Raw genomic sequence first — 45,728 nt, 5'->3', positions numbered from 1 at the left:
TTGGCGATGCCGCCGCCGACGACCAGGTTGTCGACCTTGTCGGCCAGCGACTTCAGGATGGTCAGCTTGGTCGAGACCTTGGAGCCGGCCACGATGGCCACCAGCGGACGGGCCGGCTGGCCCAGGGCCTTGCCCAGCGCGTCGATCTCGGCGGCCAGCAGCGGGCCGGCGCAGGCGATCGGGGCATACCGGGCGATGCCATGGGTGGTGGCCTCGGCGCGATGCGCGGTGCCAAACGCATCGTTGACGTAGATGTCGCACAGCGCAGCCATCTTCTGCGCCAGCTCGTCGCTGTTCTTCTTCTCGCCCTTGTTCACGCGGCAGTTTTCCAGCAGCACCACCTGTCCGGGCGGCACCCGGAAGCCGCCCGCGGTCCAGCCGGACAGCAGCGGCACCTGCCGGCCCAGCAGCTCCGACAGGCGGCGGCCCACCGGCGCCAGGCTGTGACGCGGGTCCGGCTGCCCTTCCTCGGGACGGCCGAGGTGCGAGGTGACCATCACCGCGGCCCCCGCCTGCAGGCAGGCCGCGATCGCGGGCACGGAAGCACGGATGCGGGTATCGTCGGTGATCTGGCCCGCATGATCCTGCGGGACGTTGAGATCGGCGCGGATAAAGACCCGCTTCCCGGCCAGCCCGCCGGCGGCGAGCAACGCGGCCAGCGTGTGCGGCGCCGTGGGCTTCGGTTGCGCGTCCGTAGCATGGGAAATGCTCATCGTGGCCACCCTTCAGCGTGCGTTGGCCAGCGCCACCGCGGTATCCAGCATGCGGTTGGAGAAGCCCCATTCGTTGTCGTACCAGGCCGAGACCTTGACCAGCGTGCCGTTGACCCGGGTCAGCGTGGCGTCGAAGGTGGACGAGGCCGGGCTGTGGTTGAAGTCCACCGAGACCAGCGGCGCGGTGTTGTAGTCCAGGATGCCCTTGAGTTCCGCCTCGGCCGCGCTCTTCAGGATGCCGTTGACTTCATCCACGGTGGTCGGCCGCGCCGCCACGAAGGTCAGATCGACCAGCGACACATTGATGGTAGGCACGCGCACGGCAAAGCCGTCCAGGCGGCCATCCAGCTCGGGCAGCACCAGTCCCACCGCGGCGGCCGCGCCGGTCCTGGTCGGGATCATCGACATGGTGGCCGAGCGCGCGCGGCGCAGGTCCTCGTGGTAGACGTCAGTCAGCACCTGGTCGTTGGTGTACGAATGCACCGTGGTCATCAGCCCGTTCACCAGGCCCAGCTTTTCGTGCAGCGGCTTGACCAGCGGCGCCAGGCAGTTGGTGGTGCACGAGGCGTTGGAGATCACCGTGTCGGTGGCCTTCAGCACGCCGTGGTTCACGCCATAGACGATGGTGGCGTCCACGTCCTTGCCGCCCGGGGCGGAGATGATCACCTTCTTCGCGCCTGCCTTCAGGTGGGCCGCTGCCTTCTCCTTGCTGGTGAACAGCCCGGTGCACTCCATCACCACGTCCACGCCCAGCTCGGCCCACGGCAGCTCCACCGGCTTGCGCTGCGCCACGACGCGGATCCGGTCGCCGTTGACGCGGAAGGCATCGCCGTCGACCGAGACCTCGCCCGGGAAGCGGCCATGGACGGTGTCGTAGCGGGTCAGGTGGGCGTTGGTGTCGGCATTGCCGAGGTCGTTGATGGCGACGATCTCGAGGTCGTGGCGCTTGCCGCCTTCGTAGTGGGCGCGCAGCACGTTGCGCCCGATGCGCCCGTAGCCGTTGATGGCAACCTTGATGGTCATGATGTCTCCGTTTCCTTGTCTTGGTATCTTTGCCGGCCTGGGCCGGGCTCAGGTGGCGAATCTCAGGCGGCGGGTCTCAGGCGGCGGGTGCCAGCCACGCCGGTGTCAGCAGCGCTGGCAATGCCTCCATCGAGTCGATCAGCGCATCCGCGCCCAGTGCCGCGGGCCCGCCGGGGCCGGCGTAGCCGTAGCGCACCAGGCAGACCGGCATGCCGGCCGCGCGCGCCGCGGCCACGTCCACCGGCGAATCGCCAACCAGCACGCCTTGCGCCGCATCGACATCGAGCAGCCGGCAGGCATGCCGCAGCGGTGCGGGGTGCGGTTTCATCTGCGCGATCGAATCGCCGGCTACCAGCACCTCCAGGTACGACGCCAGGCCGGTCATGGCCAGCAGCGGCGCCGCCAGCGCGCGCGGCTTGTTGGTGACGCAAGCCACGCGGTAGCCCTCGCGCCTGAGCGCTGCCAGGCCCGCTTCCACGCCCGGGAATACCGAACCCAGGCGGCCATTGGTGTCGTCATAGTGGCGATGGAACAGCGCCTCGGCGTCGGCGGCCTCCACCCGGGGCGCCAGCTGCGCGGTCTCAAGCACGCGCCGCACCAGGTTGGGCACGCCACGGCCGATGAAGCCGGCCACGATATCGAACGGCAGCGGCGCGCTGTCGAGGTCGGCGAGCATGCGGTTGGCGGCCTCGACGATGTCCGGGGCGCTGTCCACCAGCGTACCGTCCAGGTCGATCAGCACTGCGGCGCACGGCAGGGAGCAAGGCAGGGACTCGGTAGTCATGACTTGTCCTCCAGCAAGGCACGCGCGGCGGCCGCGACGTGTTCCGGGGTCAGGCCGAAGTGCCGGTACAGCGCCTCCGCCGGGGCGGATTCGCCGAAGGTGTCGAGGCCCAGCGTTACGCCGCCCTCGCCCACCACGCCCCGCCAGAACCAGGTGGCGCCCGCCTCCACGCTGACGCGCGGCACGCCCGGCGGCAGCACCGCGTCGCGGTAGGCCGCGTCTTGCGCGTAGAACAGCTCCACGCACGGCATCGACACCACGCGCGCGGCGATACCAGCGTCGGCCAGTTCCTGCGCGGCGCGCACTGCGATCTCCACTTCGGAGCCGGTGGCCACCAGCACCACGCGCGGCGCCGCGTTATCGCGCAAGACGTAGCCGCCGCGCGCAATCTCCGCGCGCCGGGCGGCATCGCGCTCGAACGGCGTCAGCGCCTGCCGCGACAGGACCAGGCAGGTCGGGCCGTGCTCCCGCTGCAGCGCGGCCTGCCAGGCGTAGGCGGTTTCGGCACCGTCGCACGGACGCCAGACCCGGTTGTTGGGGATCAGCCTCAGGCTCGCGGCGTGCTCGACCGGCTGGTGGGTGGGGCCGTCCTCGCCCAGGCCGATCGAATCGTGCGTCAGCACGTGGATCACGCGCAGCCGCATCAGCGCGGCCATGCGGATGGCATTGCGCGAGTAGTCCGAGAACGTCATGAAGGTGCCGCCGTAGGGAATCAGCCCGCCGTGCAGCGCCACGCCGTTCATCACCGCCGCCATGCCGAACTCGCGCACGCCGTAGCTGACATAGTTGCCGTGCCCTTCATGGTTGACCCAGACCGAAGCCTTCACATCGGTCAGGTTGGAACCGGTGAGGTCGGCCGAGCCGCCCAGCAGTTCCGGAACGGCCGGCGCCAGCGCTTCCAGGCAGAGTTGCGAGGCCTTGCGCGTGGCGATCTTGCCTTGCAGTGGCGAGGGGGCGTCCAGCTGCGCCATCAGTGCCGCATCGAAGCCTTCCGATAACCGGCCATCGATGCGGCGCAGGAACTCCTCGGCCAGTTCGGGATGCGCGGCGCGATAGGCAGCGAAGCGCGCTTCCCATTGGGCCTCCCGCGCCGCGCCCTGGGTGCGTGCGTCCCAGGCGTCGGCCACGTCCGGCGGCACGGTAAAGGGCTCGGCCTCCCAGCCCAGCGCCTCGCGCATGGCGGCGATCTCCGCCGCGCCCAGCGGTGCGCCATGCACATCGTGCCCGCCCGCCTTGGCCGGGGCGCCCTGGCCGATCACGGTGCGGCAGCAGATCAGCGTGGGCCGGCGGCGCTCGGCCCGGGCCGCGTGCAGCGCCGCGTCGACGGCGTGCGCATCATGCCCGTCGACGCCGGCGATCACATGCCACCCGTACGCGGCAAAGCGCTTCGGCGTGTCATCGGCAAACCAGCCGGCGACGTCGCCGTCGATGGAGATGCCGTTGTCGTCGTACAGGCAGATCAGCTTGCCCAGCCCGAGCGTGCCCGCCAGCGAGCAGGCCTCGTGGCTGAGGCCCTCCATCAGGCAGCCATCGCCCAGGAAGACATAAGTGTGGTGGTCGACGATGTCGAAGCCGGGCCGGTTGAAGGTGGCGGCCAGCAGCTTCTCCGCCAGCGCCATGCCGACGGCATTGGCCAGGCCCTGGCCCAGCGGCCCGGTGGTGGTCTCCACGCCCGGCGTCACGCCGATTTCCGGATGCCCCGGCGTGGCCGCGTGCAGCTGGCGGAACTGGCCCAGCTGCGACATCGGCAGGTCGTAGCCGGTCAGGTGCAGCAGCGCATACTGCAGCATGGAAGCATGGCCGTTGGACAGCACGAAGCGGTCGCGGTCAGGCCAGGCCGGATTGGCCGGGTTGTGGCGCAGGTGGCGCCGCCACAGCGCCTCGGCCATCTCGGCCATGCCCATGGGCGCGCCGGGGTGGCCTGATCTGGCCTGTTCCACCGCGTCGGCGGCCAGGAAGCGCAGCGCGTTGGCGCAGCGGGCCGCGGAGTCGATGCGTTCGGGTGCGTTCATGTCTGGTGTCCTTGTCTGTTCCCTGCCTGCTCAGCGGTTGTTACAGGGCGGCGCGCTTGCGTCGCTCCATCATGCGCAGCACAAAGGGCGTGAAGATCAGCTGCATGGCCAGTTCCATCTTCCCGCCCGGCACCACGATGGTATTGGCGCGCGACATGAACGAGTCGTGGATCATGCTCAGCAGGTACTGGAAGTCGATGCCCTTCGGGTTGGCGAAGCGGATCACCACCATGCTTTCGTCCGGCGCGGGGATCTCGCGCGAGATAAAGGGGTTGGAGGTATCCACGCACGGCACGCGCTGGAAATTCACATGAGTGCGCGAAAACTGCGGGCAGATGTAGTTCACGTAGTCCGGCATGCGGCGCAGGATGGTGTCGGTCACCGCCTCGGTGGAGTAGCCGCGCTGCTTCTTGTCGCGCCAGAGCTTCTGGATCCATTCCAGGTTGATGACCGGCACCACCCCGATCAGCAGGTTGGGATACTGGGCGACGTTGATTTCGTCGGTGACCACGCCGCCGTGCAGGCCCTCATAGAAGAGCAGATCGGTATCATCGGGCAACGGCTCCCACTCGGTGAAGGTCCCTGGCTCCTGCCCGAACGGGGCGGCCTCTTCCGCGCTGTGCAGGTAGTGCCGGTGCATGCCGGTGCCGGATTCCGCATAGGCGCGGAACAGGTTTTCCAGGTCGCCGAACAGGTTGTTCTCCGGGCCGAAGTGGCTGAAGTTCATGTTGCCGGTGCGCTCGGCCTCGGCCATCTTGACCTTCATCTCGGCACGGTTATGCCGGTGGAAGCTGTCGCCTTCGATCACGACTGACTTCACGCCTTCGCGGCGGAAAATATTCTCGAAGGTACGGGTCACCGACGTGGTGCCGGCGCCGGAGGAGCCGGTAATGGCGATGATGGGATAGCGTTCTGACATGGCCGTGCACCTCAGGCAGACGCGCGAAACAGGCTGCGCTCGTTGAACAGGGGATTGGGAAGGTCGGGATCGGACTGGTTGGCGTGGTAGTCCTCGATCCGCTCCACTTCATTGCGCGAACCGAAGATCACGCCGATGCGCTGGTGCAGCCCGCCCGGCGCCACCGCCATCAGCGGCTGCCGGCCGGTGCTGGCGCGCCCGCCGGCCTGCTCCATCAGGAAGGCGATCGGGTTGGCCTCGTAGAGCAGGCGCAGGCGGCCCGGCCTGGCCGGGTCCTTGGTATCGCGCGGGTACATGAAGACGCCGCCGCGCATCAGGATGCGGTGCGCCTCGGCCACCATCGACGCAATCCAGCGCATGTTGAAATCCTTGCCGCGCGGGCCGCTCTTGCCGGCCATGCACTCGGAGATGTAGCGCTGCACCGGCGCCTCCCAGAAGCGGCTGTTGGAGGCATTGATGGCAAATTCCTGGGTATCGGCGGGCACGCGCAGGCCGGGGTGCGTCAGGAAGAATTCGCCCAGGTTCGGATCGAGGGTGAAGCCGTTGACGCCGTTGCCCACGGTCAGCACCAGCATGGTGGTGGGGCCGTAGAGCGCGTAACCGGCCGCGACCTGGGCCGTTCCAGGCTGCAGGAAGTCCTGCTCCGCCACGGTGTCCGCGTCTTCGGGAGCGCGCAGCACCGAGAAGATGCTGCCCACAGATACGTTGACATCGATATTCGATGAACCATCGAGCGGGTCGAACACCAGCAGGTACTTGCCGCGCGGGTAGCACGCTGGGATCTGGTATGGCACCTCCATTTCCTCCGACGCCATCCCGGCCAGGTAGCCGGCCCACTCGTTGACGCGCAGGAAAGCCTCGTTGCTCAGCACATCCAGCTTCTGCTGGATCTCGCCCTGCACGTTGATGGCGGCCCCGTTGCCGTCCGCGTTCCCATCGGCGCTGCCGGCACGGCCGTGCAGGCCGCCCAGCGCGCCGAATGCCACCGCGCGCGCGATCTCCTTGCAGGCCATGGCCACATTGAGGATCAGGCCGTTGAAGCCGCCGCCGGCCTCCGGGTAGCGGCGGCGCTCCTCGATCAGGAACTGCGTCAGGGTCATCCTCTGGACGTCGGGCATGACAGGTCTCCTCTTCATTTGCTGTGTGTTCTTGTATGGCGCCGGCGCGGGCTAGGTGAACGTCGCAGCCTCGCGCAGGCGGCGCAGGACGCCGCGGTAGCCGCCGCCCGCATCCGGCGCGCCAAACACGGCGCTGCCGGCAACGAAGGTGTCGGCGCCCGCACGGGCGATCTGCGCGATGTTGTCGGCCTTGACGCCGCCGTCGATCTCCAGCCAGACCGCTCGCCCGCCGGCTTCCATTTGCCGGTCGATGCGCGCGCGCACCTGGCGCAGCTTGTCCAGCACGCCGGGGATGAACGCCTGGCCACCGAAGCCGGGGTTCACGCTCATCAGCAGCACCAGGTCGAGCTGGTCGAGCGTGTGATCAAGCCAGCCCAGCGGCGTGGCCGGGTTCAGCACCAGGCCGGCCTTGCAGCCGTGATCATGGATCAGGCCGATAGTGCGGTCCACGTGCCGGCTCGCCTCCGGATGGAAGCTGATGATGCCTGCGCCCGCCTTGGCGAACATGGGGATCAGCGCATCGACCGGCTCCACCATCAGGTGCACGTCGATGGGGATGGACACATGCGGCCGGATCGCCTCGCACACCAGCGGCCCGATGGTCAGGTTCGGCACGTAGTGGTTGTCCATCACGTCGAAGTGCACCAGGTCCGCGCCCGCTGCCTCGATCGCGCGCACCTCTTCGCCCAGCCGGGCAAAATCCGCCGACAGGATGGACGGCGCGAGGCGGACGGCATGTTGGTCGGTGGCGTGCATGTCAGGCTGCCTCGAACAGGGTGCCGCGATGCCAGTTGCGCAGCGCGCCCAGGTCAGCCCAGCGCTGCGCCGCACCGGGCAATTGCTGTGGCAGCGGCTGCGCCGGATCGCCCAGGTGGGGCAGCACCAGCAGCGCGCCGTCGAAGCGGTCATGCGCGGTGTAGGCGGTAGGCGTGATCACGGTGGCAATGCCGGCCGCCTGCGCGGCGCGCAGCCCGTTCTCGGAATCCTCGATCGCCAGGCAATCCCCGGCTTCCAGGCCGAGGCGTTCCAGCACGGCCAGATAGACATCCGGGGCCGGCTTCTTGATGGCAGTGGTGCCGGCGTCGCCGATGGCGGCGAAGCGCTCGCGCCAGCGCTGGCCCAGCGGCACCTGCAGCAGCGCATCGAGATTGGCCGGCGTGGTAGTGGTGGCAATGGCGACGGGCACGCCGGCATTGCCGGCCTCGTCGATCAGCCGGGCAATGCCCGGGCGCAGCGGCAGCTGGCCGCTGCCGACACGATCGGCGTAGTGGCGCGTCTTGATGGCATGCACGGCGTCGATGGTCTCCCTGACCTTGCAGCCGCGGGCCTCTTCCGGATCGACCATGCGCCAGTAGTGCAGCAGCCGCTCCTTGCCGCCGGCCACCTTGAGCAGGCGCGTGTAGAGCGCCTCGTCCCAGCACCAGTCGAGGCCGACCTCGGCAAAGGCGGCATTGAAGGCCTGCAAGTGGGCGGTCTCGGTATCGGCAAGCGTGCCGTCGACATCGAAAATCAGGGCTTTCATGGCTTACTCCGCAGCCGAGGGCTGCGAGAACACACGGCTGGCGCGCAGGTCCCCGGCCGTGATGGTGGTCAGGGCACGGTCATCCACCACCGTGCCGGGATCGTCGAGCAGCCGCGACGCATGGCGCAGCCGCGCGCGGTCCAGCGCGTTGCGCACGCTGCGGGCATTGGCGAAATGCGGCTGCGCCATGCGCCGGGCCAGGTAGTCGGCGAACACGGCGCGGCTCTCGTCGTCGAAGTGGTATTGCATCTCGGCCAGCATCAGGTCGGCGATCTGGCGCAACTCCTCGAGCTGGTAGTCGGGGAAGTCGATATGGTGGGCAACGCGCGACGACATGCCCGGGTTCGATTCGAAGAACCGGTCCATGCGGTCCTTGTAGCCGGCCAGGATCACCACCAGGTCTTCGCGGTTGTTCTCCATCACCTGCAGCAGGATCTCGATGGCCTCCTGGCCGTAGTCGCGCTCGTTCTCCGGCCGGTAGAGGTAGTAGGCCTCGTCGATGAAAAGCACGCCGCCCATGGCCTTCTTCAGGATCTCCTTGGTCTTGGGCGCGGTATGGCCGATGTACTGGCCGACCAGGTCGTCACGGGTCACGGCCACCAGGTGCCCGCGGCGCACGTAGCCGAGCTGGTGCAGGATCTGCGCCATGCGCAGGGCCACGGTGGTCTTGCCGGTGCCGGGATTGCCGGTGAAGCACATATGCAGGCTGGGCGCGCCCGCGCTGAAGCCGCGCGCGGCGCGCAGCTTGTCGACCAGCAGCAAGGCGGCAACGTCGCGGATGCGCGCTTTCACCGGTTTCAGCCCGATCAGCTCGCGATCGAGCTCGGCCAGCAGTTCGGTGATGCCGGAGCTCGCTAGCGACTCGGCCAGCGATCCGGCGCGCGATCCGGTCAAGGCAGCGGGCTGCTGCAGCGGTGCGGTCGTTTCAGGTGCGGACATGGCAGGCTCCGTGAGTGACGTGAATTCCGGGCGCAACTTCCCCGGCGCGTCGCCTGGCGGCGGCTCGCCCATGGGATGGCACAGTGTGGAAATCGCCGGCGGGCAGCGCGTGGCAACGCTACGCGCCGGCCCGGTCGGCGCCGATCAGTAGCGGCTGCTCAGTAGCGGCTACCTTCGGGCCGCGCCTGCACGGCGTAGCTCTCGATCGAGTAGCGCATGGTGCGGCCCGGCTCCTCTTGCCGCACCAGGCGGAAGCCCGGTTCGTCAGCGGGACGATTGACGATGAACGACATCACCACCGACTCCACCGTATGCGTCGAATCGAAGGCCGTGACGCGGATGTAGTGATTGGGAAACGTGGCGCGTGCGTTGTTGATTTCCATCAGGATGCCGGCGGCATCGCGCAGGTCGAACATCGGCAACCCGAACATGTCCCAGTACGTGTTGCGCGGGTGCGGGTCGTCGGTGTATTCGATGCCGACCGCCCAGCCCTTGCCCAGGCAGTATTCGAGCTGGCTGGTGATCTGCTCGTCGGTCAGTTCGGGCAGGAAAGAGAAAGTGCCTTGAGTGATGCGCATGATGTCCTCTCGTTCTGTGGGTTCAGGGGCTCGGGGGCTCAGGCCACCGATGCGGTGGGCACGAAGTCCGAGGTATCGGTCGGCGTGTAGTTGAAGGTGATGTCGCCCCAGGTATCGAGCGCCGCCCGCAGCGGTGCACACCAGCGCGCCGCATCGCGCAGGATCTCCGGCCCTTCGTTGAGGATGTCGCGCCCTTCGTTGCGCGCCAGCACCATCGCTTCAAGCGCCACGCGGTTGGCCGTCGCGCCCGCCTGGATCCCTTGCGGGTGGCCGATCGTGCCGCCGCCGAACTGCAGCACCACGTCGTCGCCGAAGAGATGGATCAACTGGTGCATCTGGCCGGCGTGGATGCCGCCCGAGGCCACCGGCATCACCTTGCGCAGCGAGGCCCAGTCCTGGTCGAAGAACAGCCCGCGCGTCAGGTCGGTCCGGGTGTAGGCATCGCGGCAGACGTTGTAGTAGCCCTGCACGGTGAGCGGATCGCCTTCCAGCTTGCCCACCGCAGTGCCGGTGTGCATGTGGTCGACGCCAGCCAGGCGCAGCCATTTGGCGATCACGCGGAACGACACGCCATGGTTCTTCTGCCGCGTGTACGTGCCATGGCCCGCGCGGTGCAGGTGCAGGACCATGTCGTTCTGGCGGCACCAGTTGCTCATCGACTGGATGCAGGTCCAGCCCACGATCAGGTCGACCATGATGATGACCGAGCCCAGCGACTTGGCGAACTCCGCGCGCCGGTACATCTCTTCCATGGTGCCGGCGGTCACATTCAGGTAGCTGCCCTTGACCTCGCCGGTGGCGGCCGAGGCCTTGTTGACCGCATCCATCACGAAGAGAAAGCGGTCGCGCCAGTGCATGAAGGGCTGCGAGTTGATGTTCTCGTCGTCCTTCATGAAATCCAGCCCGCCCTTCAAACCCTCGTACACCACGCGGCCGTAGTTGCGGCCCGACAGGCCCAGCTTGGGCTTGGTGGTGGCGCCCAGCAGCGGGCGTCCAAACTTGTCCAGGCGCTCGCGCTCGACGATGATGCCGGTCGACGGGCCGGCGAAGGTCTTCACATAGGCGACCGGGAAGCGCATGTCTTCCAGGCGCGCCGCTTTGATCGGCTTGAAGCTGAAGACGTTGCCGATGATCGAGGCGGTCAGGTTGGCGATCGAGCCTTCCTCGAACAGCGACAGGTCATAGGCCACGTAGCAGAAGAACTGCTCGGGGTTGTTCGGCACCGGATCGACCCGGTAGGCCTTGGCGCGGTACATGTCGCAGGCGGTCAGGCGGTCGGTCCACACCACCGTCCAGGTGGCCGTCGACGATTCGCCGGCGACCGCCGCGGCGGCTTCGACCGGATCGACGCCGTCCTGCGGCGTGATGCGGAACAGCGCCAGCACATCGGTGTCCTTGGGCACGTAGTCCGCGTCCCAGTACCCCATTTCCTTGTACTTCATCACGCCGGCGTCATAGCGCTTGCGCGGCTTGGCTTGGATCGTTTCAGGTGCGTTCATGCTGGTCTCCCTTCCGTGGTTTGCGGCGTGACTGCTCGTTGGAAAGAAAGATATCCGTGCACCAACATAAGGTAAATTCAGATATTCTTAGCCTCTGTATAAGCAATCCCTTAAGTGAGGCGCAGGCCGCACACGCAGACCCACGACAAGGGAAAAACCAAGCCGCCTCCCAGACCATGTCCTTCCTGCGCGCCCTCACGCTTCGCCAGCTCCAGATCTTTGTCACAGTGGCCCGGCACGCCAGCTTCGTGCGCGCCGCCGAGGAGCTGCACCTGACACAGCCGGCGGTCTCGATGCAGGTCAAGCAGCTGGAATCCGTGGTGGGGCTCGCCCTGTTCGAGCGGATCCGGGGCCAGCTCACGCTGACCGAGCCCGGCGACCGGCTGCTGCACCATGCCTCACGCATCCTTGGGGAGATCAAGGATGCTGAGGAAGGCCTGCAGGCGGTCAAGGATGTCGAACAGGGCTCGATCACCATCGGCCTGATCAGCACCGCCAAGTACTTCGCGCCCAAGCTGCTGGCGGGGTTTACAGCGCTGCATCCCGGCATCGACCTGCGCATTGCCGAGGGCAACCGGGAAACGCTGCTGCAGCTGCTGCAGGACAATGCCATCGACCTGGCGTTGATGGGGCGTCCGCCGCGCGAGCTGGACGCGGTGTCAGAACCGATCGCCGCGCATCCGTACGTGCTGGTGGCCTCGCCGCGGCATCCGCTGCGCGACGAGAAGCGTTTCGACCTGCAGGAGCTGCGCCACGAGACGATCCTGCTGCGCGAGCCCGGGTCCGGCACCCGCACCGTGGCGGAGTTCATGTTCCGCGACCACCTGTTCACGCCGGCCAAGGTGATTACGCTGGGCAGCAACGAAACCATCAAGCAGGCGGTGATGGCGGGCATGGGGATCAGCCTGCTGTCGCTGCATACGCTGTCGCTGGAACTGCGTACGGGGGAAATCGCGTTGCTGGACGTGACGGGTACGCCGATCGAGCGCGTCTGGCATGTGGCGCATATGGCAAGCAAGCGTCTGTCTCCGGCCAGCGAGAGCTGCCGGGGCTATCTGCTTGAGCACGCTGCGGAGTTCCTGGGGAAGGAATATGCGGGGCTGCTGCCTGGGCGGCGCGTGGCGTGATGAACCAGGTGGGTTCGCCGGGATTTGCAGTTGATCGGCGGATGTCGACCAAGCTGAGGATCCAGAACTTGAGTTTGCCGTTTCGGGTGCGATATCAGTCGTGCACATTCAAGATGGTCGTCAGGGGACAACCTGAGGTGGCGATTCATTTTTTTCGGGCCACTCTGGCGGCCGGCCGAAATCGGCCAATGGGCCGTCCGGAGCTAGGCGACGAATGGCCTGACAAGCCTGCAAACGGGACATTGTGGGCGTATTGCCTTGTCCGATAGGGCTCCTGGCCCTACCGGGACTATTCCCCCTTGTCAAGTGCGCTGCCATGCCAGTAGATCCGCTACTGTGGAACTGGCTCCCCCGCAAACGACCACCAAGACATCCTCCGCCGCATTGAGTTCTGAGATATCGTGGTCCAGCGCAGCCAGCGTGGCGCCACATGCAGGCTCGACTAACACGCGATGCTCATCGAGTAATCGGAGGCAAGCAGCCACCGCAGCGGCATCTGATACGACCACGCTCCGGATCGGATGACGTTTAGCCCAGTCGACGGCTTGCTGGCAGGGGCTTCTGGCACCAAGCGACGTCGCTATGCTGGTAATTTCTGGCAATGATACAGGCTTGCCCACAGCGATTGATGCCGAGTAGCTAGCGGCACCTTCGGTTTCAACCGCAACCACGGGAACGTCGCCCCAGCCATTGCGCGTCATTCCCTCCAGTACGCCACAAAGCAGACCACCTCCGCCTACGGATAACAGTACGGCTCCCGGCCTGACACCAGCTTGTGCAACTTCGTCAATCAGCGTTGCATGGCCTTCCCATAGCAACGCGTCATCGAAGGGATGGATGAAGGCTGTATGTTCGGTGAGCAGTGACATGGCATATGCATTGGCTTCCGCCCAGGATTTGCCGTGGACAACGAGACTTGCACCTTCCAGTTCGATCAAGGCTCTCGCCCGCGCAGATGTGCTTTCCGGCACCACGACTGTTACGGGCAAACCGAGAACTCGCCCGCAATATGCGACAGCCATGCCGGCGTTGCCACCTGATGAGGAAATGAAGTGTTTGGCGCCACGTTCCATATGCCAGGTGCATGCATGTGAAATCCCGCGCAACTTGAATGAACCAGAAGGTTGCAGGCCCTCCATCTTGAGCCAGACAGTCTTGCCCAGACGGACGGAGTTGGACTGCGAACGAAGCAGTGGTGTATTGATATACAGAGTCATGGCCGTGAAAAAGGAATTGCTGATGTGATTCAGGCAGGTGTATCCGGCGCAGTTGGCATGACGGGCTTCGCCCGGCTGGCCGCGCCAATGGTGCGGGTGGACCAAGCCAGGGCCAGCAAGCTCAAGGCTGCACTTGCAGAGACGTACCAGGCCGGCGCCGAACCACTCTGGCAGACTCGGATAAGCCAGGTCGCGATCAGGGGGGCAAAGCCACCGAAGACCACCACGGCGGCGTTGTAGCCGATTGAAATACCGGTGGACCGGACCTCCTGCGGAAAAAGCTCCGCCATGGCAGCCGGCGCGGGGCCGGCGATTGCCGCGACGAACATTGCCATCCAGAGTTGGACGCAGATCAGCATCCCGAGGCTGGGCACACGCTGGAGAGCGACGATCGCCGGATAGCAAGTCACCAGTATGCCGCCAATGCCCACCAGAATAATCCGGTAGCGGCCCCAACGATCCGAGAGGCTGCCGAACAGCGGCGCGAGCACAAGCAGCATCACCAGCCCGATCGCATTGCTGGCCAGCGAACTGGACAGCTCAATATGGAGTTGAGTCGCCGCGTAGGTCGGCATATAGACCAGGAAAAAATACGAGCAGACCGTCCAGACGGTGGTAATTCCGAGACCTGCGACGGTTTCGGCGCGGTGGTCGCGCAGCACCGACCTTAATGGAGCACGACGACGTGCCAGTGATGCCTCACTGCTTGCATGCTCTGGCTCCGGCAACTTCCGGCGAATGTACCAACCGATCGGTCCGATCACCAGCCCCAGCATGAACGGGATGCGCCAGCCCCATTCGTCCATCTGCGCAGCCGTCAACGTTGACGACAGCAATGCCCCAAGGCCTGATCCAAACAGTAGTGCAGTGGACTGAGCTACCTGCTGCCAGCTTCCATATAAGCCTCGGCGGCTGTGGGGGGCAGATTCGATCAGCAGGGCCGTCGCCACGCCCATCTCCCCTCCCGCCGAGAAGCCCTGGATAAGCCGTGCGGCAACGATCATGAGCGGCGCCCAGATTCCTGCTTGCGCATAGGTTGGTGCGAAAGCGATCATGGCGGTACCGATGACCATCAGCAAGATCGTGAGCGACAGCGCCGCGGATCTGCTATGCCGATCCGCAACCGAGCCCAGCACGATCGCACCTACGGGGCGCATGATGAAACCTACGCCAAAGGTTGCGACTCCTAACAGCAGGGACACCGAACCCTCGTCCGATGGAAAGAAGAGCTTCGAAATGGTGAGTGCAAAGAAGCCGTATACGGCGAAGTCATACCATTCGAGCGCGCACCCCACAACAGCAGCAGCTATCGCCTTCTTTTGAACCGGATCGGGTCCATGATGTGTTTTCAATTCGCCCATGATGTCTCCTCTTGTCTTATGGATATCTCTTGCCCGGGCCGCAGCCAATCAGGCTCTGCTCGCCGTCCCGGCGCGTGAGGCAACAACTGCACAGCAGTTCCCTTGCCGCACAAGGCCGGGCTGTCGCTTCGCGTAAAAGATCCCGCTTTGCTGACACCTGAGGTCCAGGGGAGCGCGGCCGGGATCGCTCGGGAAATGGATTCGCCCTGCCACCTGACCGGCTTCGACCGGCTCTCCAATAGAGAAGAGCGGTTCGAACACACCATCCGCATTGGCGATTACATAGGCTGCAGGGCCTGGCACTTCGTAGAGCATCGCGGCCGACGTCGGTGTCGCCGGCGTGACGTCTTTCAGGACCCCTAGATGACCCAGGACGCTCGGGACGCCACGCCGGCAAATTGTGAGCGCCTCGCGCGAAACGGTCCCCTGCCCTGCCATCTCCACGCTCACCGTGGTCAATCCCGCCGTCATCGCCGCACTGGCGGCAGTACGCGTGTCCCCCAGGTTGTCCAACACGACTGAGACCGGCGCACCAAATGCCGCTGCGGCCGCCAAGTTCCGCTCGGTATGCGACGTATCGCCGGTGCAGTGAACGATGCTGCTAGGGAGAATATCCAGTGAACTGCCCCCGGAATGTAGACTGATGAAAGCATCGCTCGCTGCCATCAGAACATCATTCACAAAGGCTGCAATCTGCTGGGTCACGGATCCGTTCGGATCCCCCGGAAAGGCGCGATTGAAGTTGAGTCCGTCAATCGGTGAGTTTCGCTTGCCGGAAATCGCGGCCGGGAGGTTGATTGCCGGGATGACGATCAACCGCCCCCGCAACCTGCTGATATCGAGATCCCGGATGATCTCACTAAGCACGATCTGTCCTTCGTATTCGTCGCCGTGATTCCCCGCCTCCAGCAGAACAGTAGGCCCGTCGCCATGACTCAGCACCGCGATCGGGATCCGTGTCGTACCCCACGCGTCGTCGTCGGGCGAGTGAGGGATGTGAAAATACCCTACCTGCCTGCCCTCGCGATGGAGGTCGACATCGCTGAAAACCAGATGCTTTCGCGCAGTCCCTTCACTGCTGACCGCGAGGAGGGTTTTTAGGAAAGGCTCTCTTGAGTCACGCGTCATCGCTTGCCTGCCGTTGGTTGCTCATGGGAGATCTGAAGATAGACCTGCCTTGCCATACTTTCAAATACCTGATAGATGCGCCTGCTATACTTTTTAGGCATATCAACAGCCTGATTTGCCCTCGCGGGAGACAAGAATGCAAACCATCGAGATACGCCATTTGCGCTACTTCATCGCTGTGGCCGAAGCGCGGAGCATCGTTGCGGCAGCCCGGGCACTGAACATCGTGCAGCCTGCGCTGTCACGTCAGGTCAAGGATCTGGAGGACTACATCGGCGCGCCGTTATTGGTCCGGCATGCGAAGGGAGTAAAACTCACCCCCGCCGGGGTGAGCTTTCTGAATGACGCGAAGCAGTTGCTGCGCCATACGCTTGATGCGCGCGACCGCGCGCATCGTATCGGGCAAGGTCTCGGTGGCACACTGAAAATTGGCGCGCTGCCAAACTACCTGGTCTTGCCGGAAGCACTCGCAATCCTCAAGGACTTCCGGGAACATCAAGCCGACGTGGTGCTTTCCGTCGAGCCAATGTTGTCGTTGCAACAGGCGAAATCTATCCGGAACGGCGAGTTGGACGGCGGCATCCTGGCATTCCGGTCCAAAGACGACCCATCGCTTCAGGGCATTCGTCTCCTGCGCGAAGGCTTCGTGCTGGCCATGCCTGCCCTGGTCAAGAACTCAAGGACTGCCCCCAAAAAGCTGGCAGACGTCGCGACGGAGAAATTTATCTGGTTTAGCCGGGATCGATCTGCCCCACAGCATGACGCGCTGATCGCTGAATGCGCCAAGGCAGGCTTTGTTCCGCACATCGCCCAGATCGGTGCGGATATCCCAACCATGCTCGGGCTGGTCGCCGCGGGGATGGGATATGCATTCGTGCCTGCCAGTACACGGGCGGCGTGCCCGCCGTCCGTACACCTGTTGCCGCTCAAGGGGCTGGACGCCGAGTTTGATGTCGAGTTCGTCTATAGCCGGGAAGCGCAATCCCCACCTGTCGAGCGATTTGTTGCATCAGTTCGCCGGGTGCTTGGGGGTGACCACAAATTGGTATTTGAAGACATACCCGGCTAGCCACTGGCGGGCGATTGATTTCCGCCCTCATGACTCCAGCGGCAGAAGTCCGGCTAAACCAGCCGTTCAACGAGAAGTGGGGAACGTCCGAGACGGGTCGGCTTCGGAAAACTGCACGGTCCCTTGCACAGGGGTTGAATCCGGGCTAAGTTGAAACAGCCGTCATGCGCCGGCGGAGGCCGATATAGTGCAATTTGCACTTCTGCCGAGGTTGCTGGCTTTTGCGGCCATGCTGTTCGGACCAGCGCTACTTGCCCAGCAGAGGCCATCGATGCCGCTCATACTGACATCCCCCGCGTTTGCCCAAGGCGGGGAGATTCCCACTGTGCACACATGCGAAGGCGCCGATGTGTCACCTCCCCTGGCGTGGTCAGGGTTGCCACCCTCCACTGCCAGCCTGGTCTTGATTGTCGATGATCCGGATGCGCCGGATCCGGCGTTACCGCAAATGACATGGGTCCATTGGCTCGTGTACAACCTGCCTCCGCGATCCGGCTCGCTTGCGCAAGGTATGACCCGGAATAGCTTGCCGCCCGGCGCTCGCGAAGGTCTCAACGACTGGCACCGTGCCGACTACGGCGGGCCGTGTCCTCCAATTGGCCGGCACCGGTATTTCCACAAGCTATATGCCTTGGACATCGTGCTGCCGGATCTCGGCAAGCCGGACAAGGCGGCGCTGGAACAGGCGATGCGGGGGCACATATTGGCCCATGCCGAACTCATCGGGACCTACCAGAAGCATGGGCGCTGACGTAGTCAGTGCACTCGCCCGAACAGCACAGGCAGTGCGAAGGCATCGGTCTACTCGCCGGCCGCGTACGGAAAGATCAACGAAGGGGGCCTTGGCGGCCTCGCCCGACTCCCGCGAACGCGACAAGATTGCCTGGCTTGCGGCTCATCACGCCATGGGGTCGGCTTGAACACGTCGCCGCGTACCATTAGCCGTGGTTGCCGGTGAATTGGCTGATACGAGCCCTACCTGATGACCGTTGTCCCATTCCGGCCAGGAACGGTCACCCAGAGCAGCGAAAATGATGTCCGACTTGCGTGCCCGCTCGATGAGCATGTTGACGGCGCCGAGTACATCATGACGTCGATATGCGTTCGCAACGACTTCGTTTTGAAGATCGATAACGACAAGTGCCGTGTTGGGGCGGTCGTCAACTGGCCGAGTTCGGCTGCAGATTCAACTGGCCGCTGCCGCCGCCGGAAGCCGCTTTCCGACGAAATCAAAGGAAGATTGCGAATCGTCTGATCGTCATCCCCATCTGAAAAGGGAAAACTAAGGCCATCACCGAAACAGCGGTGATCGGGTGTCGCAACCCGCTTTTCCCTGACGGATGGTCGCTCAGGCGACCATCTCCACACGCACGCGCGCGTCGCTTCACAATGGCGGGCCGGGCGGGGCAGCCAATAAGGCTGGCCGGTGTTCGTCAGTGAGCCGGTTTGCGACCCCCGCTGTCAGGCCCGCCTCCCTCCAGTAATTGCATCAGGCGGGTCTCCCAACCTTCTTCAGGAGAGCGCAATGCAAGTGAAAACCCATCAACAGCACGAAACCATTTTCGTCGGCATTCCGGCAGAAACCCTTGAATCGCTCGATCGGATCAAGGCCGGCCTGGGTAGCGTCCTGTCGCTGCTGGAAGTGGAAAGCGAACGCTCGGAGGCATGCCACGGCGTGCATTGCCTGCTGGCGATGATCAAATTGCAGCTTGATCAGATGGCAGAGGAGTTGTGTCCTGCGGAGTAAGTCGAAAGCCTGACACTACCGCTGCATGAGGAAAGCTTCCCGCCATGTCAGGATAGTTGTCGCCTCGCCGACTGCGTCTTCAGCATGTCATGACTCCACACCATCAGTCTCTGGCTTCGCCCCAGACCCGTCTTCGCGCAGCCAGACGATGAACTCCGCACCCTGCCCCATCTTGCTTTCCACGGTAATGCGGCCACCATAGCGCTCCACCAGGGCGTAGCTGATGGACAGGCCGAGACCGGTCCCCATCTGCTTCTTGGTGGTGAAAAACGGATTGAACAGATTGGGCAGGTCTTCCTCGCGGATGCCGCGGCCCGTGTCGCGCACATGCAGCGTCACGCCATGCCCTTCCCAGTCGCGCGTGGCCAGCGTAAGGTTGCCGCCCTCCGGCATGGCGTGGATGGCATTGGTCAGCAGGTTGACGATGACCTGCTGCAGTTCGCTGCGGCTGATGCGCACGCGGCGTGTAGCCAGGCAGGCCAGTTCGATCCGGATGGCCGCGTCCTTCAGCATATGCCGGACCAGGTCGACACAGCCGGCAGCGACCTCGCCCACATCCAGGCGCTCGGTATTGCCGGCGTATGCCTCTGGCCGGACAAACTGCAGCAGCCGGTTGGTCAGCAGGTAGATGCGTCGCACCTGCTCATCGATCAGCCGCAATTCATGCCGGACCGGCTCCGCAGCCGGACCGAGAATATCGCGGGCCACGTCCAGGTTACCCTGGATCACCGCAATCGGATTGTTGATCTCATGCGCCACGCCCGCCGTAAGCTGCCCCGCGAGAGCAAGCTTTTCCGATGTAATCAGCTGCTGCCGGGTCGCGCGAAGCACCGTGTTCGCATCCTCAAGCTCGCGGGTCCGCTCGGCGACCTTGCGATCGAGCGAGTCCGCCCAGTCCCTGAGCTCGGCATTGCGCTGCTGCAGGTCCGACAGCAACTGGTCGAACTGCCCGGCGAGCTGGCCCAGTTCATCCTCGCTGCGCACCGGGCCAACGCGCGCATTGTCGTTGCCGGCCTTGAGCGCGCGCATGGTGCCGACCATCCGCGTCATCGGCGTGAATATCCGCCTGGCCCACAGCAGCGAGAACAGCGCGCCGGCCACGGCCAGCAAGACGAACAGGCCCACCAGCACGCCCAGCGCCAGGTCCTTGGCCTGGCTGATCGGCCTGGCCAGGTAGCCCACGTAGAGCATGCCGATACGCTGACCGCGGCTGTCGACGATGGGCTCATAGGCGCTCATGTACCGGTCGTTGACGACGAAGGCCAGGTCCAGCCATTTCTCGCCGCGCAGCAGCACCTGGTCGCGCACCTCGCGCGAGACACGCGTGCCCAGTGCGCGTTCGCCGTGGAACAGCCGCACGTTGGTGGCGATGCGCGTGTCGTCCAGGAACAGCGTCGCGGTGCCCTGGCTGCCGCGCGGCAGGGATTCCGGCTGGTAGACCAGCGCGTTGATGGTGTCGATGAAGGCAAGGTTGTTGTTCAGCAGCGTGCCGCCATGCAGGATCGCCACCAGCTTGCCCGCCCCGTCGACCACCGGCGCCGCCGCATGCACCACCATGCCGCGGGTTTCCAGTGTCCGGTCGGTCGGCGCGGCGTTGGGGGTGGCGCGCAGCGCCACCTGGGCGCGGCGGGCGAGATCTCCCGAGACCTCGGCCAGCTGCGCGGCGGACCAGGCATCGGTGGCGGCATCGGCACGGCCGGCCGCCGCGCTGGACACCACGCGCCATCCGGCCTGGCTGGTTCCGGAAGCGCCGGCCGGCGCGGCGGCAAGCACCCGGCCCTGCGGGTCGAGCAACTGCAGGAAGTCCAGCCCGTGCGCGCGACGCGCCCCGGCCAGCACGGCAGGCATGGCGCCGCCGTGCCCAGGCCCACCCTCCAGCGCTTCTGCCAGCGCGTGCGACCTGGCCTCCTGCAGGACCCGGTCCTTCACGCCACCGACCATATGCTCGAAGTATTCATGGGCGACGAGCAGGTCGCTGTTGACCTTGTACGCCAGCAGCGCCTGGAACACGCGATCGCCCCACAGCGTCATCAACAGCAGCAGCGCCACCAGCGCCACCAGCAAGGGCGCGACCACGATCGACACCAGCTTGGCGCGCAGCGAGGCGCGATAGCGGCGCAGCAGCGCTGAGGGCTTCAAGCGCGCAGGCCCCACTGCAGGCATTTGCGGTCCAGCGTTCGACGCGAGATGCCGAGCCGGCGCGCGGCTTCCACGCGGTTGCCGCCCTCCGCCGCCAGCACCTGCAGGATGTGCCGGCGTTCGACCGCTTCGAGCAGGGTGGCGTCGTCGGAGGCTTCGCCACGCGGTTGCGGCGCACCGGCGTAGTCCGGATCGGCCGGCTCGGCCGCCTCGGCGTGCTCGGCGGCATGGGCCAGCAGTTCGACCGGGTACTCGCCCAGGATCAGCGCCCGCTCCACCAGGTTGCGCAGCTCGCGCGCGTTGCCTGGCCAGTCATAACCCTTGAGCAGGCTCGCCAGCGACGGCGACAGCGGCACCGGCGGCAGCCCAAGCTGCGCCGACAACTGCTCCGAGAAATGCTCGGCCAGCGGCACCACGTCTTGCGGCCGCGTGCGCAGCGGGGGGATGGTCACGCCGACCACGTCTAGGCGGTAGAAGAGGTCCTGGCGGAAGCGCCCGGCGGCAACCTCATTGGCCAGGTTGCGGTTGCAGGCGGCAACGATGCGCACGTCCACCGCGATCTCGCGCTCGGTGCCGAGCGGGCGGATGCGCCGGTCCTCGATGACGCGCAGCAGCTTGGCCTGCATCGCCAGCGGCAGTTCCGAGATCTCGTCCAGGAACAGCGTGCCGCCGTCGGCATAGAGAAACAGCCCGTGGCGCGCGCCGGCGGCGCCGGTGAACGCTCCCCTGGCGTGGCCGAACAGTTCGCTTTCGATGATCTCGGGCGCCATCGCGCCGCAGTTCAGCGGCACGAACTGGCCCTGGCGGCCGCTGAGCCGGTGCAGCTCGCGCGCCACCACTTCCTTGCCGGTGCCGGACTCGCCCGTCACCAGCACCGTGGACGGCATCGGCGCGACCCGCGCGACCAGCGCCATCACCTTCTTCATGGCCTCCGACTCGCCGATGAAGTCCTTGTGGATGGTGTACTTGTCCAGCTCGCGGCGCAGCAGGTAGTTCTCGCGCGCGAGCCGGGCCTGGTTGAAGCAGCGCCGGATGGCGTTGAGCACCTGGTCGACGCGGAACGGCTTGACGATGAAGTCCGCCGCGCCGGAGCGCAACGCGGCAATGGCCGTGTCCATGTCGGCGAAGGCTGTCATCAGGATGACGTCGGCGGGGTTGCCGGCTGCGCGCAATGCCTTGAGCCACTCCATGCCGCTGGCGCCGGGCAGCGCCACGTCCAGCAGGATCAGGTCCACATGGCGCTGCTCCAGCAGCGCGGCGCCCGCTTCGGCGCTGTCGGCCGTGAGCACGCTGCCCGCTTTGCCTTCCAGCGCCCGTGACAGAAACGAACGCATGCCGGCCTCGTCATCCACCACCAGGATCGTGCGGCGCTGCCAGTTGTCGGCTTCGGCGTTGCTTTGTCGTTCGCTCATCACTTTGGTTGTTGCGGAGGCAGGTGGAGAGTCTAGCGACAGTGCCCGATCCGCCTGTATTGGGGTTAAACCGACCCGGCCGTGCGCGGCGGCCGCCGCGGATAGACATTTTGACCCGTACGCCGGGCCCGCGCCCGGACATTTTGTCCTTTGGCGCGCCCTTCTGGAAGGCGGCTTGCCGCAACCCGTTGACGGCAAACGGCATCCGCCACCGGCACAGCTCTTGCTCAACGACGCGCTCCAGCCCGGCGCACCCGCGCAACAAGAGGCTGCCACTTCCAGCCAGGAGACAACTTCATGACCTATTCCGCGCAAGCGCAAACACCCTCCGAGCAGCAGGCGCAACATCGCTCCGGGCCATCGCAAGGGCCATCGCAATCGCGGCCGGGATCGCGGCCATCGCCCTTCTCCAAGGAAGCGATCATCGCCCGCCCGGGCTTCAACCGCTGGATGGTGCCGCCCGCCGCCCTGGCGGTGCACCTGTGCATCGGCCAGGCCTACGCGTTCTCGGTCTTCAATGAACCGCTGACCCGGATCATCGGCGTCACGCGCGCGGCGCCGGGCGACTGGCAGCTGACCACGCTGGGGTGGGTGTTCTCGCTGGCGATCTTCTTCCTCGGCATCTCGGCCGCGTTTGCGGGCAAGTGGCTGGAGAAGGTCGGGCCGCGCCGCACCATGTTCACGGCCGCATGCTGCTTCGGCGGCGGCTTCCTGGTATCGGCGGCGGGGATCTGGCTGCACCAGATCTGGATGCTGTACCTGGGCTACGGCGTGCTGGGCGGGATCGGGCTCGGGCTTGGCTACGTGTCGCCGGTGTCCACGCTGATCCGATGGTTCCCGGACCGCCGCGGCATGGCCACCGGGATGGCGATCATGGGCTTCGGCGGCGGCGCGATGATCGGCGCGCCGCTGTCGGTCGCGCTGATGAACCACTTCAAGAGCGCCACCAGCGCGGGCGTGGCCGAGACTTTCCTGGTCATGGGTGTGATCTATTTCATCTCGATGTCGCTCGGCGCGCTGGCCATCCGCATCCCGGCCCCGGGATGGGCCCCTCCCGGCTTTGTTCCCAAGGCCAGGCCGAGCAAGATGGTCACGCACGCCAACGTGCATATCGACCAGGCGCTGAAGACGCCGCAGTTCTACCTGCTGTGGCTGATCCTGTTCCTGAACATCACCGCCGGCATCGGCGTGCTGGGCCAGGCCGCGGTGATGATCCAGGAAACCTTCAAGGGCACCATCACCGCCGCCGCCGCGGCCGGCTTCGTCGGCCTGCTCAGCATCGGCAACATGACGGGGCGCTTCCTGTGGAGCTCCGCCAGCGACTACTTCGGCCGCAAGCTGACCTACGCCATCTTTTTCGCCTTCGGCGCCGCGCTCTACCTGGCTGTGCCGGCAATCGGCGCGGCCGGCAACGTAGCCATGTTCGTGGCCTGCTACTTCCTGATCCTGACCATGTACGGCGGCGGCTTCAGCACCATTCCCGCCTACCTGGCCGACATGTTCGGCACCGCGTACGTGGGCGGCATCCATGGCCGCCTGCTGACCGCCTGGGCCGCCGCCGGCATTGCCGGCCCGGCGCTGGTGAACTATATCCGCGAGTACAAGCTGGCGCTGGGCGTGCCCAGGTCCGAGGTCTACGTCGACACCCTGCACATCATGGCGGGCCTGCTGGTGGTGGGCTTCATCTGCAACCTGCTGATCCGGCCGGTGCATGCGCGGCACCACCTGCGCGAAGCCGCCAGCGCGGCCTGACCGCGCCGGCCATCAAAAGAATCCCAGGAGACAAACCATGGAAAACGACCGCACTAAGACACTGCTGCTGCTCACGTTCTGGACCTACGTGCTCATCCCGCTGGGGGCCGGCATCTGGTCGACCCTCGGCAAGGCCATGACGCTGTTCAGCTGAGCCGCCGCGCCGGCCGTCCGCTGCAGCACGTTCCGTGCTTGCGAGCGGCGCCCGGCGCGATTTTATTGACTCCGGACCGTCGATGCCGCGGGATCCATCCAACGCTGTAGTCCCGCGCTACGGCACCATCTGTACTGGTGGCGTCCTGCGTCCGGCCAGCCCAGCTTCCGGCCTGGACAACTGAGCTTGAACGGTTCCCCGGGAACTGTATCCCTGGCGGGCAGGCTGTGATCCGTACCCTTGTCCGTAATGACTGGGTGCGGCTGGCACAGCGCATCCCGGTGCGCATCGCGCTGGACAAGGTGCCGCCAGGAGTACGCCTGATCGCCGGCCAGACCGCCACGGTGCGCATCCGCAACGCGCACGAATAAGGGCAACTGTTCTGCTGCGGGCGGGCCCAAAGTGTGCGCCTGCCGGGCAGCGAGCCGTCCCTAAGATAAACGGCATGCCCCACGCCATTGCTCCTGGGAGAGCCGCCATGCAAGCCGCGCCTGTGCAGACCCAGCACGCAACCATCCCCACCCTCGCCCCGCCTGCCACCATCCCGCCGGACCAGGCCTGCCGCGACCAGCTTGGCCGGCCATTGCGCGACCTGCGGCTCTCGGTGATCGACCAGTGCAACTTTCGCTGCACGTATTGCATGCCGAAGGAGCGCTTCGGGCGCGATTATCCGTTCCTGACCGCGCAGCAACGGCTAAGCGATGCCGAACTCCTGCGCATTGTCCGTGCCTTTGTCGGGCTCGGTGTCGAGAAGGTGCGGCTGACCGGTGGCGAGCCGCTGCTGCGCAAGGGAATCGAAGCGCTGGTGGAAGCGATTGCGTCATTGCGCACCCACAGCGGCAAGCAGGTTGAGGTGGCCATGACCACCAACGGCAGCCTGCTGGCGCGCAAGGCCAGCGCGCTGCGCGATGCCGGCCTCGGCCGCGTCACGGTCAGCCTCGACAGCCTGGACGACGGCGTCTTTCGCGCCATGAACGACGTCGATTTCCCGGTGGCTCGGGTGCTGGAAGGCATCGATGCCGCGTGCGCCGCTGGCCTGCAGCCAGTCAAGGTCAACTGCGTGGTCGAGCGCGGCACCAACGACGCGCAGGTGCTGCCGCTCGTCGAGCACTTCCGCGGCAGCGGCGTCACGCTGCGTTTTATCGAATATATGGATGTGGAAGGGCCGCGCGGATGGTCGCAATCGCGCGTGGTGCCTTCCGGCGAGATCCGCGCCATGGTAGAGCGCGCGCATGCGCTGCTGCCGGTCGCGCGGCGGGACGCAGAGACTGCCAGCAACTGCATGCTGGCCGATGGCAGCCTGAAGCTTGGCTTTATTTCCAGCGTATCCCACCCGTTCTGCGGCGATTGCACCCGCGCTCGCGTTTCGGTGGATGGCCGCCTGCACCTGTGCCTGTTCGCCACCCGTTCCGTCAACCTGCGCCCGCACCTGTCGGACGCACGCCCTGCCGAAGCACTCGCCGATGCAATCAGCCAGGCATGGCAAGCGCGCGGCGACCGCTACTCCGAACTGCGCGCCGAACGGCTCGCCAGCGGCGAGCGGCAATATTCGAGGCAGTACCCGACGGTACGCATGTCGCTGGTGGGCGGCTGAGCCGCTCAGTCGGTCTCCGGGAACACCTGCGCGGCAAGCTCCGCCCCGGCCTGCGTCAGGCTGGCGTGGCCGTGCCCCGCCTCGTCGATCGCAACATCGGCCAGCCCCGCGGACTGCAGTTGCGTCAGCACGCGCCTCAGCACGCTCATCGGCAGTTGCGCCCGCTTGGCGATCTTCGCGAGGGACCAGGGCGTTGCAGCGCCCGCGCGCGGGGCTTCGTGCAGCACCTGCAGCGCGGCGAGGATGGCGGGATCGATGTCAGTGTCCGGCATGGACTGGCTTTTCCTGTGCTTGCTGACGGCTGCGCGTCAGCAGGTGCTGCGCGATCTTGCCCAGTGTCTGCACCGCGGACTCGATGCCGGGCGACCATTCGGCACTGTAGTTCAGCCGGATACAGTTGGCGTAGGTGGCGCCGGGCGCGAACATATGGCCCGGGGCGACCGTGATGCGGTGGTCCAGCGCGGCGTGGTACATCTCCATGGCATCGATGCCTTCCGGCATCTGCACCCACAGCACATAGCCGCCCGCCGGCCGCGACGTGGTCGTGCCTTCGGGGAAGAAGCGGCGCACGGCCGCCGCCATGATGCTGGCCTGCTGTGCATAGGCCTTGCGCACGCGCCGCAGGTGGAAGTCGTAGCCGTCGTTCTTCAGGAACTCCGCGATCGCCAGCTGCGGGATCGCCGGCGTGGTCAGCGTATTGAGGAACTTGAGCCGCTCCACCGCTTCGCGGTAGCGTCCCGGCAGCGCCCAGCCGATGCGGTACGCGTTGGTCAGCGTTTTGGAGAACGAGGCGCAGTGCAGCACGATGCCGGCCTTGTCATGGGCCTTGAGCGAACTGGGGTGGACTTCGCCGTAATAGAGCTCGCCATAGACGTCGTTCTCGATGACGGGGATGTCCTTCCCGGTCAGCATGGCGACCAGGCTGCGTTTGCTGTCGTCGGGCATCTGGAAACCGAGCGGGTTCTGGAAGTTCGGCATCACCATGCATGCCTTCACGCCCTTCTCGTCGATCAGCCGCGCCAGCGCGTCCTGGTCGATGCCTTCCACGGGGTCGGTCGCCACCTCGATGGCGCGCATGCCCAGGCGTTCGATCGCGTGCAGCATGGCGTAGTAGGTCGGTGACTCGACCGCGATGGTATCGCCCGGCTTAGCCACCGCCTGCAGGCACAGGTTGATGGCTTCGGTGGCGCCGATGGTGACGATCACTTCGTTCGGATCGATGGACTGGCCATTCTCCAGGTAGCGGCGCGAGATCTGCCGGATCAGCTCGGGGCTGCCGGGCGGCAGGTCGTCGAGCAACGTCCACTTGGCATGGCGGCGGGCGATGTTGTTGGCGTACTGGTTGATGCGTTGCCACGGGAACAGCGACGGATCCGGATACGGCGAACCCAGCGGCACCGCTTCGTCCGAGCGGATGGAGCGCAGCGTGGACAGCACCAGCGCGCTGACGTCGACCGCCGAAGGCTTGGCGCTGGGCCGGGACGTCCGCAATTCGATTGCCGGCTCGCCCGGACGTGCGCGCACGAAGTAGCCGGACTGCGGCCGGCTTTCGATCACGCCGCGGCTTTCCAGCAGCACATAGGCGCGGATCACCGTGGTAATGCTCATGCGGTGGTGCTGGCTGGCCTGCCGCACCGACGGAATGCGCTCGCCCGGCAACAGGACACCCTGCTGCACCAGCGCCTCGATATCCGCAGCCAGTTTTTCATACAGTTTCACGCTGCGCTCTCCGCCTGCCGTTATGTCCGCCTTGTCAGCTGAGCCGTCAGCTGAGCCAACAATGGAGATCATAGTACGGCAGCGGCACACGATGGAGCGATCCGGCGCTGTGCGGCCCTATGCGCACAAAGCCGCGGGCGAAGCTCAGCACGCCACGCCTGCCGCCATGCCCGGCGCGGCGCCGGTGTAATCGACGTAGCCATCGGCGCGGCAGAAGCTGAGCAGCCGCACGCCGGCCTGCTCGGCGATGCGGATCGCCAGCGAGGTCGGCGCCGAGATCGTCGCCTCGATCGCCGGCTGCGCCGCGACATTCTTGTGGCGGACGATGGGGCGGGATTCGTAGCCTGTGTGTTGGATCTGTTCGACCTCTTCGATGCAGTGCATTGGGGGACCTCATAAAACTGCGAATGCCGCGGGTTTTCTCCCCTCTCCCGCTTGCGGGAGAGGGGCCGGGGGAGAGGGCCGGCGCATGGCAAGCACGAGATGGCTTCACTTCGTTGACGCTCCGGCCCTCTCCCCCCTCTCCCACTACGCGGGAGAGGGGAGCCTCTGCCCTGGGGTAGTGGCAAGCACCAGCCAACGCTCACCCCGCCACAGCCGGCTGGCTGCGCGACGGCGTCAGCAGAACCGGCACCGACTTCGACGTAGGCGTACCGCAACCGTCGCCGGTACTTTCCAGCGGCACCAGCGGATTGGTCTCGGGGTAGTACGCGCCCAGGCAGCCCTGCGGGATGTCGTAGTCGACCAGCACAAAGTCCTCGACATGGCGCTGCACGTCGTCATCCCAGACGCTGGTGATGTCGACATGCTGCCCCGCCTCCAGCCCGAGCCGCTCGCGGTCGGCAGGGTTGATGAAGACCACCCGGCGCAGCCCGAACACGCCGCGATACCGGTCATCCAGGCCGTAGATCGTGGTGTTGTACTGGTCGTGCGAGCGCGTGGTCATCATCACCATCAGCTTGTCGCCGTACTTTTCCCGCGCGCGATGGATCGGCGTGTCCTTGTCGATGCGGTTGACCAGGAACTGCGCCTTGCCAGACGGTGTCTCCCAGACCCGGTTGCGCGACGCCGGCGTGAGGTGGAAGCCGCCCGGCACGGCGACGCGTTCGTTGTAATTGTCGAAGCCGTCGAGCACCTGCTCGATGCCATCGCGGATGCGTGCATAGTCCTGCGCATACCAGAGCCAGTCGATCTTGTCCGAGCCGAGCGTGGCTGCCGCCATGCGCGCGACGATGGCGGTCTCCGAGAGCAGGTGCGGCGACGCCGGCGCGTTCATGCCGAAGGAGATATGGACCATGCATACCGAGTCCTCCACGGTCACGCCCTGCGGCACGCCCTCCTGCATGTCGATCTCGGTGCGGCCGAGCGTAGGCAGGATCAGCGATTCCTTCCCATGCACCAGGTGGCTGCGGTTGAGCTTGGTGGCGATGTTCACCGTCAGCGCGCACTGGCGCAGCGCCTCATGCGTGCGCGGCGTGTCCGGCGTGGCGGTCGAGAAATTCCCGCCCAGTCCGACAAAGACATTGACCTTGCCCTCCAGCATGGCGGCAATGGTCTCGACCACGTCATAGCCATGCTTACGCGGCGGCTCGAAGCCGAAGGCGCTACCCAGGCGGTCCAGGAACGCCGCTCCAGGCTTTTCCTCGATGCCGACGGTGCGGTCCCCCTGCACGTTCGAATGCCCGCGCACCGGCAGCAGCCCGGCACCCTCGCGCCCGATATTGCCGCGCATCATCATCAGGTTGGACAACAGCTGCACGGTCGGCACCGAATGCTTGTGTTGCGTCAGGCCCATGCCCCAGCAGGCGATCACGCGCTTGCCGCGGGCATAGACCTGCGTCAGTGCGTCGATGTCTTCCAGCGCAACGCCCGCCTCGGAGACGATATCGGCCCAGCTTTCCGCGCGCAGGTCTTCAACGAAGACGCCGAAGCCGATGGTGTGCTCGCGCACGAAGTCGACATCGACCAGCCGTTCACGGCCATGCCGGCTCGCGTCGTCGTCGAGTTCGACCAGGCGCTTGGCCATGCCCTTGATCAGCGCGAAGTCTCCGCCCAGCTTGGGCTGCAAGAACATCGACGCAATTCTGGTGCTGGATCCGGTCAGCATCTCCACCGGATGCTGCGGGCTGGTAAAGCGCTCCACCCCGCGCTCTCGCAGCGGATTGACCGAGACGATGGTCGCGCCGCGCCGGGCGCACTCGCGCAGCTCGCCCAGCATGCGCGGATGGTTGGTGGCCGCGTTGTGGCCGAACAGCAGGATGGTATCGGCATGCTCGAAGTCATCGAGCACCACGGTGGCCTTGCCTACGCCCACCGTCAGCGGCAAGCCACGGCTGGTGGCTTCGTGGCACATGTTCGAGCAGTCGGGGAAGTTGTTGGTGCCGTAGGCGCGCACGAACAGCTGGTATAGGAACGCAGCCTCGTTGCTGGCGCGGCCCGAGGTATAGAACGCGGCCTGGTTCGGATCCGGCAGCGCATTCAGGTGGCGGCCGATCATGGCAAAGGCCTCGTCCCAGGCGATCGCGCGGTACTTGTCGGTCTGCGCGTCGTAGACCATGGGATGCGTCAGGCGCCCGTGCTGCTCCAGCTCGTAATCGGTCTGCGCCATCAGCGACGTCACCGTGTGCTGCGCAAAGAATTCCGGCGTGACGCGCAGGCCGGTGGCTTCCGCGGCCACCGCCTTGACGCCGTTCTCGCAGAACTCGAAGGTTGATGCGTGCTGGCGATCGGGCCAGGCGCAACCAGGGCAGTCGAAGCCGTCGGCCTGGTTCTGCTTGAACAGCATTTTGTACTTGCCGCCGGCCACCTTCTCCTTGATCAGGTTGATGGCAACGTACTTCAGCGCACCCCAGCCGGCGGCGGGATGGGTGTAAGGGGCGATGTGGCCTTTCTCGGGAGTCGGGGTGCTCATTGGCGTGCTGTCCTGTAACGACGGGGGCATCCGGGGCTGCTGGACCAAGGGTCACTTCCGGATCGTTGCGGTGACACCAGAGTAGGCCGCCAAGGGGGTGCCGCAGACGTACACAGGACTGGATGGAGGAGGAGTACAGTCTTGCGCCCGCGCGGCCAGCGCCCCGGAACACGTTACGTAACGCGTAACGCCGCCGGCCCCTGCGCGGGCTGCCCTATCAGCGCCCCTTACTCGGCCGGCTTGCCCCGCAAACCCTTGTCCCGCCTCGTTTTCCGCGCGCTTCGCCAAGACCCGGCATGTCATCGGCCGCGCTGGCACCGGTCTTGCTGATCACTTGCCAGAGCGCTGGCCACGATGCCAGCGCCAGCGAACGGGGAAGCAGATCGAAAAGTAGAACGGGGAGCGGAACGGGGAAGCGGAACGGGGAAGCAAAACGGGGAAGCAGAACGAGAACGGGGAGCAACAATGACGTGGAAAAATCACGGAGCGGCAGCCTGGAACCAGGCACTTGGGCGCAGCCCCGAAGCAAACGCCGTGGTGATCGACGACATGCCGGTGTACCGGCACGGCGTCATGCATTTGCTGGGCGGCATGCCCGGCGTCGGCAGCGTGGAGCTGGTCGAGCCGCAGGCGCTCGGCACCCGCAGCACTCGCCTGCCCTCGCCTGCCTTGCTGGTGTTCGGCATGCCGCAGGAACTGGCACAGGGCTGGCACCTGCTGCGGCAGGCCAGCCTTGTGCTCAAGCCACGGCGCCTGCTGCTCGTCACCGAGAACATGTGGCTACGCCTGCCGCCGGGACTGGACGGACGCTTTGCGCGCTGCCTGCCGCGCTCGGCCTCGCTGGTCACCGTCGAACAGGAAATCCGTGCACTGCTGGGACTGGCCAACTGTGCCGAAGCGCAGCCATTGCAGGACGCTGCGCCGGTGGCGTACCGGCGGCCGTTTCACGCCATGGCGTGAAACGGCCTGCCACCACTCCGGCTACTACGCGGCTGCACGTGCCGAACGTCCGTGCCTCCCGCTTTGCCTACCCCGCACAGGCGACGTGCGCGGCGGGTTCCGCCTGGAACAGTGCTTCGACCAGCCCGGCGCGGCGCGCACGGGTCGCGGCCTGGTTGACGTAGCCTTTGTCCGAGATCTCGTTGGCGTCGATTGACGGGGGCTCGGCCATCAGCAGCACGCGCTTTACGCTGAGGCTGGCGCCTGTGCCAGCACCGGAGCCCAGCCGCTCGCGGATCGCATTGACAACACTGGGATGGCGCACCAGTGATTCCGCATCCAGCTCCGCCAGCTCGGGATGCAGCGCCCGGCAGGCCGCGACGTTCGGCCACGCCAGCGCGGCCACGTAGTCCTGGTCATGGCCGCAGATCACGGCATCGGTCAGCAGCGGCGCGCATTGCTCGACCAGTCCCAGCCGGACCGCCCCAACCCGCACCCAGGTGCCGTTGACCAGCTTGAAATCCTCCACCACGCGTCCGGCAAAGCGCACGCCTTTGCCCGGATCGGCGGGATTGGCCAGCCGCACGGCATCGCCCAGGCAGAAATAGCCTTCGTCGTCGAATGCCGCGGCGGTCAGGTCAGGCCGCTTGATATAGCCGCTGAACAGGAACGGGCCGCGCATGCGGATTTCATAACGGCGACCCGCGCCGTCATCGCCTTCCAGCGGCACCAGCTTGACTTCGGCGCCGGGCATCGGCACGCCGACGTTGCCGGTGTCCTCGGTGGGCCAGCTGCAGTAGATACCCATGCCGCTGGTTTCGGTGCAGGCCAGTCCCGAGCAGAACACGATGCGCTCGCCGATGGTGTCTTCGGCGGCGCGGTGGATGCGGTCCCAGACGTCGCGCGGCAGGCTGGCACCGCCGTAGGAGAAATTGACGGCGTTGGCGAACAGGCTGCGCGCCAGCTCGGGGTCGCGTTCGAGTTCAGCCGCCAGCATGGCCCACGCCGAAGGCACGCTGGTAAAGAGCGTGGGCGACACCTCGCGCAGGTTTCTTACCGTGCGCGCGAACTGTCCGGGCAGGGGGCGGCCGTCGTCGATATAGTGGGTCGAGCCGAGCACCACAGCGCGGGTCAGGTTGAGGACGCCGCCGAGGCCGTGGTGCCAGGGCAACCAGTCAAGGAATACCGGCTGACGGTCGATCAGCAGCTGGTAGAGATCGTGGAAATAGGCCGCGACGGCCCGCAGGTTGCGGTGCGACAGCGGTACGCCCTTGGGCACGCCGGTCGACCCCGAGGTAAACAGGATCCGTCCCGTATCTGCATCGCGCACCGCGGCGTGGGCGGAGCGCACCGCAGCGTTGCGCTCCGCCGTCAGTTCCGCGCCCGCCAGCGAGGCCCAGGGCAGTTGCCCCGCCGCGACCTTGTCCACCGCGATAACCGGGACTTCGGGCATGGCCAGCGCATCCACCGCGCGCGCGTATGCCGCCCCGTCCTGCACGAACAGTGCTGCCGGCGGCACCAGCTCGGCCACGCCCTTCAGCCGCACGAAGTCCTTGCTGAGCAGCGAATACGCGGGGGAAACCGGCGCGGTCGGCACGCCCACATACTCCGCCGCCAGCAGCACCACGGCCTGTTCGATCGAGTTGCCGGACAGCAGCATCAGCGGACGTTCCGGGCCCAGTCCCAGCTCCAGCATGCGCGCGCCGACGGACTGCACCTGCCGCCACAGCTCGCCCCAGCTGACCGAGCGCCAAGCGCCCTCGCCGTCGCGTTCGCAGAAGGCGCGTACGTCCGGGCGCCGCTCGGCCCACAAGGACACGAAATCGCCCAGCCCACGCTGGACCGGGTCCGGCGCGGGAGCGGCGCTGCGCAGCAGGATGGTGCCGTCCTTGCGATGCTCGACCAGCGTGGCGCGTTCGACAAACACGGTCGGCCGGTATCTCGCTTCTGGCCTGGCTTCGGGCTTGCGAACCGCAGCGGAAATGGTCATCTCGGGTGTCTCCTTTATGCCTTCGGCTGATGCGCCGGGTCTTGTTCAGCGCCGGTCATGCGATATGCAAGCCGGCTGTGCTGTCAGCGTAGGCCACCTTGCGGCTGCGCCATACCACCCGGCTCAGGTGGCGGTGCGCCCGACTGCGCCTGGCCGACGAAATGCGTACGGGCCCCGATCTTGTTATATGCTGCGCGCTGCACCTCCATTTCCTGGAGTCTCCTGGAATCTCCTGGAATTTCCTGGACCGCTTACATAAGAACAAGGCATCGGGCAGACCTGCATGTTCCAAGTCATCCGTCGAATCCGCCAGCGGCTGCGCTATCTGGACCTGACCCTGAACGCCAGCCGCAGCGTGCGCATCCGCGTCGTCGAGCGGCCCGGGCTGTGGATGGACGGCGCCCGGCTCGACGCCATGCTGGCCGAGATGCGCGGCGTGGTGCAGCGGGGCATCGGCAAGGATCTCGACTACGGAGTACTGTCCGGCGATCCCGAGCGGCTGCGCCGCGCCGTGGTTACGCTGCTCTACGACCGGGACAGCGGCCGTCCCATCGCCTTCAATGCGCTGTCGATCATGCCGATCGAGGTCAGGGGGCGGCCGGTCGATGCCATCCACCTCGGGCTGGTGATGGTCGACCCGGGCTATCGCACGCAGGGGCTTTCCTGGGTGCTTTACGGCCTGACCTGCATCCTGCTGTTCTTCCGCCGCGGCCTGCGCCCGATCTGGATCAGCAACGTGACGCAGGTGCCGGCGATCATCGGCAAGGTGGCCGAGGTCTTTGTCACGGCGTATCCCAATCCATTCGCGCCCGCGCGGCGCAGCTTCGAGCACCTGAGCGTGGCGCGCGAGATCATGAAATCGCACCGCCACGTCTTCGGCGTCGACGAGGGTGCCGGCTTCGACGAGGCCCGCTTTGTCATCACCGATGCATACCGGGGCGGCTCGGACAACCTCAAGAAGACCTTCGACGCAGCGCCCAAGCACCGCGACGAGCGCGTCAATGCGCTGTGCCAGCGCGAACTCGACTACCAGCGCGGCGACGACTTCCTGCAGGTCGCGCGGCTGGACCTGGCCAGCGCGCGCAAGTACCTGCTGCGCGAGGTTCCGCGCGATTCGCTGCCGGCGATCCTGTCGCAGGTGGCGTTCCTGGCGCTCGGCCGGATCGTCCTGCCGCTCGCGCACTGGCTGAACCCGCGCGAGCCGATGGGAGACCTGCGCGCAAGGAACCACGCATGACAGCAACTCCTGTCTTTTCCTACGAAGAATTCACCACCCGCAATATCGGCTTCGTGACCGAGGCCGAGCAGCAGCGGTTGCGCGACGCGCGCATCCTGGTCTGCGGCGTCGGCGGCATGGGTGGCGCCTGCCTGCAGGCGCTGGCACGCATGGGCGTCGGCGGCTTCGCGCTGGCCGACTTCGATGTGTTCGAAGTGTCCAACATGAACCGGCAGGTGTTTGCCAGCCTGGCCACAGTCGGCGTCGGCAAGGTCGAAGCCACGGTCGCGCAGCTGCGCCAGGTCAACCCGGCGCTGCAGATCGAGACGCTGGGCGAAGACTGGCCAGGCCTGCTCGACGACCTGCTGGGGCGCTACAAGATCGTGATCAACGGCATGGACGACATGGCCGCTGGCATCGCGCTCTACCGCAAGGCGCGCGAGCATGGCGCCACCGTCATCGATGCCTACACCGCGCCGCTGCCCTCCGTCACCGTGGTGCGGCCGCACGACCCGCGGCCGGAGCGGCGCCTGGGCTACCCGACCGCCGGCATGGACTGGCAGGCGCTGACGCCGGAGATCCGGCAGGCGTGCCTGGGCAAGGAACTGGAGTACGTCATGGTCCATTCCAGTTCGGTCCGGCATGTCGATCTTGCGATTGCGAAGGACCTGCTTTCGGGCAAGCGCAAGCGCATGTCGTTTGCGCCGATGGTGATCACCACCGGCAACCTGATGGCCTTCGAGGCAGCCAAGCTGGTGCTGGACCGGCCGCGGCTGGCGGATGCGCGCGGTTATTTCTTCAATCCATGGACCATGCGTGTAGAAACGCCGCGCAACGCGTTGGCCGCGTGGCTGATACGCGCCGCGGTGCGGCGCTTCATGGCGAGGCTGCTCCGTAATTAACGCGCTGGCCAGCGATGTCACCGTAACCTGGCTGGGCGCGCTGGGTTGCGGGCTCTACCTGCATTTCCTGTGGACGCGCCGCGAAGCCGGCACCGGCATCGCCACCGGACTGTTCCTGTTCGGCGTGCTGACGGCGTTGCTGGCGGTGCGGGGCTTTGCCTGGCTGCTCGGCGGCCCGCTGCTCGGCCGGCTGGTATTCGCCGCGGCTACGCTGCTGCCGATCGCGACCACGCTGTTTGCCGAGCAGTTGCTGCGGCGCCACCATCCGCTGTGGCTGAAGCTGCTTGCGCTCGCTGTGTCGGTGGTGTTCTTCGCCATCAACCTCGTTGCCGACCTGTCCACAAACGTGCCGCTGCTGCTGGCGTTCCTGGCCTGCTATGCGGTGGTGACGGCGAGCAACGGCTGGTTCCTGCTCTGGCTGCGCGAGGCCGACCTGTCCAGCAACGAAGAGCGGCTGGCGCGCGCGGTGGTCGTGGTGGTGGCGCTGGCCGTGCCACTGGCGGCGACGGATTTCCGCGAGGAACTCGGGCACGTGCCGGTCCGGCTGGGCGCGCTCGGGGCACTGGCTTTTGTCTATGTACTGCTGAGCTTGTCGGATTCGCACCGCGTCGTGCGCGGGCTGCTGGCGCATATTGCCGCGGCGCTGGTGTTTGCGGTGGTACTGGCCGGCGCCATGGCGCTGGCGTCGCACGGGCCGGGCCAGGGATTCGCGCAGGCCGGCCTGCGCGGCATGCCGGTGGCGCTGGCGTGGGTGTTGCTGACCGCCATCTTTGTCCGTATCCGCGCGGTTTCGCTGGCGGGAGACGGCAACGCCTTCCTGCGCTGGCTGCTCCATGCCCGGCTGGATACGCCGGACGGCTTCCTCCATTCGCTGCGGCGCCTGCCGCAGACGGCCGATCACGTGGTGCTGGGCGACGCGGAGCTGGCAGGCTATGCGCTGAGCGAGCTGTTCGCGCTGGCCGGCAAGCGGCGCGAGCCGGTGTCGATTGGCGATGCCAGGGCGTGGGCCCGGCAGCCCCAGGACACCGGCACCGGCAGCGGCAGCGGCATCGAAGCCGCGGAACAACTGGTCGACCTGATGGAACGCCATGAAATGACCCACGCCCTGCTGATTGCGCGGCAACCCGCCACGGTGGTGCTGCTGAACCTGCCGCAGGGCGCCAATGCTGCCATCGGCGAGCTGCGCGCCGCCGTCATCCTGCGGCTGGCGCGGCACCTGCGCCGACAGGAGCCCGCATGACCCTGGAACTGCGCGAAGGCGATTTCGACGCCTTCTTTGCTGCGCCGTTCGCCTGCTATGGCGACGATACCCATTTCGTCTCGCCGAAGAAGGGCGACCTCGCACGGGCACTGGATGCGGCGAAGAACCCCTTGTTCCAGCAGTTTGCGCGCCGCACCTGGTACACCGCGCACCGCGACGGGCGCATCGTGGGGCGCATCCTGGCCCATGTGCACGATGCCTCGAACCGGCTGTATGGGCAGAAGCGCGGGTATTTCGGCCTGTTCGACTGCATCGACGACATCGCGGTCGCGCGGGCGCTGCTCGATGCCGCCGCCAGCTGGGCCAGACGGCAAGGCTGCGACGAGCTGGCGGGCAGCTTCAACCTGACCATCACGCAGATGATCGGCATCGTCACCGATGGCTTCGGGCACGCGCCGTACACCTACCAGGAATACACGCCGCCGCACATTGCCCGGCTGCTCGAAGCCTGCGGCTTCGAGCGCATCTTCCCGATGCGCACCTTCGAGATGGATGTGCGCGGCTACGACCCCGACCAGTTGCTCGGCGACCGGCAGCGTGCGCTGGCCAGCGATCCGGACTGGCAATTCAAGCCGATCCGCCGGCGCGGCTTCGAAGACCGCCTGCGCGAGGCGTGCGCGGTGCTGAACGACGGCTTTGCCGCCAACCCGATGTTCGTGCCGCTGACGGAAGCGGAATTCCTGTACCCCTGCGCCGGCATGATGTGGATCATCGACGAGCGCCTGTCCTACACCGCCTATTACCGCGGCGAGCCGGTCGGGGTGCTGCTGTGCGTGCCGGACCTCAACCCGTTCCTGCACGCCACCGGCTTCCGCCTGAAATGGTCGACGCTGTGGCACTTGCTGCGGTTCCGCGCCAACCGCAAGCGCGCGGCGGTGATCTTTTTCTCGGTACGCCAGGCGTTTCATGGCCAGGGCGTCAACGGCGTGCTGCTGCACCGTCTGCTGACGGCGATGCGCGGTGCCGGCTATTCGCACCTGGGCATCAGCTGGGTGTCGGATACGAATGGCGCGAGCCTGCGGCAGATGGAAAAACTGGGCGCCACCGAACTGCACCGCCTGCATCTGTTCCGCAGGGCGCTGGCGCCGGATCACGACAACTGACGATGCTGACACCTGACCGGCAACTGGCCATGGTCGCGCAGGCTGCGCGCGCCCCAAGTGCTCACAACATCCAGCCTGCCCGCTGGCATTTCGCAGGCGACCGCATCCTGCTGCTCGAAGATCCGGCGCGATGGCTGGCCGTGGGCGACCCGACCGGCCGGGACAACCAGATCGCGCTGGGCATGGCGTGGGAAGGCATGGCGCTGGCCTTGTCGACGATCGGCATTTCGCTGTCCCCGCCGGAGATTGCCGCGTTGCCCTACCCGCCCGTAGCCGCCGACTTGCGGGTCGCGGCCTCGGGCCAACTCCGGGCCGGTGCCAGCGCGGATCTCCTGGCTGCCGCCCCGGACCAGCGCCGCGCCTGGCGCGGCACGTTCGCCCGCGCCAACGCCGCGCAGCTCGCGGCCATGGACCAGTGCATCGCCACGCATGCCGCGGTTGTCACGGCGGCTGAGCCCGCCAGCACGGCGCAGATCGCCAACTGGCATGACGATGCCGCGGCGTTGGCCTTCCACGACCCGGCCTTTGCGCGCGAGTTGTTCTACTGGCTGCGCCTGTCCCCGCGCGCCGCTGGCTGGGCCCGCGACGGACTGTCGGCGGAGTGCATGGCGCTGTCGCGCTGGGAATCGATGGCAGCGTCGGTCGCGCTGCGGCCGGCGATAGTGCGCGTGCTGGCGGCGCTGTCGCTGACGGGCGTACTGGCCGCGGAAGGCGCCAAGGTCAACAGCGCCGCCCGGATCGTGCTGATCCACGCCGCGCGCGAAATGACGAATTTCGAAGTCGGGCGCCGGTGGTACCGCTTCTGGCTGGACATGGCCAGCCGGGGCATTGCCGGCGTGCCGATGTCGGCGCTGGCCGATTCGCCTCGCCACGCCGCATTGCTGGCCGGGCGCCAGCCGCTTCCAGCAGGGCACCGGCTGATCAACGTAATGCGTTTCGGCCCCGTACCTGGCGCAGCGATCCCCCGCAGTGCCAGGCTGCCGGCGGAAGAACTGCTGCAGGCGGACGACCCGCGCTAGAGCAGCTTCAGGAATTCCAGCAGCGCATCCTTGTCGCTTTCCGACAGGGCGGTGAACTCCCGCTCATGGCCCCGGTTGTCGCGCCCCGCCGTCGCGGTGTCATAGAGCAAGGGGCTCGACCATGGCCGGTAGTCCGGCGGATAGACCCACGTCCCTTGCGCGCCGGGCCGCCCGGCGATCCCCACCCTGGCGTAGTCCAGCGCATGGCCGCCGACCCAGAACCGGCGCGGGCGCGCCTCCGGATGCATCAGGTGCCACAACGTGGGCACCGAGCCGTTGTGCAGGTAAGGCGCCGTCGCCCAAAGGCCGGACAGTACGGGTGCCACATAGCCGCCGGTGTTGGCCGCATCGATATGCTTGCCCAGCGCAGAGCGCCCGATGGCCCGCAGCAGGCCCGCATCGATCGCCTGCCAGCGCGTGGCATCGGTGCCGAGTTCCGCCTGCGCCACCAGCCGGTTGGGATAGCTGACCAGCCGGGGCCGCGCCGCGTCGTGGCTGTAGCGGCCATGGCATTGCGCGCACTGCGCCGCATAGACACCGGCGCCGCGTGCCGCGCGGACCCGGTCGACAGGACCGGGGAACGGCGGCGGCGTGTAGCCCGCCATGAACCGCATCACGTCTTCCACCTGCGGGATGGCGCGGCTGGCGCGATCCGGCGGCATGCCCATGGTCGGCACGGTAAAGAACGCCACGATGTGCGCGAGACGCCCAGGGTCTTTAGCGGCATCCGGGGCGACCGGCGCAAAGCGCGCCGCCCCCTTGTTGGTATAAACGCCGTCATAGAGCAGCGACGAGCGCAGTTGCCGGTCGCCAAGTTCCGGGATCGATGTCGAACCGCTCGCGCCCGCCCCCGCAGAGAGCAGATGGAACTGGAACTTCAGCGCCGCCACGCCATTGGTGCTGCCAGCCGCGCCATTGCTGAACGGCAACGGCGCATCGCCGCTGGCCTCAAGTTCGTCGATCCGCTTGACCAGCCGCGGCCAGACGAACTTGCGGATGGTGGCCAGTTCATCCGCCGAGGTATCGGGATACAGGCGCGGAATGGCGGCCAGCAGCTTGTCGGGATCGGACTTGACCCGCTTGACCGCCTGGTAGACCGCGTTGACGAAGCCATCGAGGTTGAGCGATGTATTCGGCAAGCCCAGCCACACCTCGCCGGTCGGCTGGCCGTCCCTGCCATAAGTCACGCCCGCATGACACGCGGCGCAACCCAGGTTCGAGACTTCCAGCCGGATCCTGGGCAGGTCGCGGCCGACAGTGCCGCTGACGATGCCAAGCGGCTTGTCGAACCGCGGTTGCTTCGCGAGCGGCCAGTTCAGGATGCCGTCGGGATAGATAAACCCGAACTCCCGCAGCGCGCGCCGCAACGTTTCCGGCGCCGGCGCCGCGTCCGGGGTGTATGCCAGCACCAGCGCGGTCGTGGCCAGCTTCCACGGCAGCGCGTTGGTTTCCAGCGTATCGGTGCTCAGGCCGCCGAAGTCGTCGAACACAAAGCGGGCCGCGCCGATCTGCTGCGGCGTACCACCGGCGGCAAACCCGCGCATGTCCGCGGATTCACCGTCGGCATAGCCACGCAGGAAATCGCAGCCTGACAGCGTGAGCAGGACCAGCCCTATGGGGATTGCGCGTGCAAGAGGCATCGTCGTCGCCGATGGATCAAGCTTCGCATTCTAATCGGTGGGGACGATGGCGGGCCGGCATGCCGCGCCCGTATATCAGACGGGACACCGGGCAATCGTCGTTTCCAACGAGCGTAGCGACGAGTGGCGGCCTCTAGAATCGCGAAAAAATGCGGCGCGTCACTTCGGTCGCCGCCACCACCATGGAGACACCATGCGCGCCAATGCACGCCGCCATTCCCGTACGTTCGTCCGACCTATTTTCGCCAGCACCGCGCTCGTATGCGGCGCCGCCATGCTGCCCGGCATCGCCGCGGCGCAAGCCAATGCCGATTTCCCGACAAGCCAGTCAGGCTGGTAGTGCCCTACCCGGCGCGCGGCCCGACGGACACGGGCTCGCGCATCATCGGCCAGAAGCTGGGCGAAGCGCTAGGCCAGCCAATAGTTATCGAGAACCGGCCGGGCGCATCGGGCACGATCGGTACCGAATCCGTGGCGCGCAGCGCGCCGGACAGCTATACCGAAACAACGGTGACCGGGATTGGAACCCCGAACGTCATAGTCGGACTGCCGCTCCAGCAGTAATTGTGTCCATGCGCTCGCGCGCCGTTGCATCCTACGGCGGGCCGGGCGAGGCACCGGTAAGGCTGGCCGGTTTCCTATGACGCCGGTAGTTCCAACCTCGCCGTCAGGCCCGCCACCTCCGACAATGCCTTTCTCGAAAGATTGGCCGCGTCGGCCATCTTATCCGTCTCCCCCTTGCGCGCTTACCAGCAGGGAGTCGTTTGAGCGCAGCGCCGACTTCGATGCGGGTGTGCTCGCCTCGCGCGACTTCCTGCTGGTGGAACAACACAAATTGCGCTCTCCCTTGGCGCACAGTTTGGCCCCATCGCTGCTGCAAGTAGCCTGGCAACAGAGCATGCAGGACCGATAGCCCGAGTTTCAATCCGGATTCAACACGATCTTCAGGGCGTACATTCAGGTAACGCTGGAATTCGGTGAAGTCAATCTCGAATACTGGCACGTCCTGACCTACCTGCAAGAGTGCCCGTCCCACTTAATGTCCTGACCGGGCCTCAGGCCCGGTCAGTTTTCCGCTCAAGTACTTCCTTCCGGTTCCCGATAGCGTTGTTTTGCGCTATTGCGACCCTCGTTCGCGCTCGACCCGCCCCACATTGATCAAAAGAAAAACAAATGAAAATTTCGAGAAATTTTCAGATTCATCCTATTGTTTCCGCAATCGTGCGTGATTAGTCTCCCTTCCGATATTGCTGCTCGCAGTGCCCCCCGAGTGCGGGGCGGCATACCGACCCGCCTTTCCTTCCCCAAATCGGTTTTCTTCCGTCACGCGGGGATAACGATTCTCTAAGAACCAGAGGCAAGAAGAATGAATAAGCTCGCAGTCCTGGCAAGTGTCGTTTCCACAGCAGTGCTGCTCACCGCTTGCGGCGGTGGCGGCGATGACAACAACAGCGGCTCCAGCACGGCACAAGGCAACGCCGGAGCGAACGGGGGCGCCTCAACGCCGGCTCCCGCCCCAGCGCCGGCCGCCTTCTCGTGCCCGGACAGCTATCGCAAGCTGACGCTCTCAAACAGTTCGGTGCCCAATGCCTCGATGTCGATCGTCACGGACGACAACGTCGCCAAGTTGACCGTCAAGACGCCGGCAAGCGGGCTCACGAACGTGACCATTTGCCTGGGCAAGCCAAATCCGGTCCCTGCCGGGGTCAGCGCCGATCATGTCTACGAACTGAGGACCGATGGCGCTTATGCGAGTCTCATCAATCCACAGCTCACGCTGACCTTCACCACGGCAAGCACCTTGACCGTGGCACCGACGATCGAAACCGCGCAGAGCACGGCCAGTGGCGTGACCTATGCCGCAGCGCCTGGCAGTAGCGGCACCGTCAACGGCACCAATGTGACCGTGACCGCCTCGGCGCCGGCTGCCGGCGTCTATGTCGTGCGCCTGCCGCACTGACCGCTGCCGTACGGAACGGCCCCTCGCGTCGCCAGGAGCTTGGGGCCATCTGCGTTTCCGGCGCATTCTGCCGCCGGCTGTCAGCTGATTGTCCAGTCGTCGATCCATGAACAAGAATCTCTATCGTATCGTCTTCAATTCCGCGCGCAGGATGCTGGTTCCCGTGCAGGAGAGTGCCAATGGCTGCGGCAAAGGATGGCTTGGCAGCAGCGGCATTCCGGCGGCGAGAACGATCGTGACGCGCTTCGCGGTACCCGCGCTGACGCTGGGTACCTGGATGGCGCTGGGCGTGCCGATGATAAGTACCGCCCAAGTGGTGGCTGACCCGAACGCCGGCGCCAACCGGCCGACCGTAGTGCAGACGGCAAACGGCATCCAGCAGGTGAACATCACCCGGCCCTCCGCCGCCGGGGTGTCCACCAACGGCTACACGCAATTCGATGTACCGAAGGCTGGCGTGATCCTGAACAACTCGCCGGTCGTCTCGAACACCCAGCAGGCGGGGTATGTGAACGGCAACCCGAACCTGCTGCCTGGCGGCAGCGCCCGAATTATCGTCAACCAGGTCGACAGCCCCAACGCGAGCCAATTGCGCGGCTATGTCGAAGTGGCAGGCCCCGGTGCCCAAGTGGTGATCAGCAACCCGAACGGGATATACGTGGACGGGGCCGGCTTCATCAACACCACCCGTGCGACCCTGACCACGGGTACGCCGGTGTTTGGCGGCAGCGGCAGCCTGGACGCCTACCGCGTCACAGGCGGGCAAATCACGGTAGCGGGCGACGGGCTCAACGCAGCGAACCTCGATCAGGTCGATCTGATCGCACGCGCGGTGCAAGCCAACGCGGCCGTCTTTGGCAACCAGTTGAACGTCATCGCGGGCGCCAACCAGGTCGATGCCAACACACTGGTGGCCACGCCGATTGCGGGTTCGGGGGCGGCACCGGCACTTGGCATCGACGTGAGCCAGTTGGGCGGCATGTACGCCAACAAGATCCTGCTCGCCTCGACCGAGCATGGCGTCGGCGTGTCCTTGCGCGGCGTGCAGGCGGCGCAGGCCGGCGACCTGACCCTGACGGCGCAGGGCCAGTTGATCCTGGCCGGCCAGACCAACGCCAGCGGCAACCTCGTGGCCTATGCGCGTGACGGTATCGACAACAGCGGTACCACCTACGCCAGGGGCGCGGCCTCGATCAACACCGACGGGTCGCTGACCAACAGCGGCACGCTCGCCGCGCAGCAGTGGCTTAATGCCTATGGCGGCACCGTCAGCTCCACCGGCACGTTGGCGGCAGGCTTGAACGAGGACGGCACGGCGGCCGGCCCCTCCGACCTCGCGGTGGTCGCCACCAGCGGCGCCGTGTCGGCCACGGGACGGAATATCGCCAGCGGCAACGCCACCATCCAGGGCTCCAGCACCAACCTGGCCGGCAGCCAGACCTCGGCGGGCGGCAACCTGAGCCTGGCAGCGAGTTCCGGCAACCTGGACCTGACCGGCGCCACCACGACCGCCGTCGCGGGACTGTTGGCCAGCGCCTCGGGCGCCATCGTCAATGACCGGGGCAACCTGTCCAGCGGGGCCGCTGCCACCCTGACAGCGGGCAGCTTGTCCAACCAGGCCGGCCAGGTCGTCTCGCAAGGCCCTACCAACATCCAAACGGCAGGCACCATCAACAACATGCAAGGCGTCGTTCAGTCCGGCGGCGCCTTGCACGCCAGTGGCGCGTCGCTGGACAACACCGCCGGCCGCATCACCTCGCTGAACGGTGACGGCCTGTCGATCCAGACCAGCGGCGCGCTTGTCAACGCGGCCGGCACCACCGCCAGCGGTGCCCAGGGCGGCGTGATCGGCGGCAATGGCAACGTCCAGCTCGCCGCTGGGGCCATGACCAACCACGGCCAGATCAACACGCTGGGCGACGCCCAAGTCAATGCGGCCACGCTTGATAACGATGCCGGCAGCCTGACTGCAGGCGGTGCGCTCGCCACAACCGTGGCTGGCGCCACGAGCAACCGCCAGGGCGTGGTGTCGGGCGGCAACACCAGCCTGTCGGCGCAATCGCTGGACAATACCGGCGGGGTCGTGGAAGGCGACCAGCTTGCCGTCCGCGCCACCGGCGAGCTGATCAACCGGGGTGGCGCCCTCCGTCAATATGGCGAAACGGATGCGACGATTGCCGCAGGCGGCACGCTGGACAACACCGGTGGCGAGGTCATGGCGAACGGCCAGAACCTGACCGTGCAGGCCGGCACGCTGGTCAACGGCAGCGGCAGCATCTCGCACGCCGGCTCGGGCGCGCTGGCCATCACCAGCCAGGGTGCGGCCAGCAATGCCGGGGGCGCAATCCAGACCAATGGCGATCTCCAGGCGCAAGCCTTCACGCTGAACAATGCCCAGGGCGTGATGTCGGCGCAGCGCCTGGCAACGATCCAGGCCATCGGTGACCTGCTTAACCGGCAAGGCGCAGTGTACGGCCAGAGCGGCCTTACGGTCACTAGCGGCGGCCAGCTGGACAACACGGCGGGCTCGGCGCAAACCGGCGGCGACCTGTCGGTGACGGCGGCCGGGGCGCTGACCAATGTCGACGGCACCATTGCCGCCAACGGCGAACACGGCCAGGCGACCGTGGCCGCAGCGAGCGTCGACAACACGCGCGGCTATCTCGCCAATGCCGGCGATGGCGCCACCACGGTGACGGGCACCACTGGCCTGATCAACACCGGGGGCCAGATCGGCGGCAATGGCGATGTGACCATCAACACGCAGACGCTGACGAATACCAATGACGGCACGGCGGGCGGGTTCGTGGCGGTGGGCGGCGCGCTGAACCTGAACATCACGCACCGGGTCGACAACCGCCAGGGCACGCTCTACGGCGGCAATGGCCTGACGCTGGACAGCCAGAATGCCACCTTCGTCAACGATGGCGGCCAGGTGCTGGGCAGGACCGATGTCAGCCTCAAGGTGGCGTCCCTCTCCAACGCCGATGGCGCGATCAAGGCTAACCAGGACATCGCCGTGCAAGGCGCGGTGTCGGGCAGCGGCGACATGACCGCCGGGCGCAACCTTGCGCTAGACGTGAACGGTGACTACACCAACGACGCGGCCAACCGCCTGCACGCCGATGGCGACATGCGGGTATACGCCACCGGCACGCTCACCAATACCGCGACGCTAGCCGCCGCCGGGGCGCTGACCGCCTCGGGCGCCAAGGTGGTGAATGCGGCTGGGGCGAACATCAATTCGTCCAGCACCACGGT

General features: G+C 66.3%; 40 protein-coding genes and 2 pseudogenes. 20 read left to right on the top strand and 22 right to left on the bottom strand.

From position 1 onward, the window contains the following. The 9 genes from pgk to cbbX form a co-directional block, all read right to left on the bottom strand. Window positions 1–713, bottom strand: a 713-nt coding sequence (pgk, locus tag ACIP1U_RS30295; RefSeq protein ID WP_400322920.1) for a phosphoglycerate kinase, incomplete at its 3' end; no start/stop codon positions are given. 12 nt (window positions 714–725) lie between these two features. Beyond that, a complete protein-coding gene (gene gap / locus ACIP1U_RS30290) occupies window positions 726–1,736 on the bottom strand; it encodes a type I glyceraldehyde-3-phosphate dehydrogenase (protein ID WP_400322918.1) in 1,011 nt (336 codons plus the stop codon). A gap of 76 nt (window positions 1,737–1,812) precedes the next feature. Further along, the gene (gene gph / locus ACIP1U_RS30285; RefSeq protein WP_400322916.1) at window positions 1,813–2,520 is read right to left on the bottom strand and encodes a phosphoglycolate phosphatase; all 708 of its coding nucleotides are present in this window, start codon (window positions 2,518–2,520) and stop codon (window positions 1,813–1,815) included. After that, window positions 2,517–4,532, bottom strand: coding sequence for a transketolase (gene tkt, locus ACIP1U_RS30280; protein ID WP_400322914.1), 2,016 nt, complete (start codon window positions 4,530–4,532; stop codon window positions 2,517–2,519). The genes gph and tkt overlap by 4 nt, the downstream gene beginning before the upstream one ends. 40 nt (window positions 4,533–4,572) lie before the next feature. Continuing rightward, window positions 4,573–5,451, bottom strand: coding sequence for a phosphoribulokinase (locus ACIP1U_RS30275; RefSeq protein ID WP_400322912.1), 879 nt, complete (start codon window positions 5,449–5,451; stop codon window positions 4,573–4,575). A gap of 11 nt (window positions 5,452–5,462) precedes the next feature. Beyond that, complete coding sequence (locus tag ACIP1U_RS30270; RefSeq protein ID WP_400322910.1) at window positions 5,463–6,569, bottom strand: class 1 fructose-bisphosphatase; 1,107 nt, start codon at window positions 6,567–6,569, stop codon at window positions 5,463–5,465. Window positions 6,570–6,620: 51 nt separating this feature from the next. Further along, a complete protein-coding gene (gene rpe, locus ACIP1U_RS30265; RefSeq protein ID WP_400322908.1) occupies window positions 6,621–7,325 on the bottom strand; it encodes a ribulose-phosphate 3-epimerase in 705 nt (234 codons plus the stop codon). Between the two features lies 1 nt (window position 7,326). Then, entirely contained in the window at window positions 7,327–8,091 is a 765-nt protein-coding gene (locus tag ACIP1U_RS30260; protein WP_400322906.1) for an HAD family hydrolase, read from the bottom strand. 3 nt (window positions 8,092–8,094) lie between these two features. After that, window positions 8,095–9,030, bottom strand: a complete 936-nt coding sequence (cbbX, locus tag ACIP1U_RS30255; protein WP_400322904.1) for a CbbX protein — start codon at window positions 9,028–9,030, stop codon at window positions 8,095–8,097. Here cbbX and ACIP1U_RS30250 point away from each other — a divergent pair. After that, entirely contained in the window at window positions 9,029–9,181 is a 153-nt protein-coding gene (locus tag ACIP1U_RS30250) for a hypothetical protein (protein WP_400322903.1), read from the top strand. The genes cbbX and ACIP1U_RS30250 overlap by 2 nt on opposite strands. Window positions 9,182–9,188: 7 nt before the next feature. Here ACIP1U_RS30250 and ACIP1U_RS30245 read toward each other — a convergent pair whose 3' ends face one another. Both ACIP1U_RS30245 and ACIP1U_RS30240 read right to left on the bottom strand, forming a co-directional pair. Next, on the bottom strand, window positions 9,189–9,608 hold the full coding sequence (locus tag ACIP1U_RS30245; protein ID WP_400322901.1) for a ribulose bisphosphate carboxylase small subunit: 420 nt from the start codon (window positions 9,606–9,608) through the stop codon (window positions 9,189–9,191). A gap of 38 nt (window positions 9,609–9,646) precedes the next feature. Continuing rightward, a complete protein-coding gene (locus tag ACIP1U_RS30240) occupies window positions 9,647–11,107 on the bottom strand; it encodes a form I ribulose bisphosphate carboxylase large subunit (RefSeq protein ID WP_400322899.1) in 1,461 nt (486 codons plus the stop codon). 176 nt (window positions 11,108–11,283) lie between these two features. Here ACIP1U_RS30240 and ACIP1U_RS30235 point away from each other — a divergent pair, with 176 nt between their 5' ends. Further along, complete coding sequence (locus tag ACIP1U_RS30235; protein ID WP_400322898.1) at window positions 11,284–12,234, top strand: LysR substrate-binding domain-containing protein; 951 nt, start codon at window positions 11,284–11,286, stop codon at window positions 12,232–12,234. Window positions 12,235–12,536: 302 nt separating this feature from the next. On the opposite strand, the gene ACIP1U_RS30230 is transcribed toward ACIP1U_RS30235, so the two are convergent. Genes ACIP1U_RS30230 through ACIP1U_RS30220 form a run of 3 tightly spaced genes read right to left on the bottom strand, consistent with a single transcriptional unit; the run spans window position 12,537 to window position 15,940 of the window. After that, window positions 12,537–13,451, bottom strand: a complete 915-nt coding sequence (locus ACIP1U_RS30230) for a pyridoxal-phosphate dependent enzyme (protein WP_400322896.1) — start codon at window positions 13,449–13,451, stop codon at window positions 12,537–12,539. Window positions 13,452–13,480: 29 nt separating this feature from the next. Further along, a complete protein-coding gene (locus ACIP1U_RS30225) occupies window positions 13,481–14,812 on the bottom strand; it encodes an MFS transporter (protein ID WP_400322894.1) in 1,332 nt (443 codons plus the stop codon). A gap of 48 nt (window positions 14,813–14,860) precedes the next feature. Further along, on the bottom strand, window positions 14,861–15,940 hold the full coding sequence (locus ACIP1U_RS30220) for a succinylglutamate desuccinylase/aspartoacylase family protein (protein ID WP_400322893.1): 1,080 nt from the start codon (window positions 15,938–15,940) through the stop codon (window positions 14,861–14,863). A gap of 136 nt (window positions 15,941–16,076) precedes the next feature. Here ACIP1U_RS30220 and ACIP1U_RS30215 point away from each other — a divergent pair, with 136 nt between their 5' ends. From ACIP1U_RS30215 to ACIP1U_RS30200, 4 genes are all read left to right on the top strand, one after another. Next, entirely contained in the window at window positions 16,077–17,009 is a 933-nt protein-coding gene (locus ACIP1U_RS30215) for a LysR family transcriptional regulator (RefSeq protein ID WP_400322891.1), read from the top strand. Window positions 17,010–17,280: 271 nt separating this feature from the next. Next, window positions 17,281–17,760: a YbhB/YbcL family Raf kinase inhibitor-like protein gene (locus tag ACIP1U_RS30210; RefSeq protein ID WP_400322889.1), complete on the top strand. Its 480-nt coding sequence runs from the start codon at window positions 17,281–17,283 to the stop codon at window positions 17,758–17,760. A gap of 231 nt (window positions 17,761–17,991) precedes the next feature. Next, window positions 17,992–18,264, top strand: a complete 273-nt coding sequence (locus tag ACIP1U_RS30205; protein WP_400322887.1) for a hypothetical protein — start codon at window positions 17,992–17,994, stop codon at window positions 18,262–18,264. A gap of 270 nt (window positions 18,265–18,534) precedes the next feature. Beyond that, complete coding sequence (locus ACIP1U_RS30200) at window positions 18,535–18,756, top strand: hypothetical protein (RefSeq protein ID WP_400322885.1); 222 nt, start codon at window positions 18,535–18,537, stop codon at window positions 18,754–18,756. An 87-nt stretch (window positions 18,757–18,843) separates the two neighbouring features. Here ACIP1U_RS30200 and ACIP1U_RS30195 read toward each other — a convergent pair whose 3' ends face one another. After that, a complete protein-coding gene (locus tag ACIP1U_RS30195) occupies window positions 18,844–20,919 on the bottom strand; it encodes a cache domain-containing protein (protein ID WP_400322883.1) in 2,076 nt (691 codons plus the stop codon). Further along, entirely contained in the window at window positions 20,892–22,307 is a 1,416-nt protein-coding gene (locus ACIP1U_RS30190) for a sigma-54-dependent transcriptional regulator (protein ID WP_400322881.1), read from the bottom strand. Before ACIP1U_RS30190 ends, ACIP1U_RS30195 begins: the two co-directional genes overlap by 28 nt. Before the next feature lie 297 nt (window positions 22,308–22,604). On the opposite strand from ACIP1U_RS30190, the gene ACIP1U_RS30185 reads away from it, so the two are divergent. From ACIP1U_RS30185 to moaA, 4 genes and pseudogenes are all read left to right on the top strand, one after another. Next, window positions 22,605–24,059 carry an OFA family MFS transporter gene (locus ACIP1U_RS30185; RefSeq protein ID WP_400322879.1) on the top strand — a complete coding sequence of 485 codons (1,455 nt, stop codon included), beginning with the start codon at window positions 22,605–22,607 and terminating at the stop codon, window positions 24,057–24,059. A gap of 37 nt (window positions 24,060–24,096) precedes the next feature. Continuing rightward, window positions 24,097–24,213 carry an oxalate:formate antiporter gene (locus ACIP1U_RS30180; RefSeq protein ID WP_400322877.1) on the top strand — a complete coding sequence of 39 codons (117 nt, stop codon included), beginning with the start codon at window positions 24,097–24,099 and terminating at the stop codon, window positions 24,211–24,213. A 251-nt stretch (window positions 24,214–24,464) separates the two neighbouring features. After that, window positions 24,465–24,584, top strand: a pseudogene (locus ACIP1U_RS30175) (efflux transporter periplasmic adaptor subunit); the annotation flags it as partial. A gap of 107 nt (window positions 24,585–24,691) precedes the next feature. Then, window positions 24,692–25,807 carry a GTP 3',8-cyclase MoaA gene (moaA, locus tag ACIP1U_RS30170; protein WP_400322875.1) on the top strand — a complete coding sequence of 372 codons (1,116 nt, stop codon included), beginning with the start codon at window positions 24,692–24,694 and terminating at the stop codon, window positions 25,805–25,807. A gap of 5 nt (window positions 25,808–25,812) precedes the next feature. On the opposite strand, the gene ACIP1U_RS30165 is transcribed toward moaA, so the two are convergent. The 4 genes and pseudogenes from ACIP1U_RS30165 to ACIP1U_RS30150 form a co-directional block, all read right to left on the bottom strand. Beyond that, on the bottom strand, window positions 25,813–26,079 hold the full coding sequence (locus ACIP1U_RS30165; protein WP_400322873.1) for a transcriptional regulator: 267 nt from the start codon (window positions 26,077–26,079) through the stop codon (window positions 25,813–25,815). Next, on the bottom strand, window positions 26,066–27,526 hold the full coding sequence (locus ACIP1U_RS30160; protein WP_400322871.1) for a PLP-dependent aminotransferase family protein: 1,461 nt from the start codon (window positions 27,524–27,526) through the stop codon (window positions 26,066–26,068). The genes ACIP1U_RS30165 and ACIP1U_RS30160 overlap by 14 nt, the downstream gene beginning before the upstream one ends. Before the next feature lie 144 nt (window positions 27,527–27,670). Next, a pseudogene (locus ACIP1U_RS30155) lies at window positions 27,671–27,811 on the bottom strand (sulfurtransferase FdhD); the annotation flags it as partial. 298 nt (window positions 27,812–28,109) lie between these two features. Beyond that, entirely contained in the window at window positions 28,110–30,437 is a 2,328-nt protein-coding gene (locus tag ACIP1U_RS30150; RefSeq protein ID WP_400322869.1) for an FdhF/YdeP family oxidoreductase, read from the bottom strand. 465 nt (window positions 30,438–30,902) lie between these two features. Between ACIP1U_RS30150 and ACIP1U_RS30145 the strand changes: the two genes are divergently transcribed. Beyond that, entirely contained in the window at window positions 30,903–31,397 is a 495-nt protein-coding gene (locus ACIP1U_RS30145; protein WP_400322867.1) for a DNA-binding response regulator, read from the top strand. A 67-nt stretch (window positions 31,398–31,464) separates the two neighbouring features. Here the strand turns inward: ACIP1U_RS30145 and ACIP1U_RS30140 are convergent, their stop codons facing one another. Beyond that, on the bottom strand, window positions 31,465–33,366 hold the full coding sequence (locus ACIP1U_RS30140; protein WP_400322864.1) for a feruloyl-CoA synthase: 1,902 nt from the start codon (window positions 33,364–33,366) through the stop codon (window positions 31,465–31,467). A gap of 283 nt (window positions 33,367–33,649) precedes the next feature. On the opposite strand from ACIP1U_RS30140, the gene ACIP1U_RS30135 reads away from it, so the two are divergent. The 5 genes from ACIP1U_RS30135 to ACIP1U_RS30115 all read left to right on the top strand — a co-directional run bounded on the left by ACIP1U_RS30135 (window position 33,650) and on the right by ACIP1U_RS30115 (window position 38,867). Next, window positions 33,650–34,603, top strand: coding sequence for a hypothetical protein (locus tag ACIP1U_RS30135; RefSeq protein WP_400322862.1), 954 nt, complete (start codon window positions 33,650–33,652; stop codon window positions 34,601–34,603). Further along, complete coding sequence (locus ACIP1U_RS30130) at window positions 34,600–35,484, top strand: HesA/MoeB/ThiF family protein (protein WP_400322861.1); 885 nt, start codon at window positions 34,600–34,602, stop codon at window positions 35,482–35,484. Before ACIP1U_RS30135 ends, ACIP1U_RS30130 begins: the two co-directional genes overlap by 4 nt. Window positions 35,485–35,608: 124 nt before the next feature. Beyond that, window positions 35,609–36,724 carry a hypothetical protein gene (locus tag ACIP1U_RS30125; protein WP_400322859.1) on the top strand — a complete coding sequence of 372 codons (1,116 nt, stop codon included), beginning with the start codon at window positions 35,609–35,611 and terminating at the stop codon, window positions 36,722–36,724. After that, window positions 36,721–37,848: a GNAT family N-acetyltransferase gene (locus tag ACIP1U_RS30120; RefSeq protein ID WP_400322857.1), complete on the top strand. Its 1,128-nt coding sequence runs from the start codon at window positions 36,721–36,723 to the stop codon at window positions 37,846–37,848. Before ACIP1U_RS30125 ends, ACIP1U_RS30120 begins: the two co-directional genes overlap by 4 nt. 2 nt (window positions 37,849–37,850) lie before the next feature. Beyond that, window positions 37,851–38,867 carry a hypothetical protein gene (locus ACIP1U_RS30115; RefSeq protein WP_400322855.1) on the top strand — a complete coding sequence of 339 codons (1,017 nt, stop codon included), beginning with the start codon at window positions 37,851–37,853 and terminating at the stop codon, window positions 38,865–38,867. Here ACIP1U_RS30115 and ACIP1U_RS30110 read toward each other — a convergent pair. Beyond that, window positions 38,864–40,507 (bottom strand): hypothetical protein, encoded by a 1,644-nt coding sequence (locus ACIP1U_RS30110; RefSeq protein WP_400322853.1) that lies wholly within the window; start codon window positions 40,505–40,507, stop codon window positions 38,864–38,866. The genes ACIP1U_RS30115 and ACIP1U_RS30110 overlap by 4 nt on opposite strands. A gap of 193 nt (window positions 40,508–40,700) precedes the next feature. Here ACIP1U_RS30110 and ACIP1U_RS30105 point away from each other — a divergent pair, with 193 nt between their 5' ends. The 4 genes from ACIP1U_RS30105 to ACIP1U_RS30090 form a co-directional block, all read left to right on the top strand. Continuing rightward, window positions 40,701–40,847: a hypothetical protein gene (locus ACIP1U_RS30105; protein ID WP_400322924.1), complete on the top strand. Its 147-nt coding sequence runs from the start codon at window positions 40,701–40,703 to the stop codon at window positions 40,845–40,847. After that, complete coding sequence (locus ACIP1U_RS30100; protein WP_400322922.1) at window positions 40,847–41,071, top strand: tripartite tricarboxylate transporter substrate-binding protein; 225 nt, start codon at window positions 40,847–40,849, stop codon at window positions 41,069–41,071. The genes ACIP1U_RS30105 and ACIP1U_RS30100 overlap by 1 nt, the downstream gene beginning before the upstream one ends. 802 nt (window positions 41,072–41,873) lie before the next feature. Then, on the top strand, window positions 41,874–42,467 hold the full coding sequence (locus tag ACIP1U_RS30095; RefSeq protein ID WP_400322851.1) for a hypothetical protein: 594 nt from the start codon (window positions 41,874–41,876) through the stop codon (window positions 42,465–42,467). A 106-nt stretch (window positions 42,468–42,573) separates the two neighbouring features. Beyond that, on the top strand, window positions 42,574–45,728 hold a 3,155-nt coding region (locus ACIP1U_RS30090), incomplete at its 3' end, for a filamentous hemagglutinin N-terminal domain-containing protein (RefSeq protein WP_400322849.1).

This window comes from Cupriavidus sp. NPDC089707 (assembly GCF_044748965.1).
Taxonomy (GTDB): domain Bacteria; phylum Pseudomonadota; class Gammaproteobacteria; order Burkholderiales; family Burkholderiaceae; genus Cupriavidus.
Note: the sequence above shows the minus strand (reverse complement) of the source record. Positions and strands in the feature narration are given on the sequence as shown.

Bases quoted from the DNA above. Each gene is read 5' to 3' on its own strand.
- rpe (WP_400322908.1), bottom strand. From the start codon at position 7,325: ATGCACGCCACCGACCAACATGCCGTCCGCCTCGCGCCGTCCATCCTG.
- moaA (WP_400322875.1), top strand. From the start codon at position 24,692: ATGCAAGCCGCGCCTGTGCAGACCCAGCACGCAACCATCCCCACCCTC.
- ACIP1U_RS30215 (WP_400322891.1), top strand. From the start codon at position 16,077: ATGCAAACCATCGAGATACGCCATTTGCGCTACTTCATCGCTGTGGCC.
- ACIP1U_RS30130 (WP_400322861.1), top strand. From the start codon at position 34,600: ATGACAGCAACTCCTGTCTTTTCCTACGAAGAATTCACCACCCGCAAT.
- ACIP1U_RS30145 (WP_400322867.1), top strand. From the start codon at position 30,903: ATGACGTGGAAAAATCACGGAGCGGCAGCCTGGAACCAGGCACTTGGG.
- ACIP1U_RS30230 (WP_400322896.1), bottom strand. From the start codon at position 13,451: ATGACTCTGTATATCAATACACCACTGCTTCGTTCGCAGTCCAACTCC.
- ACIP1U_RS30120 (WP_400322857.1), top strand. From the start codon at position 36,721: ATGACCCTGGAACTGCGCGAAGGCGATTTCGACGCCTTCTTTGCTGCG.
- gph (WP_400322916.1), bottom strand. From the start codon at position 2,520: ATGACTACCGAGTCCCTGCCTTGCTCCCTGCCGTGCGCCGCAGTGCTG.
- ACIP1U_RS30270 (WP_400322910.1), bottom strand. From the start codon at position 6,569: ATGCCCGACGTCCAGAGGATGACCCTGACGCAGTTCCTGATCGAGGAG.
- gap (WP_400322918.1), bottom strand. From the start codon at position 1,736: ATGACCATCAAGGTTGCCATCAACGGCTACGGGCGCATCGGGCGCAAC.
- ACIP1U_RS30195 (WP_400322883.1), bottom strand. From the start codon at position 20,919: ATGCCTGCAGTGGGGCCTGCGCGCTTGAAGCCCTCAGCGCTGCTGCGC.
- ACIP1U_RS30240 (WP_400322899.1), bottom strand. From the start codon at position 11,107: ATGAACGCACCTGAAACGATCCAAGCCAAGCCGCGCAAGCGCTATGAC.
- ACIP1U_RS30275 (WP_400322912.1), bottom strand. From the start codon at position 5,451: ATGTCAGAACGCTATCCCATCATCGCCATTACCGGCTCCTCCGGCGCC.
- ACIP1U_RS30150 (WP_400322869.1), bottom strand. From the start codon at position 30,437: ATGAGCACCCCGACTCCCGAGAAAGGCCACATCGCCCCTTACACCCAT.
- ACIP1U_RS30245 (WP_400322901.1), bottom strand. From the start codon at position 9,608: ATGCGCATCACTCAAGGCACTTTCTCTTTCCTGCCCGAACTGACCGAC.
- ACIP1U_RS30210 (WP_400322889.1), top strand. From the start codon at position 17,281: ATGCCGCTCATACTGACATCCCCCGCGTTTGCCCAAGGCGGGGAGATT.
- ACIP1U_RS30205 (WP_400322887.1), top strand. From the start codon at position 17,992: ATGACCGTTGTCCCATTCCGGCCAGGAACGGTCACCCAGAGCAGCGAA.
- ACIP1U_RS30115 (WP_400322855.1), top strand. From the start codon at position 37,851: ATGCTGACACCTGACCGGCAACTGGCCATGGTCGCGCAGGCTGCGCGC.
- ACIP1U_RS30185 (WP_400322879.1), top strand. From the start codon at position 22,605: ATGACCTATTCCGCGCAAGCGCAAACACCCTCCGAGCAGCAGGCGCAA.
- ACIP1U_RS30235 (WP_400322898.1), top strand. From the start codon at position 11,284: ATGTCCTTCCTGCGCGCCCTCACGCTTCGCCAGCTCCAGATCTTTGTC.
- ACIP1U_RS30105 (WP_400322924.1), top strand. From the start codon at position 40,701: ATGCGCGCCAATGCACGCCGCCATTCCCGTACGTTCGTCCGACCTATT.
- ACIP1U_RS30200 (WP_400322885.1), top strand. From the start codon at position 18,535: ATGCAAGTGAAAACCCATCAACAGCACGAAACCATTTTCGTCGGCATT.
- ACIP1U_RS30225 (WP_400322894.1), bottom strand. From the start codon at position 14,812: ATGGGCGAATTGAAAACACATCATGGACCCGATCCGGTTCAAAAGAAG.
- cbbX (WP_400322904.1), bottom strand. From the start codon at position 9,030: ATGTCCGCACCTGAAACGACCGCACCGCTGCAGCAGCCCGCTGCCTTG.
- ACIP1U_RS30095 (WP_400322851.1), top strand. From the start codon at position 41,874: ATGAATAAGCTCGCAGTCCTGGCAAGTGTCGTTTCCACAGCAGTGCTG.
- ACIP1U_RS30180 (WP_400322877.1), top strand. From the start codon at position 24,097: ATGGAAAACGACCGCACTAAGACACTGCTGCTGCTCACGTTCTGGACC.
- ACIP1U_RS30190 (WP_400322881.1), bottom strand. From the start codon at position 22,307: ATGAGCGAACGACAAAGCAACGCCGAAGCCGACAACTGGCAGCGCCGC.
- ACIP1U_RS30220 (WP_400322893.1), bottom strand. From the start codon at position 15,940: ATGACGCGTGACTCAAGAGAGCCTTTCCTAAAAACCCTCCTCGCGGTC.
- ACIP1U_RS30140 (WP_400322864.1), bottom strand. From the start codon at position 33,366: ATGACCATTTCCGCTGCGGTTCGCAAGCCCGAAGCCAGGCCAGAAGCG.
- ACIP1U_RS30260 (WP_400322906.1), bottom strand. From the start codon at position 8,091: ATGAAAGCCCTGATTTTCGATGTCGACGGCACGCTTGCCGATACCGAG.
- ACIP1U_RS30135 (WP_400322862.1), top strand. From the start codon at position 33,650: ATGTTCCAAGTCATCCGTCGAATCCGCCAGCGGCTGCGCTATCTGGAC.
- ACIP1U_RS30250 (WP_400322903.1), top strand. From the start codon at position 9,029: ATGGCAGGCTCCGTGAGTGACGTGAATTCCGGGCGCAACTTCCCCGGC.
- ACIP1U_RS30110 (WP_400322853.1), bottom strand. From the start codon at position 40,507: ATGCCTCTTGCACGCGCAATCCCCATAGGGCTGGTCCTGCTCACGCTG.
- ACIP1U_RS30165 (WP_400322873.1), bottom strand. From the start codon at position 26,079: ATGCCGGACACTGACATCGATCCCGCCATCCTCGCCGCGCTGCAGGTG.
- tkt (WP_400322914.1), bottom strand. From the start codon at position 4,532: ATGAACGCACCCGAACGCATCGACTCCGCGGCCCGCTGCGCCAACGCG.